The organism is Pseudomonas sp. WOUb67 (genome assembly GCF_050058005.1).
GTDB classification, from domain to species: domain Bacteria; phylum Pseudomonadota; class Gammaproteobacteria; order Pseudomonadales; family Pseudomonadaceae; genus Aquipseudomonas; species Aquipseudomonas putida_R.
The window spans coordinates 1-57671 of record NZ_CP170112.1 but is presented as its reverse complement, the minus strand read 5'-3'; the positions used below and the strand labels follow the sequence as shown (position 1 = coordinate 57671).

Genomic DNA, 57671 nt, shown 5'->3' with positions numbered 1-57671 from the left:
GTGGAAGCGCTTAATGGCCGGACAACGATAAAAACAGCAACGAGAACCGGAGGGCCTGAATGCTTGCCGCGAACTCCCGAGCCCATGTCGACTGCGTCAGCCGGGTGCTGAAGAATGCCGACCGCCTGCCACAGGCACCGGTGCCACCGCTGATCCTCGATTCATGGCGCCGTTCCATGGAGCTGTACCGCCTCGACCCCGGGTCCCAGCAGGGGCCGCGAATTCTTTCCCAAGGCCTGCTCAACGAATGCCGCGAACGTGCCGAGCTGTTTCTGCGCATCGCCAGCGATGCCGTGGCACGGCTGCACGAGCGGGTGCGCGGCGCCGACTACTGCGTGCTGCTGACCGATGCCCAGGGGCGCACCATCGATTACCGGGTCGAATCGGCCATCCGCAATGACTGCCGCAAGGCCGGGCTGTACCTGGGCACCTGCTGGTCGGAAGGCGAAGAGGGCACCTGCGGTGTGGCGGCGGTGCTGACCAGCAAGGCGCCTGTCACGGTGCACAAGCGCGATCACTTCCGCGCAGCCTTCATCGGCCTGACCTGCACTGCGGCGCCGGTGTTCGACCCGCAGGGCGAGTTGCTGGGGGTGGTGGATGTCTCGGCCTTGCAGTCACCGGACGACCGTCGCAGCCAGCACCTGATCCGCCAGTTGGTCGAGCAGACTGCCCGTGAAATCGAAAACGCCTTCTTCATGCACAGTGCCCAGGGCCACTGGGTGATGCGCGCCCATGGCACGCCGGGTTATGTGGAAAGCCAGCCCGATTACCTGCTGGCCTGGGATGCCGATGGCCGCTTGCAGGCCATCAACAGCCTGGCGCGGCAACGGCTGGTGCAGCACCTGGGGCGCTTGCCCGCGCACATTGGCGAACTGTTCGACATGGGCCAGCTACGGCGCGTCAACACGTCTTCCGCCCAGCGCCTGCCGGGCCTGGGCGGGTTGTATGGCCGGGTCAGCGCCCCGCAGCAACGCCAGCGCGCGCAGCCCGTGCAGCAGGCGCAGGACGGCCGGATCGAACAGCATTTGCGGCTGGCCACGCGGGTCAAGGACTGCAACCTGGCGGTGCTGGTGCAAGGCGAAACCGGGGCCGGCAAAGAAGTGTTTGCCCGCCAGCTGCACCAGCTGAGCCAGCGCCGAGACGGGCCATTTGTCACGCTTAACTGCGCCGCCATCCCGGAAAACCTGATCGAGAGCGAACTGTTCGGCTACGTAGCCGGGGCGTTCACAGGGGCTTCCAGCAAAGGCATGCAGGGGCTGTTGCAGCAGGCTGATGGCGGCACCCTGTTCCTTGACGAAATCGGCGACATGCCGCTGAACCTGCAAACCCGCCTGCTGCGCGTGCTGGCCGAAGGTGAAGTGGCGCCGCTGGGTGCGGCACGGCGCGAGCGGGTGGACATCCAGGTGATCTGCGCCACCCACCGCGACCTGGCAACGATGGTGAAGGATGGGCGTTTCCGTGAGGACCTGTATTTCCGCCTGGCCAATGCCCGGTTCGAGCTGCCGCCGCTGCGTGAGCGCGAGGATCGCTTGGGGCTGATTCACCAGCTGTTGGCCGAGGAAGCCGACGCCTGTGGGGTCGAGGTGGTGTTGGCGGATGCTGCGTTGCAGGCGCTGCTGCTTTACCGCTGGCCGGGGAACCTGCGCCAACTGCGGCAGGTGTTACGTTATGCCTGTGCGGTGAGTGAAGGCGGGCAGGTGCAGGTGCAAGACTTGCCGCAAGAGGTGCGCGGTGATGCGGTTGTTCCGGCTGAAAGCGGTGTGTCCTGCCCTGCCCGGCAGTTGTTGCTGGATGCGCTGATCCGCCATCGCTGGAAACCGGCCGATGCGGCGCGGGCGTTGGGGATATCGCGGGCGACGTTGTATCGGCGGGTGCATGAGCATCGCATCGAGATGCCGCGCATGAAGGGGTAGGGCCATTGGGGGCTGCTTTGCAGCCCATCGCCGGCAAGCCAGCTCCCACCTCGACCGCGTCGGATGCAAGCCGTGCGCTATCCCTGTGGGAGCTGGCTTGCCGGCGATGAGGCCCTGACAGGTAATAAAAAACCCCGGAACAAGTCCGGGGTTTTGGTACATCACACTACTCGATCAATCCTGGTTGGCCAGTTTGTGCTCGAGGTAGTGAATGTTGACGCCGCCTTTGCAGAAACCTTCATCACGCACCAGGTCGCGGTGCAGCGGGATGTTGGTCTTGATGCCGTCGACGACGATCTCGTCCAGGGCATTGCGCATGCGCGCCATGGCTTCGTCGCGGTCCTTGCCGTAGGTGATCAGCTTGCCGATCAGCGAGTCGTAGTTCGGCGGAACCGAATAACCGCTGTACAGGTGCGAATCGACGCGAACGCCGTTGCCGCCTGGGGCGTGGAAGTGCTTGACCTTGCCTGGGCTCGGGATGAACTTGCGCGGGTCTTCGGCGTTGATCCGGCACTCCAGCGAGTGGCCACGGATCACCACGTCTTCCTGGCGGAACGACAGCTTGTTGCCAGCGGCGATGCTCAGCATCTCCTTGACGATGTCGATACCGGTAACCATCTCCGACACCGGGTGCTCAACCTGCACGCGGGTGTTCATCTCGATGAAGTAGAAGCTGCCGTTCTCGTACAGGAACTCGAAGGTACCGGCACCACGGTAGCCGATCTCGATGCACGCATCGACGCAACGCTTGAACACTTCCTGACGGGCTTTCTCGTCGATACCCGGGGCTGGCGCTTCTTCCAGTACCTTCTGGTGACGGCGCTGCAGCGAGCAGTCGCGGTCGCCCAGGTGGATGGCGTTGCCCTGGCCGTCGGACAGTACCTGCACTTCCACGTGGCGTGGGTTGGTCAGGAACTTCTCCAGGTAGACCATCGGGTTGCCGAAGGCAGCACCGGCTTCGGTACGGGTGAGCTTGGCCGAGGAAATCAGGTCCTCTTCCTTGTGCACCACGCGCATGCCGCGACCACCACCGCCACCAGCGGCCTTGATGATCACCGGGTAGCCGACGTCACGGGCAATCGCCAGGGCGACTTCTTCGTCTTCCGGCAGCGGGCCATCGGAGCCCGGTACGGTCGGCACGCCCGACTTGATCATCGCGTCCTTGGCCGAAACCTTGTCGCCCATCAGGCGAATGGTGTCGGCTTTCGGGCCGATGAAGGCAAAGCCGGACTTTTCCACCTGCTCGGCGAAGTCAGCGTTTTCTGCCAGGAACCCGTAACCCGGGTGAATGGCGGTAGCGCCTGTCACTTCGGCCGCAGCGATGATCGCCGGGATGTGCAGGTAGGAATCTTTGGACGAAGCAGGACCAATGCAGACCGACTCGTCTGCCAGGCCCAGGTGCATCAGTTCGCGGTCGGCCGTGGAGTGCACGGCGACGGTCTTGATGCCCAGCTCTTTGCAGGCACGCAGGATCCGCAGGGCAATTTCCCCGCGGTTGGCGATCAGGACTTTTTCCAGCTTCCCAGACATCGTTGGCTCTCCGCGAATCAAACGACGGTGAACAGCGGCTGGTCGAACTCAACCGGCTGGCCGTCTTCTACCAGGATGGCGTCGATGACACCGCCAACATCGGCTTCGATGTGGTTCATCATCTTCATGGCTTCGACGATGCACAGGGTGTCGCCTTTCTTCACGGACTGGCCCACTTCAGCGAAGTTAGGCGAGGTCGGCGAAGGCTTGCGGTAGAAGGTACCTACCATTGGCGAGCGGATCACGGTGCCTTTCAGGGCCGGGGCAGCGGCAGCGGCTTCGGCAACTGGAGCAGCAGCGGCAACCGGTGCAGCAACCGGTGCGGCAGCCATCGGTGCTGGTGCGTAGAACTGTTGGGCAGCTGGGGTCTTGCTGTGACGGCTGATACGGACCGACTCTTCGCCTTCCTTGATCTCCAGTTCGTCGATGCCAGACTCTTCCAGCAGCTCGATCAGTTTCTTGACTTTACGGATATCCATTAATCATCAACTCCCAAAGGTTCGGTCAGGGGGCGAAATACAAAAAAACGTATCTGAAACGTTTTTCTCGAACCCCGGCCCACTTAGGCCAGGGTTTTCATCATTTGGGCTGTGCGTTGGCAGCCAGTTGTTCCAGCGCGGACTCCAGGGCCAGGCGATAACCGCTGGCGCCCAGGCCGCAGATCACCCCTACGGCAACATCGGAAAAGTAGGAGTGGTGACGGAACGGTTCGCGTTTGTGCACGTTGGACAGGTGCACTTCGATGAATGGGATGCTCACCGCAAGCAATGCGTCACGTAATGCGACGCTTGTGTGGGTGAAAGCAGCCGGATTGATCAGGATGAAGTCCACACCCTCGTTGCGTGCGGCGTGAATGCGGTCGATCAGTTCGTATTCGGCGTTGCTCTGCAGGTACAGCAGATGGTGGCCCGCGGCGCGGGCACGTTGCTCCAGGTCCTGGTTGATCTGGGCCAGGGTCACGGCGCCGTAATGGCCTGGCTCGCGAGTACCGAGCAGGTTGAGGTTTGGGCCGTGGAGCACCAGTAGCGTTGCCATCTGCGGATTCCTTGGATTTGTAGGGCAATTCGACACAGCGCGGCGAGTGTGCCGTAAAGCGACGGCAAGTGTCCAGTTCCCGGCAATAGCCAGCACGATGTCCGAGATTCGCGCGAAGTATGTGACCAAATAATTAAATCTGGTCACCTATTTCAGGATTTTTCCCGGCACGCGGGAAGTTATAGACCGACTTTGCCGCGCACGCGTGTCAGAATTTGCGCAAAATCACCGGCGTTTATCTCGCCAATCACCCGATCAGCGGTAATTTCGCCGCCGTTCGCGGCAAAGAACAGCAGGGCGGGTGGGCCGAACAGTTGGTAGCGATCAAGCAGTTTGCGTTGCTCGGCATTGCTCTCGGTGATGTCGAAACGCAGCAGCTTGAAGCCGGCCAGCTGTGTTTGCACCTGCGGCGCGTTGAGCACTTCATGCTCGATCACCTTGCAACTGATGCACCAGTCGGCGTACCAGTCCAGCAGCACTGGCTGGCCGGCCGCCTTGGCCTGGGCCAGTGCAGCGTCCAGTGCGGTGGGGGTGGTGAGGGTCTGCCAGGCATCCGCCTGTGCCGCCTGGCCTGTTCCGGTGACCGCCAGTGTTGCAACGGGCAGTGGGCGAAGCGGGTCGCCCTGGCCGCTCAGGGCGCCGTACCAGCAGGCCAGGGCGTACACCAGCAAGGCCAGGCCGAGCAGTTGGGCCAGGCGCTGGGGTGCGGTCTTGACCACGAACTCCAGGGCGCCGAGGAACAGGGCCACGCCAGCGGCGAGGAAACCCACCAGCAGCAAGGTGACCGGGCCCGGCAGCACGCGGCTGAGCAAGCCAATGGCCAGGCCCAGCAGCAGTACGCCGATGGCGTTTTTCACCGTGTTCATCCACGGGCCGCTTTTCGGCAGCCAGGCCGCGCCACCGGTGGCCACCAGCAACAAGGGGGCACCCATGCCCAGGCCCAGGGCAAACAGCTTGAGTGCGCCGCCCAAGGCATCGCCGCTGGCGCTGATATACAGCAGAGCGCCTGCCAGTGGTGCCGACACACACGGCGAAACCAGCAGGCTGGACAGTACGCCCAGCACGGCAGCGCCCAGCAGTGACCCGCCTTTGGTACGGTTGGCAACCTTGTCCAGGCGGTTACTCAGGGCCTGCGGCAGCTTCAGCTCGAACAGGCCGAACATGGCCAGGGCGAACAGTACGAAAAACAGCGCGAAGGGTACCAGCACCCAGGCCGATTGCAGGCGCGCCTGCAGGTTCAGGCCGGCGCCGAACAGGCCCATCAGCGCGCCGAGCGCCGCGAAACTGGCCGCCATCGGCAGCACATAGGCCAGCGACAGCGACAGCCCGCGCAGGCCACCGACCTGGCCGCGCAGCACTACGCCAGACAGGATCGGCAGCATCGGCAGTACGCACGGGGTAAAGGTCAGGCCGACCCCGGCGAGGAAGAACAACAGCAGCGATTTCCAGTTCCAGCCGTGTTCGGCGGTTGCGGGGGCGTTGGCGCCGCCTTCGCCATCGATGCTCAGGCGTGCGGTTTCCGGTGGGTAGCACAGGCCTTTGTCGGCACAGCCCTGGTAGCCCACCAGCAGGGTGAAGGCACGCGGGTCGGTGCGCGGCAGTTCGATGTCGAGCACGCCGTGGTAAACCTCCACGTCGCCAAAGAACTCATCGTGCTTGGCCTCGCCCTTGGGGATGTTCGGCGTGCCCAGGGCAATGTCGGCCGGCTCGGTGCGGAACTGGAAGCGGTGGCGGTAGAGGTAGTAGCCCTCGGTGGCGACGAAGCGCAGCTTGAGGGTTTGCGCGTCGGCCTGGACCAGGCTGGGCTTGAAGGCTTCGTGTACCGGCAGGAAGTCGGCGTTGTTGGCCAGCGAAGCGGCGCCGAGGGTGGCGCTGGGGCGGTTGTCGAGCAGGCCCGTGGCGAAGGCAGGGCTGGCCAGCAGCAGGAACAGCAGGAAAAACAGGCGGCGCATGGCGGACTCGCGAGGTGGAACGTGCCGGGCATGATAGCGGAGTTGGTGCGGGTTGGGGCCACGGGTAGATGCGTAACCTGTGCCGGCCTCTTCGCGGGTAAACCCGCTCCCACAGGTACGCCGCCGCCTTCGAAGGCTGTGCTATCCCTGTGGGAGCGGGTTTACCCGCGAAGAGGCCGGTACAGGCCAGCTCAAACCCTGAACGCCCGCACCGCCCGGTTCAGCTCACCGCCCAGCCCCAGCAACTGCTCGCCTTGCTCGCGCCCCTCACCAATGCGCTGCAAATTGTCCTCGCCCAGCTCATGAATCCGCTCGCTGTGGTCACGAATTTCACTCACCGCGCCACTCTGCTGCGCCGTGACATCGGCAATGCGCACCGCGGTGTCGGCAATGGTGCGGATGGCACAGACAATCTCGTCCAGCGCGCCATCCGCCGCCTGGGCCTGGTTGGCCGTGGCCTCGGCATGCTCAAGCTGCGCACGCATCCCTGCCACCGAACTTTTCGCGGCTTGCTGCAAGCGGTCGATCAGTGCCTGAATCTCGCCGGTAGCCCCCGTGGTGCGCTGCGCCAGCGAACGCACTTCATCGGCCACCACGGCAAAGCCACGGCCCATTTCACCGGCGCGGGCGGCTTCGATCGCGGCGTTCAGCGCCAGCAGGTTGGTCTGCTCGGCAATGGAGCGGATCACCGTCAACACCCCGCCGATGGTCGCCGACTCTTCCGCCAATTGCTCGATCATGCGGGCATTGCCTTGCACTTCATCGACCAGCTCGCGCAAGCCCGACAGGCTCTGGCCAATCACCGCCTGGCCCTGTTCCACGGCACGCCCGGCATCGCGGCTGGCATCGGCGGCGGCACTGGCATCCCCCGCCACTTGCTGAATGGTCGCTTCCAGCTCGCCCAACGCATCGCGGATCTGCCCGGTATCGCCGGCCTGGCGCTCGGCGCCGTCGTGCAGGGCGGCGCTCATGCCGGCCAAAGCGTGGCTGCTGCCAGCCACCTGCTCGGCGTTGTGGCGAATGGTGCCCACCAGTTCCACCAGGTACTGGCGCAGGCGGTTGAGCGACTCCTGGATGTCATGCAGTTCGCGGTTGGTCTTGCCCAGGGAGATAGCCTGGGCGAAGTCGCCCTCGGCCCAACGTGACAAGGCGGGGGCCAGGCCGGTGAGGGTGCGGGTAAGGCGGCGCTGCAAGGTGTCGATCAGCAGGGCGATCAGCAGTATCAGGCCGATCATCAGGCCCTGGATGATGCGCACCTCGGCGGCGATCTTCGCATGCTCGCCGCGTACTTCGGGTTCCAGCGCGGCGATGGCTTGCTGCACCGCCTCCAGGCGCTGATGGGTGCTGGCGGCCAGGGCGACCCGGCGTTCGATCTGTTCGCGGGTGCGTTGCAGTTCGGCCGGGTAGCGGCTGAGCAGGCTTTGCAGTTCACGCTTCAGGCCCACCGCAATGTCTTCCTGCTGGGCGCTGGCCTGGGTTTCCAGGCCCATCATGGCGGCGAAGTCGTCGGCACCGGATTCGGCTGCGCGGGTCACGCCCAGCAACGGCAAGTTGTCGATGGTCTGCGCCTGGGTGCGGATCAGTTGCAGTTCACGCTCCACTTCGTCGGCCAGCTCCGGGCGGCCGCTGCTGACCAGTTTGTCCCTTGCCAGCGACAGGCGGCCGAGGTGCACGCTGGCGTCGAGCAACGGCAACAGGTAGCGGTTGGCATCGGCGCTGCCGCTGTCGCGGGCGTAGCCGGCCAGTTGTTCGAAGTTGGCCCCCAGTTCCCGCTCGGCCTGCAGCAGCAGGGCTTGCGGATCGCCGGCCAGCTTACCCGCGGCCAGCAGTTCGTTGGCGGTAAAGGCTTGCAGGCTGTCGAGGCTGGGGCGCAGTTTGCCGGCCAGTTCAGTGGGCCACTCGCTCAGGGTGGCCTGCAACTGCTGGTTGGCCTCCATGGCGGCGGCATGGCGCAAGGCATCGCCGCTGCCCAGGTAAGCCTGGATATTGCGAGCTGCCTGGTTCTGGAACTGCTGAGACAGGCCCAGGTAGCGCTCCATCATCTGGTAGGGGCGCTCCAGGGCACGCTGCGACCACCACAGGGTGGCGCCCAGGGCGAGACACACCGTTACCAGCAACAGGGTGTTGAAATTGGTCAGCCACTTCAGGCGCATAGCCGCGAACTTCCTGCGCAGGGGAGAGGTAGGCGCCTGAAGTTATTGCGATTTTGTGACGGGGTGATGACGACAGGGGCTTGGCGCCAGAAAAAAGTGGCACAGTGCCTCTATCTGTTTTGCCTGTGCCGGCCTCTTCGCAGCACAAGGCTGCTCCTACAGACCACGCGCTCCCTGTAGGAGCAGCCTTGTGCTGCGAAGAGGCCGGTACAGCCTATAAATTACTCAAGGTTCCACACGAACCACGCAATTACGCCCCGCATGCTTGGCCCGGTACAGCGCCTCGTCCGCCGCACTGGCCATGGTCAGGGCATCCAGCACGTCATCCAGTTGCACCACCCCGGCACTGAAGGTGCACTGCAAATCCCGCGGCTGCGCCGGGTAGAGAATCTCGGCGAAGCGCCGGCGAATCTCGTCCAGCACCTTGTGCGCCGCGTCCAGTGCGGTATTGGGCATGACGATGGCGAACTCTTCACCGCCATAACGGCCAATGAAATCGGTCTTGCGCAGGCGTTGCTTGAGGAACAGCGCAAGGCTCTTGATCACCCGGTCGCCCATGGGGTGGCCGTGGCGGTCGTTGATTTTCTTGAAGTGGTCGATGTCGAGCATGGCAAAGCTCAACGGCTGCTGTTCGCGGCGGGCGCGGAAGCTGCAGTCTTCCAGCAGTTGCAGGATGTGGGTGTGGTTGTACAGCCCGGTCAGGCTGTCGCGCACCATGCGCGCCTTCAGGTGCCGGGCGCGGGCTGCGCGGTTGCGCACGGTGGTGATCAGGTGGCGTGAGCGAAACGGCTTGGTCAAGAAGTCGTCGCCGCCTTCGCTCATGGCATCCAGCTGCTTGTCCAGGTCGTCCTCGGCCGACAGGTAGATGATCGGCACGCTCACATAGCGGTCGCTGTGGCGGATCACCTTGGCCAGTTCCGGGCCGGTGCAGGCAGGCATGTACAGGTCGAGGATGATCAGGTCGGGCTGGAAGTCGGCAAGCTCGGCCATGGTGCGGATCGGGTCGGTCAGGCTGCGGGTGACCATGCCGGCGCTGCCCAGTACGCGCTCGGTGTGCAGGGCCTGGGTGCGCGAGTCGTCGATGATCAGCACGCGCAGCGGGTCGTGCGGTGTGGCGTTGGTCAGCAGTTCGACTTTTTCCAGCAGGCTGGAAGCCTCCAGGCTGCCGGTGAGAAAGTCCTGGCCACCGGCGCGCACGGCGGCAAGGCGGGTGGGGGTGTCCGCCTCGTGGTGGCTGAAGAACAACAGCGGAATGGTTTGCGTCAGCCCCCGTTGCACCTGGGCGGCCAGGTGCAAGCCCAGGCCGGCGCCGGTGAAGTCGACATCCATGATGATGGCCGAAGGCGGGTATTCGCTGATCGAGGCGAGAAACGCCGCTGCGCTGGGCAGCGCTTGCACCACCAGGCCAAAGAACTCCAGTTGCTGGGCCAGGCGCTGGGCACGCTCGTGATCCTGCAGCAGGATGTACACCGGCCTGCGCAGGGGCAACAGCAGCGGGGCGAGCGGGTCGTCCTTGCGCAGGCCGCTACGCGTCAGCTGTTGGGCGGGGCACTGCGGGCTCGGCTCGACTGCTTGGCTCATGTCCTGGCTACTTATAGGTTGGGATGTGCAGGGGCAATGATGGCTCTATGCTAGCAGCTCTTTGCAAATACGTGACTGCCCTGTATCAACAAAGCGGCCGGAACGAATATTCAGTTACTGACTGATTGGTCGCTTATGCGTACGGTGGTGTCTGCTTTATAGTGCTGCCACGCGGGCTTGCCGTGGCACCCTGGCGCAGGCCTGTGGTCAAAGCCCCTAACCGTCGTGACTGATTAAGGACAAAGCCATGCTGGACTGGAAAAACCGCGAGGCCAAAGCCGAGCCCCGTGAGCGTGTCGATGGACGCGGCGCTGCCGCCCGTAGCTACCTTGGCGGCCTGTGGAGCCGTGCCCTGGGGACCCTGATCGGGTTGTACCTGCTGGTGTGCATCGGCCTGGGCTGGTACTGGAGCCAGGAGCCGGAGCTGTTCCCGGTGCAGCAGAATGCCCAGGCTGCCGCTGAGCGGGGTGGTCAGCAGATGGTGGTGGGCTATACCACCATCGAAACCCTCAAGACCGTGGCCGGCACCTTGTTGAACAAGCCGGGCGGCTACATCTCCAACGACCGCTTCCCGCCAGGGCTGTGGATGGACAACATGCCGAGCTGGGAATACGGCGTGCTGGTCCAGGTACGCGACCTGTCCCGCGCCTTGCGCAAGGACTTCGCCCGCTCGCAGTCGCAGTCCACCGAAGACGCCGACCTGGCCAAGGCCGAGCCGCGCTTCAACTTCGACAACAAGAGCTGGATCCTGCCATCGAGCGAGTCGGAGTTCGAAGAGGGCATCAAGTCGCTGGCCCGCTACCAGACCCGCCTGGCGGCTGGCGACAAGGGTGCGATCTTCTACACCCGTGCCGACAACCTGAACAACTGGCTGGGTGACGTGGCCACCCGCCTGGGCTCGCTGTCGCAGCGCCTGTCGGCCAGTGTTGGCCGGGTCAAGCTCAACACCACGCTGAAGACCGAGTCGGTGGTTGCCGGCCAGGCGCCGCAAGTGGACGAAGAGTTGGTAGAAACCCCGTGGCTGCAGATCGACAACGTGTTCTACGAAGCCCGTGGGCAGGCGTGGGCGTTGTCGCACCTGCTGCGCGCCATCGAGGTGGACTTTGCCGATGTGCTGGCGAAGAAGAACGCCACGGTCAGCGTGCGCCAGATCATCCGTGAGCTGGAAGCCTCGCAAGAGCCGCTGTGGAGCCCGATGGTACTTAACGGCAGTGGCTTCGGCATGTGGGCCAACCACTCGCTGGTCATGGCCAACTACATTTCCCGGGCCAACGCCGCGGTCATCGACCTGCGTCAGCTGCTGTCGCAGGGTTGAGAATGGCCATCAGCCCAAACGAGGCCGCCCACCGGGCGGCTTCCGACCGCGAACTGGTCAGCTGGGTGGACGAAGCTGACCAGGTACTCGGGGCGCTGCCCCGGGCCGAGCTGCGTGAGCGACGCCTGATCGGGCGTTGCACGTTCATCCTGTTGTTCAACAGTGCCGGTGAGCTGTGCGTGCATCGGCGTACCTTGAGCAAGGCGCTGTACCCCGGTTACTGGGATGTGGCCGCTGGCGGCATGGTGTCGGCAGGGGAGGCGTATGCCGACTCCGCTGCCCGTGAGCTGGCCGAAGAGCTGGGAATCGAAGGCGTCGAATTGCGCTTTCACGAGCGGTTCTACTTTGACCAGCCCGACAACCGCCTGTGGTGTGCAGTGTATTCGGCGGTGTCGGACGCGCCTTTGCGTTTGCAGCCAGAAGAGGTGATCGAGGCGCGCTTCATCGGGTTGGAACAGGCAGAGGCAGAAAGCCTGACAAAACCCTACTGCCCGGACTCGCTGGTGGCGTTGCAGCGTTACAAGGCCAGTCAGTCGTAGGCAAACTGGTCGACCAGCCCAAGGCGCGGCACGCGGGTACCTGGCTGGAGTAACGCACCCGGTGCAATGACTGCGTTCGCACCGATTTTGCAGCCATCGCCTATCAATGCACCGAACTTGCGTGCCCCCGTGTCGATGACTGCCTGCCCATGGCGAATCCTGATGATTGCCCCGTCCAGTTCATTTCGGTAGTTGGCGATGATTGCCCCGGCTTCGATGTTGACGTTCTCGCCGATCAGCGAATCGCCGACGAAGTTGAAGTGTGCCAACTTGCTGGAGTCGAGCATGAAGCTGCTTTTCACCTCACAACCTGGCCCGACAATGCAGTTGGCACCGATGTATACCCCGCCGCGCAGGTAGGCGCCCGCAGCCACGAAAGCCTGTGGGCCGATGATGATCGGCCCTTTCAGTACTGCACCAGGCTCGACGATGGCCGTTTCGTGTATGGCGCAATCGCCCTCGCGCCGATACCCTGCTTCGAGGTGCTCCATCAGTGCCAGGACCTGTCGCTCGCAGGCCAGGGTTACCTGCCAGGGGGCCGCTTGCGCTACGCGCAACTTGGGCCATGTGGCAATGAACGCGCTGATTTCAGGTATCGTCACTGGCCTGTCTCCTGGGCAAGGAGCGGTAGTTTGCACCAGCGCGGGCGCCGGCAGGTCTTGAAGTCGCAAAACATTCGCAAAATGCCGCAATCCTGTACTTAGCAACAGCCGGATTTATCGTTACACTGCGCGCCCTTTTCGGGCTGTCGCAGGATCTTGCGGCAGTAGCGCCGCCCCTGCCAGAGTGGGGCTTCGCGGTCGGCCTCTACCCCAAGGCACGACCAGTTTTTGTCCTCAGCACAGAGGAACAAAAGTGGCCAAGAAAGCTTCTTCCTTTTCCGCCCTTGGCGGTCTCGTTTACTCCACCGATGCCGGTCGGCACTGCCCCGACTGTGGCCAGCCGGTGGATGCCTGCATCTGCAAGCAGCAAATCATCCCCGAAGGCGACGGCGTTGCCCGTGTGCGCCGCGAGAGCAAAGGCCGTGGCGGCAAGACCGTGACTACCGTCACCGGCGTGCCGCTGCCGCCCGACCAGCTCAAAGAGCTGGCGACCACGCTCAAGCGCCGCTGCGGTACCGGCGGTGCCCTGAAGGACGGGGTTATCGAGATCCAGGGCGACCATGTCGAGCTGTTGATCGGCGAGCTGACCAAACAGGGTTTCAAGGCGAAAAAGTCTGGCGGCTGAGGCCATCGCGCGATTTTTTGCCCAGCGCTTTCTAAACTCGTTCCTGTGGTCAGGGTCTATGCCTGAGCACGGATGAATCGTCATTTTCAGCTTTTACACTCGCTCCGCTGCCTGCGGGGCAGTGTCTTCGACTTATCTATAGGGGACTTGAATGTCCGTACGACGCACACGCAAAGACGATGGTAGCCAATGGACCGTGGCCGATAGCCGCAGTGTTTACGGCATCCGCCATTGGGGCGCTGGTTATTTCGCCATCAATGAAGCGGGGCGCGTCGAAGTGCGCCCCAACGGCCCCGACAGCGCGCCGATCGACCTGTACGAACAGGTTGACGAACTGCGCCAGAGCGGCCTGTCGCTGCCCTTGTTGGTGCGCTTCCCCGACATTCTGCAAGACCGCGTACGCCAGCTGACCGGTGCATTCGATGCCAACATCGCGCGCCTGGAGTACCAGAGCCAGTACACCGCGCTGTACCCGATCAAGGTCAACCAGCAGGAAGCGGTGGTGGAAAACATCATCGCCACGCAAAACGTTTCCATCGGCCTCGAAGCCGGCTCCAAACCGGAGCTGCTGGCCGTGCTGGCGCTGGCGCCGAAGGGCGGCACCATCGTCTGCAACGGCTACAAGGACCGTGAGTTCATTCGCCTGGCGCTGATGGGCCAGAAGCTTGGCCACAACGTGTTCATCGTCATCGAGAAAGAGTCGGAAGTGGCCCTGGTGATCGACGAGGCCGCCGAGCTCAAGGTGAGGCCGCAGGTCGGCCTGCGCGTGCGCCTGTCGTCGCTGGCTTCCAGCAAATGGGCCGATACCGGTGGCGAGAAGTCCAAGTTCGGGTTGTCTGCTGCCCAGCTGATCTCGGTGGTGCAGCGCTTCCGCGATGCCGGCCTGGACCAGGGTATCCGCCTGCTGCACTTCCACATGGGCTCGCAGATCGCCAACCTGGCGGACTACCAGCATGGGTTCAAGGAAGCCATCCGTTACTACGGCGAACTGCGTGCGCTGGGCCTGCCAGTCGACCACATCGACGTTGGCGGTGGCCTGGGCGTGGACTACGACGGCACCCACTCGCGCAATGCCAGCTCGATCAACTACGACATGGACGACTACGCCGGCGTGGTGGTGGGCATGCTCAAGGAGTTCTGCGACGCGCAGGGCCTGCCGCACCCGCACATCTTCTCCGAGAGTGGCCGCTCGCTGACGGCGCACCACGCCATGCTGGTGATCCAGGTCACCGACGTCGAGAAGCACAACGACGACGTACCGACCATCGAGAACAAGGAAGCCCTGCCCGAGACCGTGCAGTGGCTGGCCGACCTGCTTGGCCCGACCGACATCGAGATGGTGACCGAGACCTACTGGCGCGCCACCCACTACATGGGTGACGTGGCCGCACAGTATGCCGATGGCAAGATCAGCCTGAGCGAAAAGGCCTTGGCCGAGCAGTGCTACTTTGCCGTGTGCCGCCGCCTGCACAATTCGCTGAAGGCCCGCCAGCGTTCGCACCGCCAGGTGCTGGACGAGCTGAACGACAAGCTGGCCGACAAGTACATCTGCAACTTCTCGGTGTTCCAGAGCCTGCCGGACACCTGGGCCATTGGCCAGGTGCTGCCGATCATCCCGCTGCACCGCCTGGACGAAGAACCGCTGCGCCGCGCGGTACTGCAAGACCTGACCTGCGACTCGGACGGCAAGATCAACCAGTACGTCGACGAGCAGAGCATCGAGACCAGCATGCCGGTGCATGCGCTCAAGGACGGCGAGGACTACCTGCTGGGCGTGTTCCTGGTCGGTGCCTACCAGGAAATCCTGGGTGACATGCACAACCTGTTCGGTGACACCGACTCGGTGAACATCTACCAGAACGCCGACGGCAGCGTGTACCACGCCGGTATCGAGACCCACGACACCATCGAAGACATGCTGCGCTACGTGCACCTGTCGCCGGAGGAGTTGATGACCCACTACCGCGACAAGGTGGCCAGCGCCAAGATCACCGCGCGTGAGCGGACCCAGTTCCTGGATGCCTTGCGCCTTGGGCTGACCCGGTCTTCGTACCTGTCGTCTTGAGTGTTGTAGCGCCTAGTCGATCGAGCGCCGCCCGCGCGGCGCATCGCGAGCTGCGCTCGCTCCTACGTTTGTTTCGGGCCAGTCATGCCGTGGCAGGCGCGCGCGACCGCCTTGTATGTACGACGCGATATCGCGACATGCGCCAAGGCGTTCGCGCGCAAATCCCGCAGGAATAATTGGCCCGAAACAAACGTAGGAGCGAGCGCAGCTCGCGATGCGCCGCGCGGGCGGCGCTCGATCTCAAAGGCGCCGCAACTCCCACGACGTACCCGTCCAGCATCACTCAAACCACTTACCTTTCTGCTCTAACCGCCACCCCACCCACGCCAACGTCACCGCCCGCAACCCCATGAACCCAAGAAACGCCAACCACAACCCATGGTTGCCAAACCCGCTCATGCCCACCGCCACCGGCAGTGCAATCAGCACCGACACCAACATCGCATTGCGCATCTCCCGCGCCCGCGTCGCGCCGATGAACAACCCATCCAGCAAGTAACTCCACACCGCAATCAACGGCAGCACCGCCAGGTAGGGCAAATACGGATAAGCCGCCGCTCGCACACTGTCGATGTCGGTCTGCAAGTCGATGAACAAGTGCCCACCCAGCAGGAACAACCCGGCAAACCCCAGGCTGGTGATCAGCGACCAGCCACAGGCCACCACCAGCGAGCGGCGCAGGGTGTCGCGATCACGGGCGCCGATGGCATGGCCGCACAGTGCCTCCACCGCATGCGCCAGCCCGTCGAGGGCGTAGGCGGTCAGCAGCAGGCCGTTGAGCAGCAGGGCGTTGGCCGCCACGGTGGCCTCACCCAGGCGCGCGCCCTGCACGGTAATCAGCAGGAACACCAGTTGCAGTGCCAGGCTACGCAGGAAGATGTCGCGGTTGACCGCCAGCAACGGCCGCCAGGCCTGCCAGCGTTTCAGCGCTGCCCACACCACATGCCCCGGGTAACCCCGCAGGGCCGGGCGGGTCAGGGCCAGGCCAAGCAGGGCGGCACTCCACTCGGCAATCACCGATGCCCGCGCCGAACCCAGTACCCCCCAATCCAGCCCCAGGACGAACCACAGGTTCAGGACGATGTTCAGCAGGTTGGTCGTCAGCAGGATGGCCAACGGTGCTCGCGCATTTTGAGTGCCCAGAAACCAGCCAACCAGCGCGTAGCTGGCCAGTGCTGCGGGCAGGCCCAGCAGGCGCGTGTGGAAGAAGTCTTCGGTGGATTGCTGCAGGGCTGCGCTGGGTTGCATCGCATGCAGTGCCAGCTGGCTGAACGGCAGGGCCAGCAGGCCGATCAACACGGCGAAGCCCACCGCCAGCAACAGCCCTTGTACCAACACCTGGCGCAACGCCGCGCCGTCGCCACGGCCGGCGGCCTGGGCGGCGAAGCCGGTGGAGCCCATGCGCAGGAAGCCCATCAGGCCGACCATGAAGGTGAACAAGGTGGCGCCCACGGCCACGGCGCCCAGCTGGTGGGCGTGTGGGAGGTGGCCGATGACCGTGCTGTCGACCAGCGCCACCAGCGGCACGGAGATGTTGGACAGGATCATCGGCGCGGCCAGCGCCCAGACCTTGTGGTGGGTGGGGCGGTGGCGCCAGTCGGCAGAGAGTCGGGGCATTTGCATTCCATGAGGCTTGGGGCCGCTATGCGCCCCTTCGCGGGCTTGCCCGCTCCCACAGGAAAGTGTTGCTCTTGCGGCCGGCGCCTAACCTGTGGGAGCGGGCAAGCCCGCGAAGGGGCGCAAAGCGGCCCCCTTTAACAAATGCCACAGTGTAACGGCCAGGCAACCATTTCGCGCGACCATGGTCTGACTTGCCGCGCAACGCCCGGGTGCTGCACCTGACGTTGAGCTATAGTTGCTGCCCTCACGTACACGCTGCCTAAGAGTTCCTACTCCATGTTCAACAAAGGATTGTTGCTGGCCTGCGCGCTGGCTTTGCTCAGTGCCTGTGACTCTTCCACGCCGGAAAAACCGGCGCCGGCCGAGAAACCCGCTGCCTCTGCGCCTGCCGAAGCACCCGCGCCCAAGCGCGAAGACCCGGCTGTGCTCGCCAAACGCTACGAAGGCCGCGAGCTTACGGTGCTGGATGCTTCGGAGGTGCAGCTCGATGGCGCATCAACGCTGTCGATCAGCTTCTCCGCACCGCTGGATGCCAAGCAGGACTTCGCCAGCAAGGTGCACCTGGTCGACACCGTCAAGGGTAAGCTCGACGGCGCCTGGGAACTCTCTGACAACCAGATGGAGCTGCGCCTGCGCCACCTGGAGCCGCAGCGCAAGCTGGTGCTGACCGTCGACAAGGGCTTGCTCGCGGTCAACGGCAAGCAACTGGACAGCGAGTCGGTCACCCAGCTGGAAACCCGCGACATGCAGCCGACCATCGGCTTTGCCAGCCGCGGTTCGCTGCTGCCCACGCGCCTGGCCGAAGGCCTGCCGGTGATTGCCCTGAACGTCGACAAGGTCGATGTCGAGTTCTTCCGGGTGAAGCCGGAAATGCTCTCGACCTTCCTGGCCAGCTGGGGGCGCAACAGCAGCCTGTACTACTACCAGTCCAAGGAAACCCTGGACATGGCCGAGCTGGTCTACAGCGGCCGCTTCGACCTCAACCCCGCCCGCAACACCCGCGAAACCGTGCTGCTGCCCATCGCCGGCATCAAGCCGCTGCAAGACCCGGGCGTGTACCTGGCGGTGATGCGTGCCTCGGGCACCTACGACTACTCGCAACCAGCGACCCTGTTCACCCTCAGCGACATCGGCGTGTCGGCGCACCGCTACCGCGACCGCATCGACGTGTTCGCCCAGGCGCTGGAAGGCGGCAAGGCGCTGAACGGCGTCAACCTCGAAATCCATGACGAGAAGGGCAAGCTGCTGGCCCAGGCCAGCACCGATGGCAAGGGCCACGCCCAGCTGCCGATCACGCCCAAGGCCGATACCCTGATCGCCACCCAAGGTGTGCACACCACCCTGTTGCGCCTGAACACTGCTGCCCTGGACCTGGCCGAATTCGACATTACCGGCCCCCAGGCCAACCCGTTGCAGTTTTTCATCTTCGGCCCGCGTGACCTGTATCGCCCAGGTGAAACCGTGCTGCTCAACGGCCTGCTGCGCGACCAGGACGGCAAGCCCGTCAAAGCCCAGCCGGTGAACGTGGAGGTGCGGCGCCCGGATGAACAGGTGAGCCGCAAGTTCGTCTGGGAAGCCGACAGCAATGGCTTGTACCAATACCAGTTGCAGCTGGCCACCGAGGCCCCGACTGGCCGCTGGCAAATGCTGCTCGACCTGGGCGGCGGGCGCAAGCAGGTGTATGAATTCCTGGTCGAAGACTTCCTGCCCGAGCGCCTGGCGCTGGAGCTGAAGGGCAGCAGCACGCCGCTGTCGCCGGAGGAGGATGCGCGCATCGAGGTCAATGGCCGTTACCTGTATGGTGCCCCGGCTGCCGGTAATCGCCTGAGTGGCCAGGCTTATGTGCGTCCCCTTCGCGAGGCAGTACCTGCGCTGCCCGGCTACCAGTTTGGCGCGGTCACCGAAACCGAGCTGAACCAGGACCTGGAGCTGGACGAAGTGACCCTCGACCAGGCCGGCAAGGCAGTGGTCGACATCGAAAGCCGCTGGGCCGAAGCCCGCTCGCCGCTGCAACTGACCGTGCAGGCCAGCCTGCAGGAGTCCGGTGGCCGGCCGATCACCCGGCGCCTGGAGCAGCCGATCTGGCCAGCCGAGCGCCTGCCGGGCCTGCGTGGCCTGTTCGAGGGCGAGGAAACCGATAGCGACGGGCCGGTGGAATTCGAGTTCCTGGTGGCCGACCGCGATGGCAACAAGCTGGCGGCCAACGACCTCAAGGTGCGGTTGATCCGCGAGCGCCGCGACTACTACTGGAACTACTCGCAGAGCGACGGCTGGAGCTACGCCTACAACGAGAAATTCCTTACCCAGAACGAAGAGACCGTCAGCGTCAAGGCAGGCTCCACCGCCAAGCTGAGCTTCCAGGTTGAATGGGGCCCGTACCGCGTCGAGGTGGAAGACCCGCAGACTGGCCTGGTGTCCAGCGAGCGCTTCTGGGCCGGCTACCGCGCCCAGGACAACGCCGAAGGCGGTGCCGTGCGCCCCGACCAGGTCAAGCTGGCACTGGACAAACCGTCCTACGCCGACGGCGCCACGGCCAAGGTCACCGTCACCCCGCCTGCCGCTGGCAGCGGCTACCTGATTATCGAATCCAGCGATGGCCCGTTGTGGTGGCAGGAAATCGAAGTGCCCGCCGAGGGCAAGACCTTCGATGTGCAACTGGACAAAGCCTGGGCACGCCACGACCTGTACATCAGCGCGCTGGTGATCCGCCCGGGTGAGCGCAAGGCCAACGCCACGCCCAAGCGTTCAGTCGGCGTGCTGCACCTGCCGCTGGACCGCGCCGAGCGCAAGTTGGCGGTGAGCCTGCAGGCGCCGGAGAAAATGCGCCCGAAACAGCCGCTGACCGTGAAGGTCAAGGCCGCCAATGCCGATGGCAGCGTGCCCAAGCAGGTGCATGTGCTGTTGTCGGCGGTGGATGTGGGCATCCTCAACATTACCGATTTCAAAACGCCCGATCCGTTTGCCAGCCTGTTCGGGCGCAAGGCCTACGGCGCCGACCAACTGGATATCTATGGCCAGCTGATCGAAGCCGGGCAGGGTCGCCTGGCCAGCCTGGCGTTCGGTGGTGATGCGGCGATGGCCAAGGGCGGCAAGCGCCCTAACACCACGGTCACCATCGTCGCCCAGCAGAGCCTGCCGGTGACCCTGGACGAAAACGGTGAGGGCCAGGCCACGGTCGACATCCCCGACTTCAACGGTGAACTGCGGCTGATGGCCCAGGCCTGGACCGAAGAACACTTCGGCATGGCCGAGGGCAAGACCGTGGTCGCCGCGCCGCTGATTGCCGAGCTGTCGGCCCCGCGCTTCCTGGCCGGTGGCGACCGCACCAGCCTGGCGCTGGACCTGGCCAACCTGTCGGGCCGCGCCCAGCAGCTGAACGTTGAAATCACTACCGAAGGGCAACTGAGCCTGGCCACCAATGCCGTGCAGACCGTTGCCCTGGCCGAGGGGCAGCGTTCGACGCTGATGATTCCGGTGCAGGCCCAGGGTGGTCTGGGGCAGGGCAAGGTGCATGTGCGTGTCACTGGCCTGCAACTGCCGAACGAGCCGACCATCGCGTTCGAGCGTGAGTGGACGCTGGGCGTGCGCCCGGCCTACCCGGCAATGCTCAAGCACTACCGCGTGGCCTTGAAGGATCAGCCTTGGACCCTGCCGGAAGCAGACCTTGCCGCCTTCGAACCCGCTGGCCTGGAGGCCAGCCTGGCGTTGTCGAGCCGGCCCCCGTTGAACCTGGCCGAGCAGATTCGCGCGCTGGAGGCATACCCTTACGGTTGCCTGGAGCAGACCACCAGCGGCCTTTACCCGTCGCTGTACGCCGATGCCGACAGCCTCAAGCGCCTGGGCATCAAGGGCGAGCCGGCGGATGTGCGCAAGCGCAAGATCGAGATGGGTATCGAGCACCTGCTAGGCATGCAGCGTTACAACGGCAGCTTCGGGCTGTGGAGTTCGGACAGCGAAGAGGAGTACTGGCTGACTGCCTACGTCACCGACTTCCTCTTGCGTGCCCGTGACCAGGGTTATGGCGTGCCGGCCGAAGCGCTGAAGAAGGCCAGCGAGCGCCTGCTGCGTTACTTGCAAGAGCGCAACCTGATCGAAGTCGACTACAGCGAAAACGCCGACCACACCCGCTTTGCCGTACAGGCCTATGCGGCGCTGGTGCTGTCGCGCAGCCAGCAGGCGCCGTTGGGTGCCCTGCGTGGCCTGTTCGAGCGCCGTGCCGATGCTCGCTCCGGCCTGCCGTTGGTGCAACTGGCGGTGGCGCTGGACAAGATGGGCGACAAACCGCGTGCCGAGCAAGCCTTGCAGGCGGGCCTGGGCATCAGCCGTGGCAAAGGCTGGATGGCCGACTACGGCAGCGCCCTGCGTGACCAGGCGCTGATATTGGCATTGCTGCAGGAGAGCAACCTGGCCAGCAGCCAGGTCGACCAGCGCCTGTTCGCCTTGTCGGATGAACTGGCGGCCAACCGCTGGTTGTCGACCCAGGAGCGCAATGCGCTGTTCCTGGCCGGCCGTGGCCTGCTGGGCAAGCCGGAAGGCAAGTGGCAGGCACGCCTGGACAGTGCGGGCGAGGTGCGCGAGTTCAACAATGCCGAGGCCGGCATGAAGCTGGAAGGCCCGTTGCTGGCATCGCCACTGAGCGTGCAGAACGAAGGCAGCGAGACGCTGTACCAGCAGCTGACCTTGTCCGGTTACCCACGCCAGGCGCCTGTGGCCGGCGGTAACGGTATGCAGATTCGTCGTGAGTACCTGGGCATGAATGGCCAGCCGCTGGACCTGCACAACCTGCGCAGTGGCGACCTGGTGCTGGTGCACCTGGCGCTGAAGGCCGAAGACCGTGTGCCGGATGCGCTGGTGGTGGACCTGCTGCCGGCAGGCCTGGAGCTGGAAAACCAGAACCTGGCGCAAAGCGCCGCCAGCCTGGACAACGCCAGCAGCGCGGTGAAGGAATGGCGCGAGTCGATGCAGAACGCCAGCGTGGTGCACCAGGAGTACCGTGATGACCGCTACGTTGCCGCGCTCAAGCTCGACAGCTACGGCACCACCCACCTGCTGTACCTGGCACGGGCAGTGACCCCGGGCACCTACCGCGTACCGCCGCCGCAGGTTGAGTCGATGTACCGGCCGAACCTGCAGGCTGTGGGCGATGGGCAAGGGGAGATGACCGTAAAAGCCCGCTGAGGCAACAGGCTCACCTGTAGGAGCAGCCTTGTGCTGCGAAGAGGCCAGTAGAGACAGCACTTCTTTCAGTGTGCTTACTGGCCTCTTCGCAGCACAAGGCTGCTCCTACAAAGGTGTAGGTTCTGGCTTTTAGTGAATCACCCAGCTCATCACCCACAACCCCAGCACCAGCCAGATGATCCCGAGGATGATCGAGGCGCGCATGAACGCGCGGATTGCCGAGTACAGCAGCATCAGGCCGATGATCAGGGCCAGGATGCTGATCAGCGAGGTGTCCGTGCCCAGGGTGCGCGCCAGGCCGTCGATGAAATTGCCACCGGCATTGGCCAGCAGGTTGAACAGCCCGCTCAATGCGTCGACGATGAAGCGGATCAACGACCCCAGTGCCTGGCCCAGCCACTCGAAAAAACCTTCTACATGCATAGTTGCTTCCTGATGAACGAATCGGCGATGTTGCCGTTCCCAAGCCTTTGGCCATCACCTGGCCAGGTCGGTTCCCGATGCCAAGCTTAGCGCGTGCGGGCAGGCTGTTGCGCGCCACGCTGATTGGCCTGCTGGTGCTGTGCGGCCTGTTGTGGCTGGCCGACCGGCTGTGCCCGCTGCCGCTGCCGGGCGACGACCTGGCGCGGGTAGTGCTGGCCGAAGACGGTACGCCCTTGTGGCGTTTTGCCGATGCGGAGGGTGTGTGGCGCTACCCGGTCAGCCCGGACCAGGTTTCGCCGTTGTACCTGCAGGCCTTGCTGACCTACGAGGACCGCTGGTTCTACCGCCACCCCGGGGTCAACCCGTTGGCCCTGGCGCGCGCGGCCTGGCTGAACCTGCGGGGTGGGCGTGTGGTGTCGGGCGGCAGCACGCTGTCGATGCAGGTGGCACGGCTGCTAGACCCGCATGACCGCACCCTGGCCGGCAAACTGCGCCAGCTGTGGCGTACGGCGCAGCTGGAGTGGCACTTGTCCAAACGTGAAATCCTGCAGATCTACCTGGACCGCGCGCCCTTCGGCGGCACCCTGCAGGGCGTGGCTGCCGCCAGTTGGGCGTACCTGGGCAAGTCGCCGATGCACCTGACCCCGGCCGAAGCAGCGCTGCTGGCGGTGCTGCCCCAGGCACCCAGCCGGCTGCGCCCGGACCGCCACCCTGAGCGTGCCCAGCGTGCCCGCGACAAGGTGTTGCAGCGCCTGGCCGAATACCAGGTGTGGCCTGTGCAGCAAATTCGTGAGGCCGCCGAAGAGCCGCTGCTGCTGGCCCCACGCCAGGAGCCAGCGCTGGCGCCCTTGCTCGCCCGGCGCCTGAACAGCGCCGACAGCCCGCCGCTGATCCGTACCACGCTCGATGCGGCGTTGCAGCGGCGCCTTGAAGATTTGCTGCTGGGCTGGCGCGCGCGGCTTCCGGAGCGCACCTCTGCCGCCATCCTGGTGGTCGAGGCGCAGACCATGGCGGTGCGTGCCTACCTTGGCTCGATCGAGCTGGCCGATGAGCGCCGCTTCGGGCATGTCGACATGGTGCGCTCGCTACGTTCGCCCGGCTCCACCCTCAAGCCGTTCCTTTACGGCATGGCGCTGGACGATGGCCTGATCCATTCCGAATCGTTGTTGCAGGATGTGCCGCGCCGCTATGGCGACTACCGCCCCGGCAACTTCTCCATGGGCTTCAGTGGGCCGGTGTCGGCCAGCTCGGCGCTGGCCCTGTCACTCAACCTGCCGGCCGTGCAGTTGCTGGAGGCCTACGGCCCGAAACGCTTTGCCGCACAACTGCGCATGGCGGGCATGCCACTGATATTGCCACCCTTGGCCGAGCCCAACCTGTCGTTGATCCTGGGCGGTGCCGGCAGCCGCCTTGAAGACCTGGTGGGTGGCTACGCGGCGCTGGCGCGGGGTGGCAACAGTGCGCGAGTGCGCTTGCAGCCACAGGACCCGCTGGTGGAGCGCCGGCTGCTGTCACCGGGGGCGGCGTGGATCATCCGGCGCATCCTCAGCGGCCAGGCGCGCCCCGACCGCGACCCGCATGCCGAGCTGGTGCAGCGCCCACAACTGGCCTGGAAGACGGGCACCAGTTATGGCTTTCGCGATGCCTGGTCGATTGGCGTAGGCCCGCGCTACCTGATCGGCGTGTGGATCGGCCGCCCCGACGGCACGCCGGTACCCGGCCAGTTCGGCCTGGCCTCGGCGGCGCCGTTGATGCTGCAGGTGCACGACCTGTTGAGCAACCGCGACAGCCAGCGTGGCATCAGCGTGCCGGTGGAGCGGGTGCCGGCGAATGTCGGTGTGGCGGCAATCTGTTGGCCGCTGGGGCAGCCGATGAGCAAACAGGACCCCAACTGCCGGCGCCAGCGTTTTGCCTGGACCCTGGACGGCACCACACCACCGACGCTGCAAGCCGCCGACCAGCCGCTGGGCCTGGGCCTGCGCGAAAGTGTGTGGGTCAACGACCAGGGGCTGCGTGTGGATGGCAGTTGCCCAGGCGCCAAGGTCCGCGACATTGCCTTGTGGCCGGCCCCGCTGGAGCCTTGGCTGCCCCGCGTGGAGCGGCGCACGGCGCGGCTGCCCGCCATCGACCCGGCCTGCCCACCGCAGGTGCCGGCCAGCGCGCCGCCGCTGTCGATCGTCGGCGTACGCCCGGGTGATAACCTGCGCCGCCCGGCGACCAGCAGCGAGCCGTTGCAGCTGCATGTGTCGGCCCTGGGCGGTGGCCGGCGGCGCTGGTGGTTCCTCAATGGCCAGCCGTTGGGCGAAACCCAGGGGCAGGACAGCCTGCTGGTGCGCTTGCCGCAGGCCGGGCAGGCCGAGCTCAGTGCGCTGGACGAAAGCGGCGAGACCGCGCGGGTGGCATTCCAGGTCAGCGAGTAGGCGTTCGACGGCAGCCGGGCCAGCACCTACGCTTGCAAGTGACGGGTGTGACCGGCTGGTGCCCCGCAACCCAAGGGAACATGGAGCGCCCTATGCGTCCTCTGGCCGTGCCCCTGTTGTTGCTGCCTTGGGCGTTTTTGGCCCAGGCCGAGGCGTTGCCGGGTTTTCTCGACAGCCATGAGTACGAACGGCGCCTGCCCGACACCAACCTGCCGGTAGACACCTATCGGCCCCCCAGCCCCAACCTGCGAATGCCCCGGCCAAACGCCGAAAGCCAGGCCTGGGCGCCTGCGGATACGCGCATGGTGCTGCACAAGGTGCGTTTCGAAGGCGGTACGGTGTTCCCCTTGAGCGACTTGCGCGAGCACTACCAGCCGTTGATCGGGCACAACATCACATTAGGCGAGCTGCAGCAGTACACCGAGCGCCTGACCGAGCGCTACCGGCAGGAGGGCTACCTGCTTTCATACGCCTACCTGCCACCTCAGGATGTGGCCGAAGGCCGGGTCAATGTGGTGCTGGTCGAAGGTTACATCCGGGATTACCGCGTGGACGGCGACATCGGCCCGGCCGGTGACTACCTGCAGCAGTTGCTGACGCAGCTGGAAGCCGAGCGCCCGCTGACACGAGAAACCCTGGAACGCTACCTGGGGCTCGCCGAACGCCTGCCGGGTGTGTCGATAGAGGCTGAGCTGGCGATGGCGCAAACCGCTGACGGGGCCGCCCGCCTGACCGTGCATGCGCGGCGCAAGCCGTTCAGCGCCGCTGTTACCGTGGCCGATTCCAGTCGCGACGATGCGCAGGCGCTGCTGACGGCAACCAGCAATGTCCAGACCCGCTTTGCCGAACAGTTAAAGGCCAGCCTGCTGTTGCCTCCGGGTGATGACCAGGTGCATTACCAGCGGCTGGACTACAGCCAGTACCTGGATGCTGCCGGCAGCCAGTTGCTGCTCTCGGCTTCGCGCTACCGCAGTGATCCGGGCACGCGTATTCGTCTGGACGATGGCCGTGACATGACCCGCGAGCGCGACAGTGAACGCTATGCGGTGGGCCTGCGCCAGCCAGTGGTTGTGAGGCCGAACGAATGGATGGCCGTGCAGGGGCACCTGTATGCGGTCAGCGAGCACGTTGAGGACCGACTGGACGGGCAGCCTTCGGTTCGCGACTACGACACCGGTGTGCGCGCGCTTTCCTTTGAGGGCGACTGGCGCAAAGTGGAAGGTAACCGCCTGCGTATTGTCAGTGCCGGGGTCTATCAGGGGCTGGATTACCTGGGGGCGCGCAGCGATGCCGACTACGATCTGGATTTCCTGCGGCTGCGGCTTTCCGGTTTGCAGAGTGACACGCTGGCTGGCAACTGGCAGGGGGTGGTGTCGGGCGCGCTGTATTGGAGTGATGACCAACTGCCCGACAGCGAAAGGGCTGGCTTTGGTGGGCAGCATTTTGGCCGTGGCTACCCGCGTGACCAGGCAGAAGGGGACAAAGGCTGGGGTGTGGCTTACGAACTGAACTACCTCCTGCGAGGTTACGGGCTGGCGCTGGTTCAGCCCTATGCGGCAGTGGATGTGGCGCAGGCCTGGCATAACCGGGGGCCGGAGGACGATGCCCATCTGGCTTCGGCGGCACTGGGTGTGCGGTTGGGGGATGGGCGTTTCTTCAATGTTGCGCTGGAGCTGGCGAAGCCTTTGGCGGATGTGGCCTTGGATAGCCTGGACCGTGGCCCCCGGCTGACCCTGAGTTTGGGTTTCCAAATGTAGGGGGGCGCTCCGCGCCCCTTTCCGACCGGTCCGGCGCCCCGGCAAGGCCGCTCCCACAGGTTACGCGGTCCCTTGTAGGAGCGGCCTTGTGTCGCGATGGGCTGCACAGCAGCCCCAAAATCTCAAAGCCACACCCTCAATGGGTAGTAAACCTCAAATGCACCGGCGACGAGCTGGGCGTCAGCGCCAATGCCAGCTGGGTACGGTTGTGCATGTGGGTCAGTCGCAACACCTGCGACACATACAGCTTCACGGTATTTTCGGTAATGCCCAGTTCACAGGCGATCTGGTAGTTGGTCTTGCCCTTGCTCACCAGCCGCGCCACTTCCAGTTGGCGTGGCGACAGCTTCTCGAAGGCGGCCGGCAGCTCGTTTTCGCTCTCTTCCACATCGGTGGCACGCCGGTGGGTACCTTGGCCACGGGCTTTTTCCAGGTCCTGGTACAGCTCGTCCACCGAGTCCGCCAGGTCCTGCAAGCGCTGGTTCAACCCGCCCAGGGCGCGGAAGTTGCGCTGGCGCTCTTGCAGGGCCTCTTCCTGGCGGCGCACGCCTTCCAGCAGTTCGTCGAGGTTCATGGGCTTCTGGTAATAATCGGCAAAGCCTTCGCGCAGGGCACGGATCACGTCCTGTTTGTCCGCACGCCCGGTCAGCATGATGGCTTCAAACATACGTTGCCCGGTGACTTCCTTGAGGGCGCGGACCAGTTCGATGCCATCACGCTCAGGCATGTGCAGGTCGCAGATGATCAGACCGATGGCCTCGTCGGCCAGGTAGCGCTGGATGGCGTCGTCGGTGGAATGGGCTGGCAGGCAGTGGTAGCCCTGGGTTTCGAGAAACTCACACAACTGTTCGACGATGACTGGTTGGTCATCGACCACCAATACCTTTACTTCACTGAATGGTCTGGTCACGATCAACTCCCTGTTCGAATGCGGTCCTGCTCCCGTGCCAGACACGCTGGCAGCTTAAAAATAGTCGCACTTTCCGGTTATGTACAAGTTATGTACAAGACATGGGACCACAGGAGTGATTATTGGATCCATACCGCCGTTAGAAGAAAACCTGCTAACACGTAGGGTACGAATGCCTGTTTGTCGCCCATTTCTTCGGTCAGGGCCTGCAAACGCTTCTTCACCTTGGGGTTGAGCAGGGTCCACAGGCGCCGCCGCGTGAGCAGCCAGACCAGCACGCTGACACCGGCGCCGATGAAGGTGCCGAGCACGTATTGCGGGCTGGTGGCCAGGGCCAGGGCGCCCATCAGCTTGACGTCGTCGGCACCGAAGCGGCCGAGCATGTAGCCGGGCAATGTAAGCAGCATGACGATGGCCAGCGCCCAGCCGGCATCACTGGCATCGGCGCCGATCCAGCTGTGGCCGGTTGCGAACAGCCAGAACAGGGCGCCGGCGGCCACGCCCAGGGTCAGCAGATCGGATATCTGGCGTTGACGCACATCCTGTTCGGAGCACAAGGCAAGCCACAGCAGGAGAACAATGCTTTGCATTGGCAGGTCGCCTTTCCCAAATGTTGAACACATCTACCCGGTCAGTCAGGTTTCCTTAAGTGAAGATAGACAAGAACCTGCGGACGAGTGGGCGGGAAGGGGAAAAAGGCGTGGCTGGAATGGATTTTGTCGTAGGTGGCATCGACCTGGCAGGTGATGCGCAAGTGATCATGACCGCGATCTCTGTGGGAGCGGGTTCATCGAAGCGTCGAACCGCCGCGAACACCGGCGAAGCCGGTGCCATGCACCGTGTCGCTTTCTTCGCGGGTGAACCCGCTCCCACAGAGTCCGCGGCGCCTAGGGAGGCCGCGTTTGAAACTTACTTCTTGCTTCCCGGCGGGTAGTTGGCCAGCACCTTGGTCACGGTATTGTGAATGGCGCTGTTGCGTTCTTCCGGGCTTGGCGGGTAGTTGTTCATGATCTGCTCGGCACTGCCGCGCCACACCAGCTTGCCGTCACGCCCGTCGAACATGTCGATCTGAATGGTGGCGACCTTGTAGTCGACACTGCGGGTTTCGTTGTACATCGGGCCGCCCCAGTAGCCACCCCAATAACCGCCCCAGCCACCGCCGTAGTTGGTGGTGATCTGTTGCTGGCGCTGCTCGACAATCAGGTACGTGCGCACGCCCAGGTCAGGCCGCGCGCCAGCCTGCACAGGGCGCAGGCCGCGCTGGTCGAGCTGGTCGGCCACCGCTTGGCGGATGCGCTGTTCGGTGAGGTCGCTTTTGATGCGCGGGTCGTCCGGGCGGTATTGCAGGCCCGGCTCCTGCCACGCCCAGCTGCGATAGGCGGCAAAATCGCGGCTTGCATCGAAATCCTGCTGGACGTTATTGCTGGAGCAGGCGGCGAGCAATAACGCGAATGACAGTAGAACGAGACGGCGCAACATGATGGTTCTCCGTTAAACGTTAACTGGGAGGATAGCCGCTGAGCGCCTTGTGCACAGAATCGCGCAGGGCGCTTTCGCGTTCACGCGGCGAGTCCTTGTCGCTGCCGCTTTCGGCGCTGGCGCTCCACACCGGCTGGCCGCTGCGGGCGTCGTACAGGTCGATGCGCACAACCATCACCTCCACCTCGTAGGTGCGCACGATGGGCACGCTGGCATAGCCCCCATAGCCGTGGCGGTAGCCACCATAACCGACACCACCGTAGGGGTAGGGGCCGTAGTAGGGGTCGTAGCTGTCGTAGTCACGCACCTGGCGCAAGCGTTTTTCCAGGCGCATGTCGGCGCTGACCAGCAAATCGCCCGAAGCTCCTCGGGCAGGGCGCAGGCCATGCTGGTCGAGTGCGCCGCTGACGGCATCGGCCAGTTGCGCCGGGTCGGCATTGGCCGAGCCGCTGGGCAGTTGGCCGTTGCGCCAGCTCCAGCTGCGGTAGTGCCCGTAATCCCGGGCGGGTGCCGGGTAGGCGCTTGCGTCGAAGGTGGTGGCCGCCTGGGCGGGGGCCGGGGGCAGCGGGCGGCTGCTGGCCACATACGGGTTGCTGCCCTGGCAGGCAGCCAAGGCAAGCGGCAGCAGGGCCAGGCACAACAGACGGTACGGCATGTATTCCTCCCGGCGGGCGGGTCAACGGGGGCGGCAGACCCAGTGCAGGTAGCGGCCAAGCCCGGCAAAGCCGGGGTGGCGGCGGTAGGCCAGTTCCATTTCCAGCAGGTCGAGCAGCTCGGCCTTGCCCTGGAACTCTTTGGGCATGTAATCGTGGAACACCCGCACACCGCTCTCGGTTTCAACCTGCCACATAGGATCAAGTTGCGCCTTGAGCTCGCGTGGATCAAGCGGTTTCTGTGGGGTCAGGCTCTGCTTTTCACCTTCCAGCCGGTTGCTGCGCAACTTGCGGAAGTGGCCCTTGAGCAGGTTGCGATAGACCAGCGCGTCGCGGTTGTAGAAGGCCAGCGACAGCCACCCGGTAGGGGCCGTGAGCTGGTGCAGCACGGGCAGGATGCTTTCGGGCTCTGCCAGCCATTCGAGCACGGCATGGCACAGCACCAGGTCGTAGGGTTCGGTCAGCTGGCCGAGCAGATCTTGCCAGGGGGCCTGGATGAACGTGGCGGTCTGGCCGGCCTCGGCAAAGCGCGCCCGGGCGCCGTCGAGCATCGGGGCGGCAGGCTCGGCCAGGGTCAGGTGATGGCCACGCTGGGCCAGCCACAACGCCATGTGGCCCAGCCCGGCGCCGATGTCGAGGATGCGCAGCGGACGGTCGGGCAGTGCCTCGGCCAGGTCGGCCTGCAGCACGGCCAGGCGGATCGCGCCCTTGGCGCCGCCGTAGATCTTCTCGGCAAAGCGGGTGGCCAGCTCATCGAAGTGACGGTCGTTCATCGGGCGAAGCGCCTCTCGCTGTCGGCCAGCTTGGCCCGCACCACCTGGTCCATGTCCAGGCCCAGTTCGCTGCACAGCAACAACAGGTAGAGCACCACATCACCGACTTCCTGGCCGACGTGGGCGAGTTTGTCGGCAGGCAGCTGGCGCGATTGGTCTTCGCTCAGCCACTGGAAGATTTCCACCAGCTCGGCCATTTCGACGCTGGCGGCCATGGCCAGGTTCTTCGGGCTGTGGAAGCCGCGCCAGTCATTGTTGTCGCGGATCTGGTGCAGGCGTTGGGTGATTTCTTGCAGGTTCATCGGGGGTCTCCTAATGCTGCATAGCTTCGGCCCAGGCCCGATGCAAAGCAAGGGGCCGCTTTGCGGCCCATCGCGACGCAAGACCGCTCCCACAGAGACCGCGCTGGCATCAAGGCTGACGCAGTCGCTGTGGGAGCGGCCTTGTGTCGCGAAAAGGCTGCGCAGCAGCCTCACGATTCAAAGGGAAGCCCAGCGCCCGAGCATATGCAGCACGCCCCCATGCCCATCCAGCCGCAACGCCCCCGCAGGCCCCGCTTCACTGGCACTAAGCACCACCTCCGACGGCAATCGCACCGGTTTGCGGAAATCCACTTCAAAGGCATAGCCGCTGTGCGGCAGGTGCCCGCGCAATGCCGCCAGGGCCATGGCTTTGCTCCACATGCCATGGGCGATGGCCGTGGGGAAGCCGAACAGTCGCGCACTGGCGGCACTCAGGTGGATAGGGTTGTAGTCACCGCAAACCTTGGCATAACGCCGGCCGATATCACTGTCGGCGTACCAGCGGGTAGCCTCGGGCAATGGCTCCGGTTCACCGTCGGCAGGCTCGCCCGCTGCGCCCTCCAGCTTCAGCCCGCGCACCAGCATGCGGCTGGTTTCGCGCCAGAGCAGGCCAATGCCGTCTTCTGCCTCGGTCACCAGGTCGAAGGTGCCGCCCTTGGCATGCGGCTGCAGGTTGTGTGCGTACACCGCAAAACGCAGCCCTTCGACACCGCCAAGCGGGCGCAGCACTTCGATGCGGTTGTGCAGGTGCACCAGGCCCAGCAGCGGGAAAGGGAAGCCTGGAGCGGTCATCAACTGCAACTGCAGCGTGAACGCCATGACGTGTGGATAAGTGCCCGGCAAGCGGCCATCGTCGGTAAAGTGGCAAAGCCGTCGATAGGCCGCCAGGTTGCCCGGCTGAACCGGGACGAAACAGCGCAGGCCATCGTCCGGCACGCGGTCACCGCTGATCGTGCGTTTGCTGGCTGCACGCAGGTACAGGCTGGCGCGGGCAGCCGGGCTTTGCAGGTCGTGCCAGTGTCGGCTCATGGTCAGGCTCCCATCAAGGCCTGGCCGCACACGCGCAGCACCTGGCCGTTGACTGCCCCGGAGCCAGGCTGGCTGAGCCATGCGATGGCCTCGGCGACGTCCTGCGGCCGCCCACCCTGGCCCAGCGAGCTCAAGCGCCGACCGGCCTCGCGCAGGCCCATGGGCATGGCCGCGGTCATGTGGGTTTCGATAAAGCCGGGGGCGACAGCGTTGATGCTGCCGCCGCGCTCGGCAAGCCGCGGCGCCCAGGTTTGGGCCAGGCCGATCAGCCCGGCCTTGCTCGCGGCATAGTTGGCCTGCCCGCGGTTGCCGGCAATGCCACTGACCGAGGCCAGCAAGGTGATGCGCGCGTTTTCCCCCAGCGCGCCGTGGTCGTACAGCGCCTGCGTCAGTACCTGCGGTGCCTTGAGGTTGACCGCCATGACCGCGTCCCAGTATTCCGGGGTCATGTTGGCCAAGGTCTTGTCGCGGGTGATGCCGGCGTTGTGCACCACGATGTCGATGCCGTCGGGCAGGGCTGCGAGCAGTTGCGTTGGCGCGTCACTGGCGCAGATATCCAGGGGCAGCGCCTTGCCACCGAGCCGTGCAGCCAAGGCGTCGAGGTCCTGGCTGGCCTGCGGCACATCCAGCAGCAACACATCGGCGCCATCGCGCGCCAGGGTTTCGGCAATGGCGGCGCCGATGCCGCGGGCCGCACCGGTGACCAGGGCACGACGGCCGGCCAGCGGGCGGGTCCAGTCGCCGACCTGGCTGGCGCAGGCCTCCAGGCGCAGCACCTGGCCAGAAATGAAGGCACTCTTGGGTGAGAGAAAGAAGCGCAAGGCGCCCTCCAGCTGGTCTTCGGCACCGGGCGCGACATACAGCAGCTGGGCGGTCGCGCCATTGAGCAGTTCCTTGGCCAGCGAGCGGCTGAAGCCTTCGAGGGCCCGTTGGGCGACGCTGGCCAACGGGTTGTCGAGGCTTTCCGGAGCACGCCCCAGCACCACCACATGGGCGCATGGGGCCAGGCTGCGCAGCAGTGGCTGGAAAAATTCGCGCAACTGCTTCAGCGCATCGCTGTCGGACAGATGACTGGCATCGAACACCACGGCTTTGATTTTCGGCCCCAGGCCGGCCACCCAGGCTTCGGCCTGCAGGTTATCGGCGTTGAAGCAGTACAGCGCGTCGGTCAGGCGCGGGGCGATGGCTTCGACCTGGCCTGCCAGCGGCCCGCCACCCAGTACCAGGGCCCCTTCCACCGGGCGCAGGCGGCCGGCCTGCCAGCGCTCCAGCGGCGCCGGGCGCGGCAGGCCGAGGGCATCCACGAGGCGGCGGCCGAGGTTGGAGTTGGCAAAACCGAGGTAGCGATCGCTCATGAGTGGGTCTCCGCAAAAGGCAAGCTTGAAAGTGTGGACCAACTTTGTGGCAAGGTCGTTCGAATGCGGTAAAAACACCTAGGCTGTACGGATCAAATTGTTTCAGGAGGAACAAGCACATGCGTTCACCTCGCCGGGTCGCGATCCTGGGCGGCAACCGAATCCCCTTTGCCCGCTCCAATGGCGCCTACGCCACGGCCAGTAACCAGGCGATGCTCACGGTCGCCCTCGAAGGCCTGATTGAGCGCTATCGCCTGCATGGGTTAAGGCTGGGGGAGGTGGTGGCTGGCGCGGTGCTCAAGCATTCACGTGACATGAACCTCACCCGCGAATGTGTGCTGGGTTCGCGCCTGTCGCCGCAGACCCCGGCCTATGACATCCAGCAAGCCTGCGGCACCGGGCTTGAGGCGGCGCTGCTGGTGGCCAACAAGATTGCCCTGGGGCAGATCGACTGCGGCATTGCCGGCGGCGTGGATACCACCTCCGATGCACCGATTGCCGTCAACGAAGGGCTGCGCCACATCCTGCTGCAGGCCAACCGTGGCAGAAGCCTGGGCGAGCGGCTGAAGCCGTTCCTCAAACTGCGGCCTCACCACCTGAAACCCGAGTTGCCACGCAATGGCGAACCGCGCACGGGGCTGTCGATGGGCGAGCATTGCGAGCGCATGGCCCAAGCCTGGCGCATTGGCCGTGCAGAGCAGGACGCGCTGGCGTTGCTCAGCCACCAGAAGCTGGCCGCCGCGTATGCCGAGGGTTGGCAGGATGACTTGCTGACGCCGTTTCTGTCGCTGTCACGGGATAACAACCTGCGCTCCGACCTGACGCTTGAACAATTGGCCAGGCTCAAACCCGCCTTCGACCGCAGCGGCCAGGGCACGCTGACGGCGGGTAATTCCACACCACTCACCGACGGGGCCTCGGTGGTGCTGCTGGGCACGGAGGAATGGGCTGCGCAGCAGGGGCTTCAGGTGCTGGCTTACCTGGTCGATGGCGAAACCGCTGCGGTGGATTTCGTTAACGGCCGCGAAGGGCTGTTGATGGCGCCGGTGTATGCCGTGCCACGCTTGCTGGCGCGCAATGGCCTGACGCTGCAGGACTTTGACTACTACGAGATCCATGAAGCCTTTGCCGCCCAGGTGCTGTGCACGCTAAAGGCCTGGGAGGATGCCGACTATTGCCGCGAACGGTTGGGGCTGGAGGCGCCGCTTGGGGCAATTGACCGCAGCAAGCTCAACGTCAAGGGCAGCTCGTTGGCGGCCGGGCACCCGTTTGCGGCGACCGGGGGGCGGATACTGGCCAACCTGGCGAAGCTGCTGGCGATGGCGGGGAAGGGGCGTGGGCTGATTTCGATTTGTGCGGCTGGTGGGCAGGGGGTGACCGTTATCGTCGAACGGTGATTTCCTGTAATACCGCGTCGCCTTCTTCGCGGGTAAACCCGCTCCCACAGGTATGTCACTGCCTGCGAAACCTGTGCGGTCCCTGTGGGAGCGGGTTTACCCGCGAAGAAGGCGGCACAGATGTCACAGTCATCTCCCCCAGCTGTTAGGCTTGTCTGCTCAGAACTACAAGAAACCGCCATGCCGATCATCGGACATCCTCGCGCCATTCCTGCGCTGGACCACTTGCCCAGGCCCCTGTATGCCCGTGCCGAAAGCCTCGGGGCCGGCTCCTGGACCACCCGCCACCAGCACGACTGGGTGCAGTTTTCCTACGCCATCAGCGGCGTACTGGGCGTGTACACCCAGGAAGGCAGCTACTTTGCCCCGCCCCAGTGGGGGGTGTGGATCCCTGCCGATGCCGAACACGAAGTGGTCACCTCGATGAAGGCAGAGATGCGCAGCCTGTATGTGCGCCGCGATGCCTGCCCATGGGCACCGGAGCAATGCCGGGTGCTGGAAGTGACCCCGCTGGCGCGCGAACTGATCAAGCAGTTCTGCCTGTTCCCGGCGGACTACCCGGAGGATGACAGCGCCGAGGCGCGTCTGGTGGCGGTGCTGCTCGACCAATTGCGCACCTTGCCGGAAGTCGGGTTTTCGCTGCCGTTGCCACGCCATCCGGGGTTGCTGGCGCTGTGCAACGGTTTGATCGCCGCGCCGGACCAGCCGCAGACTTTGCAGCAATGGGCGCGGGAGCTGGGGTGTTCGGAGAAGACGCTGATGCGCTTGTTCCAGCGCGAGACCGGGTTGAGCTTTCGCAACTGGCGGCAGCGCATGCGGCTGTTGTCGTCGCTGGCGTTGCTGGAGGCGGGGGAGAATGTGACGGAGGCGGCGTTGGGGTGTGGGTATGACTCCACCTCGGCTTACATTGCGGCGTTCAAGCAGCTGTTTGGGGCTACCCCAGGCGAGTTGAAACTTTAGTGCCTGGTTGCCTGTGCCGGCCTCTTCGCGGGTAAACCCGCTCCCACAAGTACAGGGCTTGCACTAAACCTGTGGGAGCGGCTTCAGCCGCGAAGAGGCCGGTACAGTCAACGCATCAGGTACGGAACCTGCGCACCAGCGAATCCAGCTCATTGGACAGCCCGGCCAGGCTCTCGGAGTCCTGGCGCGCCGCTTGGGCCAGTTCGGCCACCAGTTGCGCATCCCCGTGAATCTGGCTGATGTGCCGGTTGATGTCCTCGGCCACCTGGTGCTGTTCCTCGGCCGCCGTGGCGATCTGCGTGTTCATGTCGCGGATCACATCCACCGACTCACGGATTTGCCCGAAGCTGTCGCGGGCCAGGCCGATACGGCTCACCGACTGCTGCGACACCTCCAGGCTGGCATGCATCTGATCGGCCACTTCGGCCGTGCGGCTGGCCAGGTTGCCCAGCAGGCCGTCGATTTCGGCAGTGGAGTCGGCAGTGCGCTTGGCCAGGGCCCGCACTTCGTCGGCTACCACGGCAAAACCACGGCCCTGCTCACCGGCACGGGCGGCTTCGATGGCCGCGTTGAGGGCCAGCAGGTTGGTCTGTTCGGCAATCGAGCGGATTGTGCCGAGGATCGACTGGATGGCGTTGCTGTCACGCTCCAGCTGCTGGATCGACTGCGCGGACTGTTCGATCTCGTGGCTCAGGCGGTCGACGCTTTGCACGGCGGCGTCGATCTGCTGCTGGCCTTCGCGGGCTTGCTGCTGGCCACTGTCGGCCGACTGCGCCGCCTGGCTGCACGAACGGGCCACTTCGTTGGCGGTGGCGACCATTTCGTGGAAGGCGGTGGACACCATGTCCACGGCTTCACGCTGGCGGCCTGCAGCCTCGGCCATGTCGCTGGAAACCCGGGTCGAGCTGCTGGAGGTGCTGAGGATTTTTCCGGCAGCAGCGCCGATATGCTGGATCAGGCTGCGAATGGCGCCAAGGAACTGGTTGAACCAGCTGGCCAGTTGCGCGGTTTCGTCGCGGCCACGGATTTCCAGGTTGCGGGTCAGGTCACCCTCGCCCTGGGCAATGTCTTCCAGGCCGCTGGTGACGCTGTTGATCGGGCGCACGATCAGCTTGGCGAAGGCTGCACCGACCACGGCGAACAGTGCGGCCAGCACCACGGCGATGATGCCGATCAGCCAGGTCAGCCGGGTGGTGGTCTGCATCACTTCGCTGTGTTCGATCAGGCCGATGAAGGTCCAGCCCAGTTGCTCGTCGGGGTAGACGTTGGCCATGTAGCGCACGCCATTGAGCTCGACCTCGACCAGGCCTTTGCCGGCCTTGGCCAGTGCCGCATAGCCGTCGCCAAAGCTGGCCAGCTGCTTGAAGTTGTGAGCGGCGTCGCGTGGGTCGACCATGACGTTGCCGTTGCTTTCCACCAGCATCAGGTAGCCGCTTTCACCCAGCTTGATCTGTTTGACGATCTCGGTCAGGCCTTTGAGCGACACGTCGATGTTGACCACGCCGCCGGGGTTGCCCAACTGGTTGGCCACGGCGCGCACGGTGCTGACCAGCACCGCGTCGTCGGCGGCCCAGTAGTAGGCGCCGGTACGCACGGTCTTGCCCGGGTTGGCCATGGCCAGTTGGTACCAGGGGCGGGTGCGTGGGTCGTAATTGACGAACTTCTGCCCGGCCGGCCAGCCCGTGTAGCCGCCGTCGTTCACACCGTAGGACAGGTAGGCATAGGACGGATGCGCGTTGGCCAGGCGGGTCATGAAGTCGAGGAGCTTGCCGGCCTGCTCGCCCAGTTCGTAGGACGGCGCGGCGCTCATGTACTTGTTCAGCTCGCTGCCGGTGGCGGCGACCATTGGCTGCGAAGCCATGTACTCGACGTTCTGGTTGATGCCCTGGAAGAAGATGTTCATCGCGTTGCTGACCTGGCGGATTTCCCGGCTGCTGCCGTCGAGGAATCCGTCGCGGGCTTCGCCACGCAGGTTGAGGACCACCAGAGTGGCCACGAGGACGATGGGCAAGCCGGCGATGACCGCGAATGCCCAGGTCAATTTCTGTTTGATGCTCATCGACGCTCCCGGAATTTTTTATTTGTAGACACACGAGGCAGGTAGCCAGTGCATCGGCAGCGTCCGGGTTTTATGTAGGAAAACGCCCGTATTTATTGGATAAAGTCGCAGCTGGTGACTATTCGGTCGCGTTTGGACGTTTATGGCATACCAAACGCGGGTGACCGGTCAGTGACAGCAACCTCCAGCAGCACCATTGGCCAGGTCCTTGAGGATCGGGCAGTCCGGGCGGTCGTCCCCCTGGCAATGCGAAACCAGTTCGCCAAGGGTATCGCGCAGGCTCACCAGCTCCTCGATACGCCGGTTCAGCTCATCGATGTGCTGCATGGCCAGCGCCTTCACATCGGCGCTGGCACGCTGGCGGTCCTGCCACAGGGTCAGCAGCTTGCCGACCTCTTCCAGGGAAAAGCCCAGGTCGCGGGAGCGCTTGATGAAGGCCAGGCTGTGCAAGTCTTCTGGTTGGTACAGGCGGTAGCCGCTGTCGCTGCGCGTGGCAGGCTTGAGCAGGCCGATGGATTCGTAATAACGGATCATCTTGGTGCTAAGCCCGCTGCGGCGGGCGGCCTGGCCAATGTTCATGGCGCCTCCTCGTTGGTGCTGGTGGGTTTCCACGCCTTGAGCCACAGCGCGTTGCTGACCACGCTGACGCTGGACAAGGCCATGGCGGCGCCAGCCAGTACCGGGTTGAGGTAACCCAGTGCGGCCAGCGGGATACCGATCAGGTTATAGATGAACGCCCAGAACAGGTTCTGGCGGATTTTGGCGTAGGTCTTGCGGCTGATTTCCAGGGCGGCCGGGACCAGGCGTGGGTCGCCCCGCATCAGGGTGATGCCGGCGGCCTGCATGGCCACGTCGGTGCCGCCCCCCATGGCAATGCCGATATCGGCGGCTGCCAGGGCCGGTGCGTCGTTGATGCCATCGCCCACCATGGCGACCACGCCATCCTGCTTGAGCGCGGCCACGGTGGCGGCCTTGTCGGCCGGCAGCACCTCGGCATGCACATCGTCGATGCCCAGAGCGTCGGCCACCACTTTGGCGCTGCCGCGGTTGTCGCCGGTCAGCAGGTGGCTGCTGATGTGCTGTGCGTGCAGGGTGTTTATGGCCTGCGCGGCGCCCGGCTTGAGGCTGTCACCAAAGGCGAACAGGCCCAGCACACGGGGTTGCGTGCCGCGTTCGATCAGCCACGACAGGGTGCGCCCCTCGGCCTCCCAGGCCTGGGCCTTGGCGGCCAGGTCACCAGGTTGCAGGGCGCTTTCGTCGAGCAGGCGGCGGTTGCCCAGGGCCAGCTCGCGGCCCTCGACACGCCCGGCGATACCGCGCCCGGTCAGCGACTGGCTGTCGGTAACGCTTGGCACCTCCAGCCCTTGTTCGGCGCAGGCATCCAGCACCGCCTTGGCCAGTGGGTGCTCACTGCCGCGCTGCAAGGCGCCGGCCAGGCGGTGCAGGTCGGCGCTGCTGCCCACTTGCGCCTGGCTGTGCACAACCCGGGGGCTGCCAGAGGTAAGCGTGCCGGTCTTGTCGAAGACCACGCGGTTGACCGCATGGGCACGCTCCAGGGCTTCGGCGTCCTTGATCAGGATACCGTGGCGGGCGGCAACCCCGGTGCCAGCCATGATTGCTGCAGGCGTGGCCAGGCCGAGGGCACAGGGGCAGGCGATGACCAACACGGCAACGGCGTTGATCAGTGCGGTTTCCAACGGTGCGCCGGCCAGCCACCAGCCGGTCAGGGTGATCAGGGCCAGTACCAGCACGGCCGGGACGAACACCTGGCTGACCCGGTCGACCAGCTTCTGGATCGGCGCCTTGGCGGCTTGGGCGTCTTCCACCAGGCGGATGATACGGGCCAGTACGGTTTCGGTGCCCAGCGCCTGGGTGCGCACCAGCAACCGGCCTTCGCCATTGATGGCACCCCCGGTGACACTGTCGCCGGGTTGCTTGGGCACCGGCAGGCTCTCGCCGCTGATCAGGGCTTCATCGGCATGGCTGCTGCCGTCTTCGACCACACCATCGACCGGAAAACGCTCGCCGGGCTTGACCAGTACCAGGTCGCCCAGGCGCAGCTGGGCGATGGCCACGTCTTGCTCCTGGCCGTCGACTACACGCAGGGCGCGTTCCGGGCGCAGTGCCTCAAGGGCGCGGATTGCACTGGCGGTCTGGCGCTTGGCACGGCTTTCTAGGTACTTGCCCAGCAACACCAGGGCAATCACCACGGCCGAGGCTTCAAAGTACAGGTGTGGGGCCATGCCAGCGGGGGCCTGCGCCCACTGGTACAGGCTCAAGCCATAGCCAGCGCTGGTGCCCAGCGCCACCAGCAGGTCCATGTTGCCGGCGCCGGCGCGCACGGCCTTCCAGGCGGCTACGTAGAAGCGCGCGCCAAGAATGAACTGCACCGGGGTGGCCAGCAGGAACTGCGCCCATGCAGGCAACATCCAGTGCAGGCCGAATGGCTGCACCAGCATTGGCAATACCAGCGGCAGGGCCAACAGCAAGGCTGCGCCGACTGCCAGGCGCTCTTTGCGCAGGCGGCGCTGGGCAGCGCTTTGGTCGTCCTTCGCCGTTTGCGGCAGGCTGGCGCTGTAACCGGCCTTGTGCACGGCGTCGATCAGCAGGTTGTCATCGAGGGCCGCGAGTACCTCAAGGTGCGCGCGTTCGCTGGCCAGGTTGACGCTGACCTGCTCGACCCCGGGCAGCTTGCCCAGGGCGCGCTCTACCCGGCCGACGCAGCTGGCGCAGGTCATGCCGCCAATCTGCAGTTCGACGGTACGGGTGGGCACGCCGTAGCCGGCTTCGCGCACGGCATCGACCAGGGCGGGCAGGCTGTTGGCCGGGGCCTGGACCCGGGCCTGTTCGGTGGCGAGGTTGACGCTGACCTGTTCAGCGCCGGTGACCTTGCGCAGGGCGCGCTCGACCCGGCCGGCACAGCTGGCGCAGGTCATGCCGGAGATCGGCAGGTCATACGTGGTGGATGCGGGCATGGCTCTCCTCCTTGGACAGGCCTCCAGCATCAACCTTGCCATGCAGGTAAGGTCAATAGCCCAGGCCGGCTCGCTTCAACTCCAGCCCATATTGCCCCATGGCGATGCGGTATTTGTTGATCTGGCCCGCCTGCAGGGTCAAGCGTGTGCTGCGTTGGTCTTCGATGCCCGCTGCGCAACCTGGCATCTGCCCTGGCAGCAGGCGCAGGCGCACATCCACCGGACCGGGCGGCAGGTTGAACGAAGTGGATTGCTCCTGGAACACACGGCCGGAAAGCTGATCGTTGAGGTAGACGCCGATTTCGCAGTTGGTGGCCACTTCCAGGCGTTCCCGGGAAATGATCAGTACGCTGTAGTCCGAATTGCCCTCGGCACTGGCCGGTGGCACCGCAGCCAGCGCGCTCAATAGCCCGACGACGCCCAATGCTGCCCTGAACATGAAAATTCTCCTGCTTGCCAGATCGTCAAACGCGAAGCTTGGCCGACGCGGGCGCGGATTTCCACCCCCGGTGTTGCTGGCAGGGCTTGACCTTGACCCGATGGCAAGCTTGAGACTCGTTGAAAACCTGAAGGAGGCAACCCCCATGCAAGTGTTCAATGTACAAGGCATGACCTGCGGCCATTGCGTGAAAGCCGTGACCCGCGCGGTGCAGGAGCAGGATGCAGCGGCCAAGGTCGAGATCGACCTGGCAGCGAAGCAGGTACGGGTGCAGAGTGAATTGGCGCGGGAGCAGATCCTTACCGCCATTCGGGATGAGGGGTATCAAGCTGAGCTCGCCTGAAGACTTACCTGTGGGAGCGGGCGTGCCCGCGAACACCGGCATAGCCGGTGCCATCCACCGCGTTGCCTGATTCGCGGGCACGCCCGCTCCCACAGGGACCACGCCAGTTTTGGGGTTTTAAGCGAGACCAAGGCCCAGGTTTGTTGCAAATGTTTTCATACTGACAGTGTCCACAGCAGGTAGAATCAATCACTTGCTTAGCCTGCTATGGATTCCTGATGAACCTGCGAATGGTGCTCATCCTGGGCGCACTCAGTGCGTTCGGGCCCTTGGCGATCGACTTCTACCTGCCCGCCTTCCCGGCCATGGCGCAGGCGTTCGCCACCGATGAAAAACACATCCAGGCCACTTTGGCCGCCTACTTCCTCGGCCTGTCCATCGGCCAGTTGGCCTATGGCCCGGTAGCCGACCGCTTTGGCCGGCGCATACCGCTGATGTTCGGGGTGACCTTGTTCACCCTGGCGTCGTTGGCCTGTGCCTATGCCCCCAACCTCGACACCTTGGTGCTGGCGCGCTTCGTCCAGGCACTGGGCGGTTGTGCCGGCATGGTGCTGTCGCGGGCCATCGTCAGCGACAAGTGCGACCCGGTGGCCTCGGCCAAGGTGTTTTCGCAACTGATGCTGGTCATGGGCCTGGCACCGATCCTGGCACCGATGCTGGGCGGGGTGCTGGTGAACCTGGCGGGCTGGCAGTCGATCTTCCTGGCCTTGAGCCTGTTCAGTGCCGGCTGCCTGCTGGCGGTCAGCCTTGGCCTGCCGGAAAGCCTGCCTGCACATATGCCGCGTCAGCCGCTGTCTGGTGCGTTGCGCCAGTACCTGCGGTTGCTGGCTGACCGGGTGTTCCTTGGCCATGCCTTGACTGGCGGTATCGCCATTGCCGGCATGTTTGCCTACATCGCCGGTTCGCCCTTCGTGTTCATCAAGCTCTATGACGTGCCGGCCGAGCACTACGGCTGGCTGTTCGGCACCAATGCCGCCGGCTTCATCCTGGTGGCGCAGGTGAATGCGCGTCTGTTGGCCAAACGTGGGCCTGCGTTCCTGCTGGCGCGCGGGGTGTGGGTGTACCTGGCGGCAGGCCTGGCGCTGTTGGGCGTGGCAGCATTGCAGCCGACCCAGTTGTGGCCGCTGCTGGTACCGCTGTTCATCTGCATCGCCAGCCTGGGCTGCATCATCCCCAATGCCTCTGCATGCGCCATGAGCGGGCAGGGCGCACGGGCTGGCAGCGCCTCGGCTCTGATGGGCTGCCTGCAGTTCAGCGTCGCCGCAGGGACGGCGGCACTGGTCGGCCTGCTGCATGATGGCAGTGCGGTACCGATGGCGATGGTGATCAGCTTGTGCGGTGCACTGGCAGTCAGTGTCGCGCTGCTGACCCGACGCTTGCAGGCCAGGCGTCCCGCATAAGCGGGTGAGGTGCCTGCAGGCGGGTTTCCAGCGTGGCGACGAAGGCCCGCGCCTCGGCCTCGCTGCGGAAACTGACCACGTGTTGATCGAGCTGGACCTGCCAGGGGCAGGCAGGGTTTCGGCTCGATGCACTGACGACAATTTTCATCGCGGCATACCTCCAGAAGGGGGGAGCCGCTCAAGTGTAGCGCTGCCCCTCGTGCCTGCCACGGGCTGCAGCAGTGTCCTGACTGACGGTCGACAGGCGCAGAGTTCACCACCTGTTTCCTGCTTTGGGCGTAATGCCCGCAAACCCGCAGAACCTTCGCTTTGTTTCGCGCTATTTGCGGAACATGGCTGTGGGCCGTATCTGAAATTGCAGCCAGTCTTTTTTCATCAAGATGTTTCTGCGCCGCTGTACGCGTATATCGGAGCTTTGGTTGACCGGGTGCCGGGCAGTTTTCCGAGGCTGCTTCACTGTTTGCCGAGGGTAGGCATACCCAGTGGTTTTTCGCCGCAGGTATGTCGGCAGGTGAGCGCCTGAACGGCGTTTGCTGCGGCCTATACTGGCGACCCAGGCCAGTGACAGCGAGAGGTGCTTCCCTGCCAGGGTTGGCCATCGCATCCACACCGTGAACTTGCAGGGAGTTACAGGGACATGAACGCAGCCAGCAGTATCAGCCAGATTGCCAGCCTGATGGCCGACCCCAAGCGCAGTGCCATGTTGTGGGCATTGATCGACGGTACGCCACGGCTGGCCAATGAGCTCGCGATAATGACCGGCCTGACTTCGTCATCGGCCTGCGCGCACCTTTCGTTGCTGTCGTCGGCCGGTTTGCTCAGGCATGAAGCACGGGGACGCAAGCGCTATTTCCGCCTGGCGACACCGCAGGTGGGGGCTGCCGTGGAGGCCTTGGCCAGCGTCCAGCTGGAGAGCGCCAGGGGGGAGCAGGGCAAGGCGCCGGTATCACCGCTGCCCATGTCGATGCGCCGGGCACGCCGTTGTGGCGATCACCTGGGTGGGGAGCTTGCCAGTGAGCTGTATCACCGCCTGGTGGTGGCCGGCTGGCTGGAAGGCAGTGGCAGGCAACTGATGGTGAGTGATGAGGGGCGAGCGCAGTTGGCGCTTGTCGGGGTCTATATCGATGCCTTGGCACCGGACCAGCAACGCGGTTGTGTGATTTGCCGTTGCACCGAGTGGAACGACCAGGCCCCGCACCTTGGCGGTGTGCTGGGCCAGGCCCTGTTCAGGCTGTTTCTGCAATCTGGCTGGATGCGCGAGGCCGAGGACACGCGGGCATTGCATATCTCGGCGATGGGTATCCAGCAGATCAATCGCATTGCCCGCGTGGCGACGTTGCAGGTCGGTTGAGCGCAACGCCGTCGATCAATCAGACCAGCCGGGCGTCCAGGCTGTTCTGCGCCAGGCGACGGGCCTGGTCTTCGGTCATGCCCAGGTGGGTGTGCAGGGCGTGGAAGTTTTCCGTCACATAGCCGCCGAAGTAGGCCGGGTCGTCCGAGTTGACCGTAACCTTCACGCCGCGTTCGAGCATGTCCAGGATGTTGTGCTGGCTCATGTGGTCGAACACGCAGAGCTTGGTGTTGGACAGCGGGCACACGGTGAGCGGGATCTGGTCATCGATGATGCGTTGCATCAGGCGCTCGTCCTCGATGGCGCGAACGCCGTGGTCGATACGCTTGATCTGCAGCAGGTCGAGCGCTTCCCATATGTACTCGGGCGGGCCTTCTTCGCCGGCATGGGCAACGGCAACAAAGCCTTCACTGCGGGCGCGGTCGAACACGCGCTTGAACTTGCTCGGCGGGTGACCCATTTCCGAGCTGTCCAGGCCAACGGCGATGAACGCGTCGCGGAACGGCAGGGCCTGATCGAGGGTTTTTTGCGCTTCTTCTTCACTGAGGTGGCGCAGGAAGCTGAGGATCAGGCCGCTGCTGATGCCCAGTTGCTTGTGGCCGTCCTTCAGCGCCTGGTTGATGCCATTGAGCACCACTTCGAAAGGGATGCCGCGGTCGGTGTGGGTTTGCGGGTCGAAGAACGGTTCGGTGTGGATCACGTTCTGGGCTTTGCAGCGTTGCAGGTAGGCCCAGGTCAGGTCGTAGAAGTCCTGCTCGGTACGCAGCACATCGGCGCCCTGGTAATACAGGTCGAGAAACTCCTGCAGGTTGTTGAAGGCATAGGCACCGCGCAGGGTTTCCACATCGGCCCAGGGCAGGGCGATCTTGTTGCGCTCGGCCAGGGCGAACAGCAACTCGGGCTCCAGCGAGCCTTCCAGGTGCAGGTGCAGTTCGGCCTTGGGCAGGGCGTTCAACCATTCATACATAGTGGGGCATCTCAATCAGGTACGGTTGCCGCCATTCTACAGGGGCTGGCCGGGCATTGCGCCCGGCCAGGCTGCGACCCGGTGAATCACCAGACCAAGGGTTCGCCCTTGTAGTTGATGAATCGCAGGCCGCCGTTGCCGCTTTGGGCGTTGATCTGGTCGAGCATGCCGCGGGTGCTGGTGAACACGTCGATTTCGGCGTTTTCGCCACCCATGTCGGTTTTCACCCAGCCCGGGTGCATGGCCAGCACGCACAGGTCGGGGCGCTGTTGTTCGACCACGAAGCTGTTGATCATCGAGTTCAACGCCGCCTTGCTGGCCTTGTACAGGCAGATTTCGCCACCGTCGGGGATGGTCACGCTGCCCAGGGTCGAACTCATGAAGGCCAGCACGCCGCTGCCCTCGCGCACCTGGCCGACCAGGCGGCGGGCGACGCGGATCGGCGCCACGGCATTGGTCATGAACAGGTCGCCGATGTCCTTGTTCTGAACCGTCTCCAGGTCTTGCGGCAAGGGGCCCATGACGCCCGCGTTGACGAATACCAGGTCGAACACCTGGCCTTGCAGGCGTTGCTTCAGGCCATCGAGTTGGGCGGTGTCGTTCATTTCCAGCTGTTCGATGTGCACGCCAGGTACGTCCGCCAGGGCGCCGGGTTGCTGCGGGTTGCGCACGGTGGCAGTGATGTTCCAGCCGTCTTCGTTAAGGCGTTGCACCAGGCCCAGGCCAAGCCCGCGCGAGGCGCCGATGATGAGGGCAGTTCTTGAGTTGGCCATAGGAACATTCCTTTATCGGTGTAGGAAAAAGGAATTGAGCATACGTCACGCTCGTTGCACGTGCTCGTTCTGTGATTGGTTAAAAAATGATCATGCGCGTTTGGGCCTTGTGGGGCCGGGCGCTTCGCCTGTTGGCGCACGGGTTATCCACAAGCTGGTCCACAGTTATTGTGTGCAAGCCAAGGAGGTTGGAGGCAGTCTAGCCTGGCCGCGTGTTGGGGATAACTCGTGAGCTTTCAGCAGTTTGCGGCTGTCATCAAACAGTGATCAAAATATGATCAAAGCTCTGCGGGCCTTGAAAACAGTAGCCTGCAAGCGACTGCCCCAAGCTTATCCACAGGCGGGCCCACAGTTGTTGTGGGCAATGTTCAGCGTGCTTCGAGCAGAATGCGCCCGCGGCTCAGGTCGGCCAGTTGCTGCTGCAGTGGCGCCCGGTGGGCGTCGCCGAGCGCAATCAACAGGTCTACGCCATTGGCAGTGAACTGTTCATCCAGTACCAGGCCGCCTACCTCCGCCAGGCGCAGTTTCACCAGTGCCAGTTCGCTGAAACTGCAACTGCAGGTGAATTCGCTGCGCTGCACCAGCAGCCGCTTGGGCGCCTGTTGCAGGCACTTGTTGGCGCCGCCGCCATAGGCCCTGGCCAGGCCACCGGTGCCCAGCTGGATGCCGCCATACCAGCGGATCACCAGCACCACCACCTGGTCGCAGTCCTGCGCTTCGATGGCTGCCAGGATCGGCCGGCCGGCGGTGCCGCCGGGTTCGCCGTCATCGTTGCTGCGGTACTGCGCGCCGAGCTTCCAGGCCCAGCAGTTGTGGGTGGCGGCCAAGTCGCTGTGACGTTCGATGAAGCTCATCGCATCGGCGGCACTGCTGATCGGCCCGGCGAGGGTGATGAAGCGGCTTTTGCGGATGTCCTCGCGGTATTCGCAGAGGTCGAGCAGGGTAGAAGGCATAAATGACGGTTACACAGCCGGCTTGATGCCGCAGCCCTTCAGAATGATGTGGATAAGGTTGTTGCTCGCGTCTTCCATGTCCTGCTTGGTCAGGCGGCTGCGGCCGGTAACCTGGCAGATCTGGGTAGCGAAGTCGGCGTAGTGCTGGGTGCTGCCCCAGAGCAGGAAGATCAGGTGCACCGGGTCGACCGGGTCCATCTTGCCGGCTTCGATCCAGGCCTGGAACACGGCAGCCCGGCCACGGAACCATTCGCGGTAGTCGGCACTGAAGTATTCGGTGAGGCAGGTGCCACCGCTGATCACTTCCATGGCGAAAATCCGCGAGGCCTGCGGGTTGCGGCGCGAGAACTCCATCTTGGTGCGGATGTACTGGCTCAGGGCTTCGCCCGGGTCGTCCTCGACGCTCAAGGCGTTGAAGGTGCTGTCCCACAATTCGATGATGTTGCTGAGCACGGCAATGTACAGGCCGAGCTTGTTGGTGAAGTAGTAGTGCAGGTTGGCCTTGGGCAATTCCGCCTTCAGGGCGATGGTGTTCATGCTGGTGCCCTTGAAACCATGGCGGGCGAATTCGTCCTCGGCGGCCTGGATAATGGCCTGTTCGTTTTTCTGGCGGATGCGGCCCGCGGGCTTGCCCGAGGCGGAGAGGCGGTGCGCAGGGACTTCTAGGGTCATGGACGATTCCGTACGGGTCAGTGGCTGCGGCAGTCGGACAAGATTACCTGCCTGCGCCGAAGTGACAAGCGTTTGCGGCAGAGACTGGCATCAACGTGTCGCAGCCAGGCTGTCGAGGAAGCTTTCCAGTACCAGGTTCGGCCGCCGGCCCTTGCGCGTTACCCAGCTCAGGCTCAGGTCATAGAAGCGCTGTTGCGGCTTCAGGGCGCGCAAGCGGCCTTGCTGCACCCAGAACGTGGCGTAGTGGTCGGGCAGGTAGCCGATGTAGCGCCCGGTGAGGATGAGAAACGCCATGCCTTCGCGGTCCGAAGCACTGGCCGTACAGTTCAGCGCCTGGTAATGGGCCTGGATGTCGGCTGGCAGGCGGAAGGTGGGGGTGATGGCCTCCTGGCTGTTGAGGCGGTCGTCATCTATATGCTGGTCATCGGCATAGAACAGTGGGTGGCCAACAGCGCAGTACAGCAACGAGCGTTCGCTGTACAACGGCTGGTACTCAAGGCCCGACAGCGGGCTGGTCTGGGGTACCACACCAACATGCAGGCTGCCGTCTAGCACACCGTGTTCAACCTGGCTGGGGGCGATCATGCGGATCTGGATACGCACATCGGGCCCGCGGTCCTTGAGTTCGGCCAGGGCATGGGTGATGCGCATGTGCGGCAGGGTGACCAGGTTGTCGGTCAGGCCGATGTTCAGCTCGCCACGCAAGTGCTGGTGCAGGCCGTTGACCTCGGTGCGAAAGCTTTCCAGCGCGCTGAGCAGTTGCAGTGCCGAATGGTAGACCTCGCGGCCTTCCTCTGTCAGCGAGAAACCGGCGCGGCCGCGCTGGCACAGGCGCAGGCCAAGGCGTTGCTCGAGGTCGTTCATTTGCTGGCTGATGGCCGAGCGGCCAATGCCCAGCACGTTTTCGGCGGCCGAAAAGCCACCGCACTCGACCACGCTGCGGTAGATCTTCAGCAGGCGGATGTCGAAATCGCTGACTTGGGCGAGTGGATCGGGGCGTCGGCTCATCAGTTTAGTCACGGCCTGTCTGAAGATTAGAAATGTTGGCTTTTTCAGACTTTATCGCCGTGCCAATTTAGCTGCAACAACATACATCGTTGCCTAATCGTCTTCCGAGGAACCGCCGATGAACATGCCCGAAACCGCCACCGCCGGTATCGCCAGCCAGCTCAAGCTGGATGCGCACTGGATGCCGTACACCGCCAACCGCAACTTCCATCGCGACCCACGGTTGATTGTGGCGGCCGAAGGCAATTACCTGGTGGATGACCAGGGGCGCAAGATCTTCGATGCGCTGTCTGGCCTGTGGACCTGCGGCGCCGGGCACACCCGCAAGGAAATCACCGACGCGGTGACCCGCCAGCTGGGTACCCTGGACTATTCCCCTGCGTTCCAGTTTGGCCACCCGCTGTCGTTCCAACTGGCAGAAAAGATTGCCGACCTGGTGCCAGGTGACCTGAACCACGTCTTCTATACCAACTCCGGTTCCGAGTGCGCCGACACCGCGCTGAAGATGGTGCGTGCCTACTGGCGCCTGAAAGGCCAGGCGACCAAGACCAAGATCATCGGCCGTGCCCGTGGCTACCATGGCGTGAACATCGCCGGTACCAGCCTGGGTGGCGTCAACGGTAACCGCAAGATGTTCGGCCAGTTGCTGGATGTCGACCACTTGCCTCACACCGTGCTACCGGTGAACGCCTTCTCCAGGGGCATGCCGGAGGAGGGTGGTATTGCCCTGGCTGACGAAATGCTCAAGCTGATCGAGCTGCACGATGCCTCCAACATCGCAGCGGTGATCGTCGAGCCGCTGGCGGGTTCCGCCGGTGTACTGCCGCCGCCGAAGGGTTACCTGAAGCGCCTGCGTGAAATCTGCACCCAGCACAATATCCTGCTGATTTTCGACGAAGTGATTACCGGCTTCGGCCGCATGGGTGCCATGACCGGTGCTGAAGCCTTCGGCGTGACCCCGGACCTGATGTGCATCGCCAAGCAGGTGACCAACGGCGCCATCCCGATGGGCGCGGTGATTGCCAGCAGCGAGATCTACCACACCTTCATGAACCAGCCGACCCCGGAATACGCCGTGGAATTCCCGCACGGCTACACCTATTCGGCCCACCCGGTCGCCTGTGCCGCCGGTATCGCTGCGCTGGACCTGCTGCAGAAGGAAAACCTGGTGCAGTCCGCCGCCGAGCTGGCGCCGCACTTCGAGAAGCTGCTGCATGGTGTGAAGGGCACCAAGAACGTCGTCGATATCCGTAACTACGGCCTGGCCGGCGCCATTCAGATCGCCGCCCGTGACGGTGATGCCATCGTCCGCCCGTACGAAGTGGCGATGAAGCTGTGGAAGGCAGGCTTCTATGTACGCTTCGGTGGCGACACCCTGCAGTTCGGCCCAACGTTCAACACCACGCCGCAGGAACTGGATCGCCTGTTCGACGCCGTCGGCGAAAACCTGAACCTGATCGACTGATCTTTCCGATTTCGATGCCAGGCGCGTGCATATAGATAGCGCGCCTGCTTCTACCTTCTATATCTGGAGTTATGCATGAGCATTGTTCAGCACCTGATCCATGGCGAGCTGGTTTCCAAGGGTGAGCGCACCGCCGATGTCTTCAACCCGTCCACTGGCCAGGCTGTACGCAAGGTGGAGCTGGCCAGTCGCGCGACCGTGCAGGAAGCGATCGACTCCGCCAAGGCGGCCTTCCCGGCCTGGCGCAACACCCCACCGGCCAAGCGCGCCCAGGTGATGTTCCGCTTCAAGCAACTGCTGGAGCAGAACGAAGCCAAGATTTCGCAGATGATCAGCGAAGAGCATGGCAAGACCGTGGAAGACGCAGCCGGCGAACTGAAACGCGGCATTGAGAACGTCGAGTTCGCCTGCGCAGCGCCAGAAGTGTTGAAAGGCGAGTACAGCCGCAACGTCGGCCCGAACATCGATGCGTGGTCCGACTTCCAGCCGCTGGGCGTGGTCGCTGGCATTACCCCGTTCAACTTCCCGGCCATGGTGCCGCTGTGGATGTACCCGCTGGCCATCGCCTGCGGCAACGCTTTCATCCTCAAACCTTCCGAGCGTGACCCGAGCTCAACCCTGTACATCGCCCAGCTGCTGCTGGAAGCCGGCCTGCCGAAGGGCATCCTGAACGTGGTGCACGGTGACAAGGAAGCGGTGGATGCACTGATCGAAGCGCCAGAAGTCAAAGCGCTGAGCTTCGTCGGCTCGACGCCGATCGCCGAGTACATCTATGCCGAAGGCACCAAGCGCGGCAAGCGCGTGCAAGCCTTGGGTGGCGCGAAGAACCACGCAGTGCTGATGCCGGATGCCGACCTGGACAACGCCGTCAGCGCACTGATGGGCGCGGCCTACGGTTCGTGCGGCGAGCGTTGCATGGCTATTTCGGTGGCGGTATGCGTGGGTGACCAGGTGGCCGATGCCCTGATTGCCAAGCTGGAACCGCAGATCAAGGCACTGAAGATTGGTGCTGGCACCTCGTGTGGCCTGGACATGGGCCCGCTGGTAACGGCTGCTGCCCGTGACAAGGTAGTGGGTTACATCGATGACGGTGTTGCTGCTGGCGCCAAGCTGGTGGTGGATGGCCGCGGTTTCCGTGTGGCCGGTAATGAAGATGGCTACTTCGTGGGTGGCACCCTGTTCGACAAGGTGACCCCGGAGATGCGTATCTATAAAGAAGAGATCTTCGGCCCGGTGCTGTGCGTGGTGCGTGTGAACAGCCTGGAGCAGGCCATGCAACTGATCAATGATCACGAGTATGGCAACGGTACCTGCATCTTCACCCGTGACGGTGAAGCGGCGCGCCTGTTCTGCGACGAAATCGAAGTGGGCATGGTGGGTGTGAACGTGCCGCTGCCGGTGCCGGTGGCTTATCACAGCTTTGGTGGCTGGAAGCGTTCGCTGTTCGGTGACCTGCATGCCTATGGCCCGGACGGGGTGCGCTTCTATACCCGTCGCAAGGCGATCACCCAGCGCTGGCCGCAGCGTGCCAGCCATGAGGCGTCGCAGTTTGCGTTCCCTAGCCTTTAAGGCAGGTAACTGAAGCGGGGAGGCCGGAAGGTCTCCCCGCTTTGTTTTGGGGGTGTTCGCCTTAAGTCTTTCAGCGCCTGTGAGATCGAGCGCCGCCCGCGCGGCGCATCGCCGGCAAGCCAGCTCTCACATTTGTTTCGGGCCAATATTGCCTGTGCCTTTGGCGCGCGCCCCCTTGTGTGTTCCCTTGAATATCGAAGGTTGCGCCGCCGCTTCTCTGCAACCTCCAGCCATTCACCCAAGGTGCGAGTGCGGAGGAGGCAGGAGTAACTGGCCCGAAACAGATGTGGGAGCTGGCTTGCCGGCGATGCGCCGCGCGGGCGGCGCTCGATCTCCCAGGCGCTGAATGTGTTGTGGCGGACACCTGGTGGCCTTTACAGGGTCTTTTCCCCTTATATTTCACTTTCTTGAAATTAAGTGTTGACGCCCTTTCAAATCCCCTTATAATGCGCCCCACTTCCAGCGACATCGGAACGACAAACTCCTTGAAATTCAACGAGTTAGGTAGTTACGGTGGTGTTGTAAGGGCTACGATCGAAAGATCGCAAGCGGTTGAAATGGTGGTTGACAGCGCTTCTAAACGCTGTATGATTCACCTCCCGCTACGAGAGATCGCAGCGAGTTAAGTGTTTGAAGTTAAACGAGTTTCTCGAAAAAACTTCAAAATAAACGCTTGACAGGCTCTGAGGAAAGCGTAGAATGCGCGCCTCGGTTGAGACGAAAGGCTCTTAACCAAACGCTCTTTAACAAATTGAATCAAGCAATTCGTGTGGGTGCTTGTGAGTATGGACTGATAGTCAAAAAGATTATCAGCATCACAAGTGACCATGCGAGAAATCACATAGTCATTTGAGATTGCTGAGCCAAGTTTAGGGTTTCTTAAAAACCCAAGCAGTATTGAACTGAAGAGTTTGATCATGGCTCAGATTGAACGCTGGCGGCAGGCCTAACACATGCAAGTCGAGCGGATGAGAAGAGCTTGCTCTTCGATTCAGCGGCGGACGGGTGAGTAATGCCTAGGAATCTGCCTGGTAGTGGGGGACAACGTTTCGAAAGGAACGCTAATACCGCATACGTCCTACGGGAGAAAGCAGGGGACCTTCGGGCCTTGCGCTATCAGATGAGCCTAGGTCGGATTAGCTAGTTGGTGAGGTAATGGCTCACCAAGGCGACGATCCGTAACTGGTCTGAGAGGATGATCAGTCACACTGGAACTGAGACACGGTCCAGACTCCTACGGGAGGCAGCAGTGGGGAATATTGGACAATGGGCGAAAGCCTGATCCAGCCATGCCGCGTGTGTGAAGAAGGTCTTCGGATTGTAAAGCACTTTAAGTTGGGAGGAAGGGCATTAACCTAATACGTTAGTGTTTTGACGTTACCGACAGAATAAGCACCGGCTAACTCTGTGCCAGCAGCCGCGGTAATACAGAGGGTGCAAGCGTTAATCGGAATTACTGGGCGTAAAGCGCGCGTAGGTGGTTTGTTAAGTTGAATGTGAAAGCCCCGGGCTCAACCTGGGAACTGCATCCAAAACTGGCAAGCTAGAGTACGGTAGAGGGTGGTGGAATTTCCTGTGTAGCGGTGAAATGCGTAGATATAGGAAGGAACACCAGTGGCGAAGGCGACCACCTGGACTGATACTGACACTGAGGTGCGAAAGCGTGGGGAGCAAACAGGATTAGATACCCTGGTAGTCCACGCCGTAAACGATGTCAACTAGCCGTTGGAATCCTTGAGATTTTAGTGGCGCAGCTAACGCATTAAGTTGACCGCCTGGGGAGTACGGCCGCAAGGTTAAAACTCAAATGAATTGACGGGGGCCCGCACAAGCGGTGGAGCATGTGGTTTAATTCGAAGCAACGCGAAGAACCTTACCAGGCCTTGACATGCAGAGAACTTTCCAGAGATGGATTGGTGCCTTCGGGAACTCTGACACAGGTGCTGCATGGCTGTCGTCAGCTCGTGTCGTGAGATGTTGGGTTAAGTCCCGTAACGAGCGCAACCCTTGTCCTTAGTTACCAGCACGTTATGGTGGGCACTCTAAGGAGACTGCCGGTGACAAACCGGAGGAAGGTGGGGATGACGTCAAGTCATCATGGCCCTTACGGCCTGGGCTACACACGTGCTACAATGGTCGGTACAGAGGGTTGCCAAGCCGCGAGGTGGAGCTAATCTCACAAAACCGATCGTAGTCCGGATCGCAGTCTGCAACTCGACTGCGTGAAGTCGGAATCGCTAGTAATCGCGAATCAGAATGTCGCGGTGAATACGTTCCCGGGCCTTGTACACACCGCCCGTCACACCATGGGAGTGGGTTGCACCAGAAGTAGCTAGTCTAACCTTCGGGAGGACGGTTACCACGGTGTGATTCATGACTGGGGTGAAGTCGTAACAAGGTAGCCGTAGGGGAACCTGCGGCTGGATCACCTCCTTAATCGACGACATCAGCCTGCTGATGAGCTCCCACACGAATTGCTTGATTCACTTGTATAAAGACGATGCTGTAAAGCGACCCTGTTATAGGTCTGTAGCTCAGTTGGTTAGAGCGCACCCCTGATAAGGGTGAGGTCGGCAGTTCAAATCTGCCCAGACCTACCATTACATGGTTTAGCCGTAGAATACGGGGCCATAGCTCAGCTGGGAGAGCGCCTGCCTTGCACGCAGGAGGTCAGCGGTTCGATCCCGCTTGGCTCCACCACTTTCGCCGTACGCAGTAGCTTGTCAGAACTTAGAAATGAACATTCGTTGATGAATGTTGATTTCTGACTTTTGTCAGATCGTTCTTTAAAAATTCGGATATGTGATAGAAATAGACTGACATGCACTTTCACTGGTGTGTGATCAGGCTAAGGTAAAATTTGTGAGTTCTGCTCGAAAGAGCAACGTGCGAATTTTCGGCGAATGTCGTCTTCACAGTATAACCAGATTGCTTGGGGTTATATGGTCAAGTGAAGAAGCGCATACGGTGGATGCCTTGGCAGTCAGAGGCGATGAAAGACGTGGTAGCCTGCGATAAGCTTTGGGGAGTCGGCAAACAGACTGTGATCCAGAGATCTCTGAATGGGGGAACCCAGCCAGCATAAGCTGGTTATCTTGTACTGAATACATAGGTGCAAGAGGCGAACCAGGGGAACTGAAACATCTAAGTACCCTGAGGAAAAGAAATCAACCGAGATTCCCTTAGTAGTGGCGAGCGAACGGGGACCAGCCCTTAAGTTGGTTTGAGATTAGTGGAACGCTCTGGAAAGTGCGGCCATAGTGGGTGATAGCCCCGTACACGAAAATCTCTTATCAATGAAATCGAGTAGGACGGAGCACGAGAAACTTTGTCTGAATATGGGGGGACCATCCTCCAAGGCTAAATACTACTGACTGACCGATAGTGAACTAGTACCGTGAGGGAAAGGCGAAAAGAACCCCGGAGAGGGGAGTGAAATAGATCCTGAAACCGTATGCGTACAAGCAGTGGGAGCCTACTTGTTAGGTGACTGCGTACCTTTTGTATAATGGGTCAGCGACTTATATTCAGTGGCGAGCTTAACCGAATAGGGGAGGCGTAGCGAAAGCGAGTCTTAATAGGGCGTTTAGTCGCTGGGTATAGACCCGAAACCGGGCGATCTATCCATGGGCAGGTTGAAGGTTAGGTAACACTGACTGGAGGACCGAACCGACTACCGTTGAAAAGTTAGCGGATGACCTGTGGATCGGAGTGAAAGGCTAATCAAGCTCGGAGATAGCTGGTTCTCCTCGAAAGCTATTTAGGTAGCGCCTCATGTATCACTGTAGGGGGTAGAGCACTGTTTCGGCTAGGGGGTCATCCCGACTTACCAAACCGATGCAAACTCCGAATACCTACAAGTGCCGAGCATGGGAGACACACGGCGGGTGCTAACGTCCGTCGTGAAAAGGGAAACAACCCAGACCGTCAGCTAAGGTCCCAAAGTCATGGTTAAGTGGGAAACGATGTGGGAAGGCTTAGACAGCTAGGAGGTTGGCTTAGAAGCAGCCACCCTTTAAAGAAAGCGTAATAGCTCACTAGTCGAGTCGGCCTGCGCGGAAGATGTAACGGGGCTCAAACCATGCACCGAAGCTACGGGTATCACCTTTTGGTGATGCGGTAGAGGAGCGTTCTGTAAGCCTGTGAAGGTGAGTTGAGAAGCTTGCTGGAGGTATCAGAAGTGCGAATGCTGACATGAGTAACGACAATGCGAGTGAAAAACTCGCACGCCGAAAGACCAAGGTTTCCTGCGCAACGTTAATCGACGCAGGGTTAGTCGGTCCCTAAGGCGAGGCTGAAAAGCGTAGTCGATGGAAAACAGGTTAATATTCCTGTACTTCCAGTTATTGCGATGGAGGGACGGAGAAGGTTAGGCCAGCCTGGCGTTGGTTGTCCAGGTTTAAGGTGGTAGGCTGGAATCTTAGGCAAATCCGGGATTTCAAGGCCGAGAGCTGATGACGAGTTGCCTTTAGGCGACGAAGTGGTTGATACCATGCTTCCAAGAAAAGCTCCTAAGCTTCAGATAACTGGGAACCGTACCCCAAACCGACACAGGTGGTTAGGTAGAGAATACCAAGGCGCTTGAGAGAACTCGGGTGAAGGAACTAGGCAAAATGGCACCGTAACTTCGGGAGAAGGTGCGCCGGCGAGGGTCAAGGACTTGCTCCGTAAGCCCATGCCGGTCGAAGATACCAGGCCGCTGCGACTGTTTATTAAAAACACAGCACTCTGCAAACACGAAAGTGGACGTATAGGGTGTGACGCCTGCCCGGTGCCGGAAGGTTAATTGATGGGGTTAGCGCAAGCGAAGCTCTTGATCGAAGCCCCGGTAAACGGCGGCCGTAACTATAACGGTCCTAAGGTAGCGAAATTCCTTGTCGGGTAAGTTCCGACCTGCACGAATGGCGTAACGATGGCGGCGCTGTCTCCACCCGAGACTCAGTGAAATTGAAATCGCTGTGAAGATGCAGTGTATCCGCGGCTAGACGGAAAGACCCCGTGAACCTTTACTATAGCTTTGCACTGGACTTTGAATTTGCTTGTGTAGGATAGGTGGGAGGCTTTGAAGTGGGGACGCCAGTTCTCATGGAGCCATCCTTGAAATACCACCCTGGCAACTTTGAGGTTCTAACTCAGGTCCGTTATCCGGATCGAGGACAGTGTATGGTGGGTAGTTTGACTGGGGCGGTCTCCTCCCAAAGAGTAACGGAGGAGTACGAAGGTGCGCTCAGACCGGTCGGAAATCGGTCGTAGAGTATAAAGGCAAAAGCGCGCTTGACTGCGAGACACACACGTCGAGCAGGTACGAAAGTAGGTCTTAGTGATCCGGTGGTTCTGTATGGAAGGGCCATCGCTCAACGGATAAAAGGTACTCCGGGGATAACAGGCTGATACCGCCCAAGAGTTCATATCGACGGCGGTGTTTGGCACCTCGATGTCGGCTCATCACATCCTGGGGCTGAAGCCGGTCCCAAGGGTATGGCTGTTCGCCATTTAAAGTGGTACGCGAGCTGGGTTTAGAACGTCGTGAGACAGTTCGGTCCCTATCTGCCGTGGACGTTTGAGATTTGAGAGGGGCTGCTCCTAGTACGAGAGGACCGGAGTGGACGAACCTCTGGTGTTCCGGTTGTCACGCCAGTGGCATTGCCGGGTAGCTATGTTCGGAAGAGATAACCGCTGAAAGCATCTAAGCGGGAAACTTGCCTCAAGATGAGATCTCACTGGGATCTTGAATCCCCTAAAGGGCCGTCGAAGACTACGACGTTGATAGGTTGGGTGTGTAAGCGCTGTGAGGCGTTGAGCTAACCAATACTAATTGCCCGTGAGGCTTGACCATATAACACCCAAGCAATTTGCTAGCGCAGATTGCGGTGGTGAAGATGATACGAACCGAAAGTTCGCAACAAACCACAAATATCGCATATCCGAATTCGCTGGGCTGTCCATCTGGACATTCTGGCTACAGAATTTCTTGACGACCATAGAGCATTGGAACCACCTGATCCCATCCCGAACTCAGTAGTGAAACGATGCATCGCCGATGGTAGTGTGGGGTTTCCCCATGTGAGAGTAGGTCATCGTCAAGATTCATTTCGCAAAACCCCTATCTGCGCATGCAGGTAACTTCTTGT

42 protein-coding genes, 2 tRNA genes, 3 rRNA genes and 1 pseudogene are annotated in these 57671 nt (G+C 63.0%); 20 read left to right on the top strand and 28 right to left on the bottom strand.

What is annotated here, in order from left to right; translation table 11 throughout:
* Window positions 1-59 precede the first annotated feature (59 nt).
* Complete coding sequence (locus ABOC32_RS00240) at window positions 60-1913, top strand: sigma-54-dependent Fis family transcriptional regulator (RefSeq protein ID WP_426809783.1); 1854 nt, start codon at window positions 60-62, stop codon at window positions 1911-1913.
* A gap of 174 nt (window positions 1914-2087) precedes the next feature.
* Here ABOC32_RS00240 and accC read toward each other — a convergent pair whose 3' ends face one another.
* From accC to ABOC32_RS00210, 6 genes are all read right to left on the bottom strand, one after another.
* Window positions 2088-3443 (bottom strand): acetyl-CoA carboxylase biotin carboxylase subunit, encoded by a 1356-nt coding sequence (gene accC, locus ABOC32_RS00235; RefSeq protein WP_086974990.1) that lies wholly within the window; start codon window positions 3441-3443, stop codon window positions 2088-2090.
* A 17-nt stretch (window positions 3444-3460) separates the two neighbouring features.
* Window positions 3461-3922: an acetyl-CoA carboxylase biotin carboxyl carrier protein gene (gene accB / locus ABOC32_RS00230; RefSeq protein WP_086974989.1), complete on the bottom strand. Its 462-nt coding sequence runs from the start codon at window positions 3920-3922 to the stop codon at window positions 3461-3463.
* A 100-nt stretch (window positions 3923-4022) separates the two neighbouring features.
* Complete coding sequence (aroQ, locus tag ABOC32_RS00225) at window positions 4023-4478, bottom strand: type II 3-dehydroquinate dehydratase (protein ID WP_010951834.1); 456 nt, start codon at window positions 4476-4478, stop codon at window positions 4023-4025.
* A 179-nt stretch (window positions 4479-4657) separates the two neighbouring features.
* Complete coding sequence (locus ABOC32_RS00220) at window positions 4658-6430, bottom strand: protein-disulfide reductase DsbD (RefSeq protein ID WP_426809782.1); 1773 nt, start codon at window positions 6428-6430, stop codon at window positions 4658-4660.
* 191 nt (window positions 6431-6621) lie between these two features.
* The gene (locus ABOC32_RS00215) at window positions 6622-8367 is read right to left on the bottom strand and encodes a methyl-accepting chemotaxis protein (protein ID WP_426811551.1); all 1746 of its coding nucleotides are present in this window, start codon (window positions 8365-8367) and stop codon (window positions 6622-6624) included.
* Between the two features lie 441 nt (window positions 8368-8808).
* Window positions 8809-10164 carry a diguanylate cyclase gene (locus ABOC32_RS00210; RefSeq protein WP_426809781.1) on the bottom strand — a complete coding sequence of 452 codons (1356 nt, stop codon included), beginning with the start codon at window positions 10162-10164 and terminating at the stop codon, window positions 8809-8811.
* 247 nt (window positions 10165-10411) lie between these two features.
* Here ABOC32_RS00210 and ABOC32_RS00205 point away from each other — a divergent pair, with 247 nt between their 5' ends.
* Together ABOC32_RS00205 and ABOC32_RS00200 are read left to right on the top strand one after the other, a co-directional pair.
* Window positions 10412-11479, top strand: coding sequence for a DUF2333 family protein (locus tag ABOC32_RS00205; RefSeq protein WP_234229274.1), 1068 nt, complete (start codon window positions 10412-10414; stop codon window positions 11477-11479).
* Between the two features lie 2 nt (window positions 11480-11481).
* Window positions 11482-12018, top strand: coding sequence for an NUDIX hydrolase (locus ABOC32_RS00200; protein WP_426809780.1), 537 nt, complete (start codon window positions 11482-11484; stop codon window positions 12016-12018).
* On the opposite strand, the gene ABOC32_RS00195 is transcribed toward ABOC32_RS00200, so the two are convergent.
* A complete protein-coding gene (locus ABOC32_RS00195) occupies window positions 12009-12620 on the bottom strand; it encodes a transferase (RefSeq protein WP_426809779.1) in 612 nt (203 codons plus the stop codon). The two genes, ABOC32_RS00200 and ABOC32_RS00195, sit on opposite strands and share 10 nt — an antisense overlap.
* A 253-nt stretch (window positions 12621-12873) precedes the next feature.
* On the opposite strand from ABOC32_RS00195, the gene ABOC32_RS00190 reads away from it, so the two are divergent.
* Together ABOC32_RS00190 and speA are read left to right on the top strand one after the other, a co-directional pair.
* Window positions 12874-13245, top strand: a complete 372-nt coding sequence (locus tag ABOC32_RS00190; RefSeq protein ID WP_426809778.1) for a translation initiation factor Sui1 — start codon at window positions 12874-12876, stop codon at window positions 13243-13245.
* A 151-nt stretch (window positions 13246-13396) separates the two neighbouring features.
* Window positions 13397-15310: an arginine decarboxylase gene (gene speA, locus ABOC32_RS00185; protein ID WP_426809777.1), complete on the top strand. Its 1914-nt coding sequence runs from the start codon at window positions 13397-13399 to the stop codon at window positions 15308-15310.
* Between the two features lie 279 nt (window positions 15311-15589).
* Here speA and ABOC32_RS00180 read toward each other — a convergent pair whose 3' ends face one another.
* Entirely contained in the window at window positions 15590-16927 is a 1338-nt protein-coding gene (locus ABOC32_RS00180) for an MATE family efflux transporter (RefSeq protein WP_426809776.1), read from the bottom strand.
* 279 nt (window positions 16928-17206) lie between these two features.
* Between ABOC32_RS00180 and ABOC32_RS00175 the strand changes: the two genes are divergently transcribed.
* Window positions 17207-22108 carry an alpha-2-macroglobulin family protein gene (locus tag ABOC32_RS00175; RefSeq protein ID WP_426809775.1) on the top strand — a complete coding sequence of 1634 codons (4902 nt, stop codon included), beginning with the start codon at window positions 17207-17209 and terminating at the stop codon, window positions 22106-22108.
* 129 nt (window positions 22109-22237) lie between these two features.
* On the opposite strand, the gene ABOC32_RS00170 is transcribed toward ABOC32_RS00175, so the two are convergent.
* Window positions 22238-22531 (bottom strand): hypothetical protein, encoded by a 294-nt coding sequence (locus ABOC32_RS00170; protein ID WP_043199280.1) that lies wholly within the window; start codon window positions 22529-22531, stop codon window positions 22238-22240.
* Between the two features lie 77 nt (window positions 22532-22608).
* Between ABOC32_RS00170 and pbpC the strand changes: the two genes are divergently transcribed.
* Together pbpC and ABOC32_RS00160 are read left to right on the top strand one after the other, a co-directional pair.
* On the top strand, window positions 22609-24951 hold the full coding sequence (pbpC, locus tag ABOC32_RS00165) for a peptidoglycan glycosyltransferase PbpC (RefSeq protein WP_426809774.1): 2343 nt from the start codon (window positions 22609-22611) through the stop codon (window positions 24949-24951).
* A gap of 92 nt (window positions 24952-25043) precedes the next feature.
* A complete protein-coding gene (locus ABOC32_RS00160) occupies window positions 25044-26708 on the top strand; it encodes a ShlB/FhaC/HecB family hemolysin secretion/activation protein (protein ID WP_426809773.1) in 1665 nt (554 codons plus the stop codon).
* 136 nt (window positions 26709-26844) lie between these two features.
* On the opposite strand, the gene ABOC32_RS00155 is transcribed toward ABOC32_RS00160, so the two are convergent.
* The 8 genes from ABOC32_RS00155 to ABOC32_RS00120 all read right to left on the bottom strand — a co-directional run bounded on the left by ABOC32_RS00155 (window position 26845) and on the right by ABOC32_RS00120 (window position 33209).
* Complete coding sequence (locus ABOC32_RS00155; protein WP_043199274.1) at window positions 26845-27618, bottom strand: response regulator transcription factor; 774 nt, start codon at window positions 27616-27618, stop codon at window positions 26845-26847.
* A 119-nt stretch (window positions 27619-27737) separates the two neighbouring features.
* On the bottom strand, window positions 27738-28208 hold the full coding sequence (locus ABOC32_RS00150; RefSeq protein ID WP_043199272.1) for an A24 family peptidase: 471 nt from the start codon (window positions 28206-28208) through the stop codon (window positions 27738-27740).
* Between the two features lie 319 nt (window positions 28209-28527).
* Window positions 28528-29097 (bottom strand): DUF4136 domain-containing protein, encoded by a 570-nt coding sequence (locus ABOC32_RS00145; RefSeq protein WP_426809772.1) that lies wholly within the window; start codon window positions 29095-29097, stop codon window positions 28528-28530.
* 19 nt (window positions 29098-29116) lie between these two features.
* Window positions 29117-29752: a DUF4136 domain-containing protein gene (locus tag ABOC32_RS00140; RefSeq protein ID WP_086974973.1), complete on the bottom strand. Its 636-nt coding sequence runs from the start codon at window positions 29750-29752 to the stop codon at window positions 29117-29119.
* Between the two features lie 21 nt (window positions 29753-29773).
* Entirely contained in the window at window positions 29774-30523 is a 750-nt protein-coding gene (locus ABOC32_RS00135) for a methyltransferase (RefSeq protein ID WP_234229266.1), read from the bottom strand.
* Complete coding sequence (locus tag ABOC32_RS00130) at window positions 30520-30825, bottom strand: MazG-like family protein (protein WP_234229265.1); 306 nt, start codon at window positions 30823-30825, stop codon at window positions 30520-30522. The genes ABOC32_RS00135 and ABOC32_RS00130 overlap by 4 nt, the downstream gene beginning before the upstream one ends.
* 177 nt (window positions 30826-31002) lie before the next feature.
* Window positions 31003-31854: a MaoC family dehydratase gene (locus tag ABOC32_RS00125; protein ID WP_426809771.1), complete on the bottom strand. Its 852-nt coding sequence runs from the start codon at window positions 31852-31854 to the stop codon at window positions 31003-31005.
* Between the two features lie 2 nt (window positions 31855-31856).
* On the bottom strand, window positions 31857-33209 hold the full coding sequence (locus ABOC32_RS00120; protein ID WP_426809770.1) for a 3-oxoacyl-ACP reductase: 1353 nt from the start codon (window positions 33207-33209) through the stop codon (window positions 31857-31859).
* Window positions 33210-33328: 119 nt separating this feature from the next.
* Between ABOC32_RS00120 and ABOC32_RS00115 the strand changes: the two genes are divergently transcribed.
* Together ABOC32_RS00115 and ABOC32_RS00110 are read left to right on the top strand one after the other, a co-directional pair.
* Window positions 33329-34606 (top strand): acetyl-CoA C-acetyltransferase, encoded by a 1278-nt coding sequence (locus tag ABOC32_RS00115; RefSeq protein ID WP_426809769.1) that lies wholly within the window; start codon window positions 33329-33331, stop codon window positions 34604-34606.
* Window positions 34607-34786: 180 nt separating this feature from the next.
* On the top strand, window positions 34787-35566 hold the full coding sequence (locus tag ABOC32_RS00110) for an AraC family transcriptional regulator (RefSeq protein ID WP_426809768.1): 780 nt from the start codon (window positions 34787-34789) through the stop codon (window positions 35564-35566).
* A 115-nt stretch (window positions 35567-35681) separates the two neighbouring features.
* Here the strand turns inward: ABOC32_RS00110 and ABOC32_RS00105 are convergent, their stop codons facing one another.
* From ABOC32_RS00105 to ABOC32_RS00085, 5 genes and pseudogenes are all read right to left on the bottom strand, one after another.
* A complete protein-coding gene (locus tag ABOC32_RS00105; RefSeq protein ID WP_370453624.1) occupies window positions 35682-36410 on the bottom strand; it encodes a methyl-accepting chemotaxis protein in 729 nt (242 codons plus the stop codon).
* 129 nt (window positions 36411-36539) lie between these two features.
* Window positions 36540-37427: pseudogene (locus tag ABOC32_RS00100) on the bottom strand (cache domain-containing sensor histidine kinase); the annotation flags it as partial.
* Between the two features lie 366 nt (window positions 37428-37793).
* Window positions 37794-38204, bottom strand: a complete 411-nt coding sequence (gene cueR / locus ABOC32_RS00095; protein ID WP_426809767.1) for a Cu(I)-responsive transcriptional regulator — start codon at window positions 38202-38204, stop codon at window positions 37794-37796.
* Window positions 38201-40600 carry a heavy metal translocating P-type ATPase gene (locus ABOC32_RS00090; RefSeq protein ID WP_426809766.1) on the bottom strand — a complete coding sequence of 800 codons (2400 nt, stop codon included), beginning with the start codon at window positions 40598-40600 and terminating at the stop codon, window positions 38201-38203. Before ABOC32_RS00090 ends, cueR begins: the two co-directional genes overlap by 4 nt.
* Before the next feature lie 52 nt (window positions 40601-40652).
* Window positions 40653-41039: a hypothetical protein gene (locus tag ABOC32_RS00085; protein WP_426809765.1), complete on the bottom strand. Its 387-nt coding sequence runs from the start codon at window positions 41037-41039 to the stop codon at window positions 40653-40655.
* Window positions 41040-41184: 145 nt separating this feature from the next.
* On the opposite strand from ABOC32_RS00085, the gene ABOC32_RS00080 reads away from it, so the two are divergent.
* Both ABOC32_RS00080 and ABOC32_RS00075 read left to right on the top strand, forming a co-directional pair.
* Window positions 41185-41382: a heavy-metal-associated domain-containing protein gene (locus ABOC32_RS00080; protein ID WP_426809764.1), complete on the top strand. Its 198-nt coding sequence runs from the start codon at window positions 41185-41187 to the stop codon at window positions 41380-41382.
* A 218-nt stretch (window positions 41383-41600) separates the two neighbouring features.
* Complete coding sequence (locus ABOC32_RS00075; RefSeq protein ID WP_426809763.1) at window positions 41601-42782, top strand: multidrug effflux MFS transporter; 1182 nt, start codon at window positions 41601-41603, stop codon at window positions 42780-42782.
* On the opposite strand, the gene ABOC32_RS00070 is transcribed toward ABOC32_RS00075, so the two are convergent.
* On the bottom strand, window positions 42733-42930 hold the full coding sequence (locus ABOC32_RS00070) for a hypothetical protein (RefSeq protein WP_080642756.1): 198 nt from the start codon (window positions 42928-42930) through the stop codon (window positions 42733-42735). The two genes, ABOC32_RS00075 and ABOC32_RS00070, sit on opposite strands and share 50 nt — an antisense overlap.
* A gap of 489 nt (window positions 42931-43419) precedes the next feature.
* Between ABOC32_RS00070 and ABOC32_RS00065 the strand changes: the two genes are divergently transcribed.
* Entirely contained in the window at window positions 43420-44133 is a 714-nt protein-coding gene (locus ABOC32_RS00065; protein WP_426809762.1) for a transcriptional regulator, read from the top strand.
* Window positions 44134-44152: 19 nt separating this feature from the next.
* Here ABOC32_RS00065 and ABOC32_RS00060 read toward each other — a convergent pair whose 3' ends face one another.
* The 5 genes from ABOC32_RS00060 to ABOC32_RS00040 form a co-directional block, all read right to left on the bottom strand.
* Complete coding sequence (locus tag ABOC32_RS00060) at window positions 44153-45100, bottom strand: adenosine deaminase (RefSeq protein ID WP_426809761.1); 948 nt, start codon at window positions 45098-45100, stop codon at window positions 44153-44155.
* A gap of 86 nt (window positions 45101-45186) precedes the next feature.
* The gene (locus ABOC32_RS00055; protein ID WP_426809760.1) at window positions 45187-45873 is read right to left on the bottom strand and encodes an SDR family oxidoreductase; all 687 of its coding nucleotides are present in this window, start codon (window positions 45871-45873) and stop codon (window positions 45187-45189) included.
* A gap of 368 nt (window positions 45874-46241) precedes the next feature.
* The gene (locus ABOC32_RS00050) at window positions 46242-46826 is read right to left on the bottom strand and encodes an IMPACT family protein (protein ID WP_426809759.1); all 585 of its coding nucleotides are present in this window, start codon (window positions 46824-46826) and stop codon (window positions 46242-46244) included.
* 9 nt (window positions 46827-46835) lie between these two features.
* Window positions 46836-47498, bottom strand: coding sequence for a TetR/AcrR family transcriptional regulator (locus tag ABOC32_RS00045; protein WP_016497890.1), 663 nt, complete (start codon window positions 47496-47498; stop codon window positions 46836-46838).
* Window positions 47499-47588: 90 nt separating this feature from the next.
* The gene (locus tag ABOC32_RS00040) at window positions 47589-48509 is read right to left on the bottom strand and encodes a LysR family transcriptional regulator (RefSeq protein WP_234229353.1); all 921 of its coding nucleotides are present in this window, start codon (window positions 48507-48509) and stop codon (window positions 47589-47591) included.
* Window positions 48510-48624: 115 nt separating this feature from the next.
* Here ABOC32_RS00040 and ABOC32_RS00035 point away from each other — a divergent pair, with 115 nt between their 5' ends.
* From ABOC32_RS00035 to rrf, 7 genes are all read left to right on the top strand, one after another.
* Complete coding sequence (locus ABOC32_RS00035; protein ID WP_426809758.1) at window positions 48625-49971, top strand: aspartate aminotransferase family protein; 1347 nt, start codon at window positions 48625-48627, stop codon at window positions 49969-49971.
* Between the two features lie 75 nt (window positions 49972-50046).
* Window positions 50047-51540, top strand: coding sequence for a CoA-acylating methylmalonate-semialdehyde dehydrogenase (locus tag ABOC32_RS00030; protein ID WP_086974958.1), 1494 nt, complete (start codon window positions 50047-50049; stop codon window positions 51538-51540).
* Between the two features lie 899 nt (window positions 51541-52439).
* Window positions 52440-53976: ribosomal RNA gene (locus tag ABOC32_RS00025) — 16S ribosomal RNA — on the top strand.
* Window positions 53977-54063: 87 nt separating this feature from the next.
* Window positions 54064-54140: transfer RNA gene (locus tag ABOC32_RS00020), tRNA-Ile, on the top strand.
* Window positions 54141-54164: 24 nt separating this feature from the next.
* A tRNA-Ala gene (locus ABOC32_RS00015) sits at window positions 54165-54240 on the top strand.
* 244 nt (window positions 54241-54484) lie between these two features.
* Window positions 54485-57376, top strand: a 23S ribosomal RNA gene (locus ABOC32_RS00010).
* Between the two features lie 134 nt (window positions 57377-57510).
* A 5S ribosomal RNA gene (gene rrf, locus ABOC32_RS00005) occupies window positions 57511-57626 on the top strand.
* The 16S, 23S and 5S rRNA genes sit together here with 2 tRNA genes alongside, the layout of an rRNA operon.
* Window positions 57627-57671 lie beyond the last annotated feature (45 nt).

What these genes read in the sequence shown, in the direction of transcription:
- ABOC32_RS00240 (WP_426809783.1), top strand. Translation starts at nt 60, where the DNA reads ATGCTTGCCGCGAACTCCCGAGCCCATGTCGACTGCGTCAGCCGGGTG.
- accC (WP_086974990.1), bottom strand. Translation starts at nt 3,443, where the DNA reads ATGTCTGGGAAGCTGGAAAAAGTCCTGATCGCCAACCGCGGGGAAATT.
- accB (WP_086974989.1), bottom strand. Translation starts at nt 3,922, where the DNA reads ATGGATATCCGTAAAGTCAAGAAACTGATCGAGCTGCTGGAAGAGTCT.
- aroQ (WP_010951834.1), bottom strand. Translation starts at nt 4,478, where the DNA reads ATGGCAACGCTACTGGTGCTCCACGGCCCAAACCTCAACCTGCTCGGT.
- ABOC32_RS00220 (WP_426809782.1), bottom strand. Translation starts at nt 6,430, where the DNA reads ATGCGCCGCCTGTTTTTCCTGCTGTTCCTGCTGCTGGCCAGCCCTGCC.
- ABOC32_RS00215 (WP_426811551.1), bottom strand. Translation starts at nt 8,367, where the DNA reads ATGGAGGCCAACCAGCAGTTGCAGGCCACCCTGAGCGAGTGGCCCACT.
- ABOC32_RS00210 (WP_426809781.1), bottom strand. Translation starts at nt 10,164, where the DNA reads ATGAGCCAAGCAGTCGAGCCGAGCCCGCAGTGCCCCGCCCAACAGCTG.
- ABOC32_RS00205 (WP_234229274.1), top strand. Translation starts at nt 10,412, where the DNA reads ATGCTGGACTGGAAAAACCGCGAGGCCAAAGCCGAGCCCCGTGAGCGT.
- ABOC32_RS00200 (WP_426809780.1), top strand. Translation starts at nt 11,482, where the DNA reads ATGGCCATCAGCCCAAACGAGGCCGCCCACCGGGCGGCTTCCGACCGC.
- speA (WP_426809777.1), top strand. Translation starts at nt 13,397, where the DNA reads ATGTCCGTACGACGCACACGCAAAGACGATGGTAGCCAATGGACCGTG.
- ABOC32_RS00180 (WP_426809776.1), bottom strand. Translation starts at nt 16,927, where the DNA reads ATGCCCCGACTCTCTGCCGACTGGCGCCACCGCCCCACCCACCACAAG.
- ABOC32_RS00175 (WP_426809775.1), top strand. Translation starts at nt 17,207, where the DNA reads ATGTTCAACAAAGGATTGTTGCTGGCCTGCGCGCTGGCTTTGCTCAGT.
- ABOC32_RS00170 (WP_043199280.1), bottom strand. Translation starts at nt 22,531, where the DNA reads ATGCATGTAGAAGGTTTTTTCGAGTGGCTGGGCCAGGCACTGGGGTCG.
- pbpC (WP_426809774.1), top strand. Translation starts at nt 22,609, where the DNA reads ATGCCAAGCTTAGCGCGTGCGGGCAGGCTGTTGCGCGCCACGCTGATT.
- ABOC32_RS00160 (WP_426809773.1), top strand. Translation starts at nt 25,044, where the DNA reads ATGCGTCCTCTGGCCGTGCCCCTGTTGTTGCTGCCTTGGGCGTTTTTG.
- ABOC32_RS00150 (WP_043199272.1), bottom strand. Translation starts at nt 28,208, where the DNA reads ATGCAAAGCATTGTTCTCCTGCTGTGGCTTGCCTTGTGCTCCGAACAG.
- ABOC32_RS00145 (WP_426809772.1), bottom strand. Translation starts at nt 29,097, where the DNA reads ATGTTGCGCCGTCTCGTTCTACTGTCATTCGCGTTATTGCTCGCCGCC.
- ABOC32_RS00140 (WP_086974973.1), bottom strand. Translation starts at nt 29,752, where the DNA reads ATGCCGTACCGTCTGTTGTGCCTGGCCCTGCTGCCGCTTGCCTTGGCT.
- ABOC32_RS00135 (WP_234229266.1), bottom strand. Translation starts at nt 30,523, where the DNA reads ATGAACGACCGTCACTTCGATGAGCTGGCCACCCGCTTTGCCGAGAAG.
- ABOC32_RS00130 (WP_234229265.1), bottom strand. Translation starts at nt 30,825, where the DNA reads ATGAACCTGCAAGAAATCACCCAACGCCTGCACCAGATCCGCGACAAC.
- ABOC32_RS00125 (WP_426809771.1), bottom strand. Translation starts at nt 31,854, where the DNA reads ATGAGCCGACACTGGCACGACCTGCAAAGCCCGGCTGCCCGCGCCAGC.
- ABOC32_RS00120 (WP_426809770.1), bottom strand. Translation starts at nt 33,209, where the DNA reads ATGAGCGATCGCTACCTCGGTTTTGCCAACTCCAACCTCGGCCGCCGC.
- ABOC32_RS00115 (WP_426809769.1), top strand. Translation starts at nt 33,329, where the DNA reads ATGCGTTCACCTCGCCGGGTCGCGATCCTGGGCGGCAACCGAATCCCC.
- ABOC32_RS00110 (WP_426809768.1), top strand. Translation starts at nt 34,787, where the DNA reads ATGCCGATCATCGGACATCCTCGCGCCATTCCTGCGCTGGACCACTTG.
- ABOC32_RS00105 (WP_370453624.1), bottom strand. Translation starts at nt 36,410, where the DNA reads ATGGTGTCCACCGCCTTCCACGAAATGGTCGCCACCGCCAACGAAGTG.
- cueR (WP_426809767.1), bottom strand. Translation starts at nt 38,204, where the DNA reads ATGAACATTGGCCAGGCCGCCCGCCGCAGCGGGCTTAGCACCAAGATG.
- ABOC32_RS00090 (WP_426809766.1), bottom strand. Translation starts at nt 40,600, where the DNA reads ATGCCCGCATCCACCACGTATGACCTGCCGATCTCCGGCATGACCTGC.
- ABOC32_RS00085 (WP_426809765.1), bottom strand. Translation starts at nt 41,039, where the DNA reads ATGTTCAGGGCAGCATTGGGCGTCGTCGGGCTATTGAGCGCGCTGGCT.
- ABOC32_RS00080 (WP_426809764.1), top strand. Translation starts at nt 41,185, where the DNA reads ATGCAAGTGTTCAATGTACAAGGCATGACCTGCGGCCATTGCGTGAAA.
- ABOC32_RS00075 (WP_426809763.1), top strand. Translation starts at nt 41,601, where the DNA reads ATGAACCTGCGAATGGTGCTCATCCTGGGCGCACTCAGTGCGTTCGGG.
- ABOC32_RS00070 (WP_080642756.1), bottom strand. Translation starts at nt 42,930, where the DNA reads ATGAAAATTGTCGTCAGTGCATCGAGCCGAAACCCTGCCTGCCCCTGG.
- ABOC32_RS00065 (WP_426809762.1), top strand. Translation starts at nt 43,420, where the DNA reads ATGAACGCAGCCAGCAGTATCAGCCAGATTGCCAGCCTGATGGCCGAC.
- ABOC32_RS00060 (WP_426809761.1), bottom strand. Translation starts at nt 45,100, where the DNA reads ATGTATGAATGGTTGAACGCCCTGCCCAAGGCCGAACTGCACCTGCAC.
- ABOC32_RS00055 (WP_426809760.1), bottom strand. Translation starts at nt 45,873, where the DNA reads ATGGCCAACTCAAGAACTGCCCTCATCATCGGCGCCTCGCGCGGGCTT.
- ABOC32_RS00050 (WP_426809759.1), bottom strand. Translation starts at nt 46,826, where the DNA reads ATGCCTTCTACCCTGCTCGACCTCTGCGAATACCGCGAGGACATCCGC.
- ABOC32_RS00045 (WP_016497890.1), bottom strand. Translation starts at nt 47,498, where the DNA reads ATGACCCTAGAAGTCCCTGCGCACCGCCTCTCCGCCTCGGGCAAGCCC.
- ABOC32_RS00035 (WP_426809758.1), top strand. Translation starts at nt 48,625, where the DNA reads ATGAACATGCCCGAAACCGCCACCGCCGGTATCGCCAGCCAGCTCAAG.
- ABOC32_RS00030 (WP_086974958.1), top strand. Translation starts at nt 50,047, where the DNA reads ATGAGCATTGTTCAGCACCTGATCCATGGCGAGCTGGTTTCCAAGGGT.